This window comes from Lysinibacillus sp. NPDC056232 (assembly GCF_042267565.1).
GTDB lineage: Bacteria > Bacillota > Bacilli > Bacillales_A > Planococcaceae > Lysinibacillus.
This window is the reverse complement of record NZ_JBHJTF010000041.1, coordinates 1-45607: the sequence shown is the minus strand read 5'-3', so window position 1 is coordinate 45607 and position 45607 is coordinate 1. Positions and strand designations below refer to the sequence as shown.

Genomic DNA, 45607 nt, shown 5'->3' with positions numbered 1-45607 from the left:
ATTTGGGAGCGTATTTCAAAATATGATCAGTGGTATTTGAGTGATATTCGTTTGATCAACACGGTTTTATTTCTATTTCCGGTAGATATAGCAATAGAATTTACAGAAAATGTCCTAAAAAGATTAAACAAATATAATAGTTTTAGAGATACAGATTTATTAAAATCTGCGTTTAATATAAATTTGTCACTGTTAGTAATAATGAGCGGAGATTATTCTACAGCCCTTTCTATTATTAATGATTCATTAAGTCAGTATAAAAGAAAAATGAATTACTATATACTAGCCCTACATTTTTCAAGAAAAGCTATTTGTCATTTTCATCTTGGCTACAAAGACTCAGCAATTTTCTTAGAGAAAGCCTTTCAACTCTTAAGACTATATGAAGACGAAGAATATTTTGAAAGAATTCAATTAGAATTTATTAAATATACAACGGTTCATGATCAAGAATTAAAATAATAATTAGCCTATAATAGGTGCAATTCTTCGTTTTGAAGGATTGCATTTTTTTGCGAGTCAGACCATACCACTAGGAAGGGAAAAACCTTATACTGTGGACCTTTTGAGTGAGATAAAGTTATGCAAAAATAAAGCAAGGGGGTCAAGGAAGTGTTTAATGATTTTAAGCTTATCAATGATCGTCCGGTTTATATTCAATTAAAAGATTATTTGAAAGAAAAGATTATGAAGGGACACTTGCTGGAGCATCAGAAGCTTCCGTCTACCCGTGAACTTAGTAAATTATTATCGGTCAGTAGAAATACGGTACTGAATGCATATGCAGATTTAGAGCAAGAGGGCATGATCTATGCTGTGAAAGGAAAAGGGAATTTTGTAGGAAAAGTCGAAACGTTGAAAGCTTCATCTGTCGAATTTAATTGGAAGCAGAGGCTTAATAACGTTACTTTGTTAGCGGATGAATTAGATTTAATGAAGCAAGATATTCACTGGGAAAAAGGGATGATTTCCTTCAATAGTGTTGCCCCCGAAGAAAAGCTTTTTGATGTTGAAAATTTTAAGAGAGCCTTTCTGACCCGGATGTCCCTTGAAGGGGATATCGTTTTGAATTACGGATACGCAAAGGGCTATAAACCTTTAATCGAATACCTTCTTCACTATATGGAAATGAAGGGTGTAGATATTTCCAATAAGGATATTTTGATTACGAATGGCTTTACCGAGGGATTGGATATTTTATTATCCTCCTTAGCAAAAAAATCTGGACGTGTTATTTGCGAAAATCCTACTCATCATGCAGCATTAAAGCTTTTTCGGTTACATGGATTTGATATCCACGGAATCGACATGATGGATGACGGTGTCGATATTGAACAAGTTGAGAAAAGCTTATCGGAAAAGGAATTTGATTTTGCCTACTTCATCCCGTCCTATCATAATCCTACAGGCATTGTTACATCCTCTGAAAAAAGAGCTGAAATTATTAGGCTTTTTTCACAATATCAAATTCCAATTGTTGAGGATGGCTTTAACGAGGAATTACGATATTCAGGCTCGCATTTAGCACCGCTAATGACTTTTATCGGTGAGGGCAACAATGTTATTTATATCAGTAGCTTTTCTAAAATTCTTTTTCCTGGCTTACGTGTTGGATGGATATTAGCAGATAAAGAACTTATCCACTGTTTGGAAAGTATGAAAAGAGCACGTACTATTCATACATCAACACTAGATCAGGCTGTGCTTTATCAATATTTACAGGATGGTTATTTTGAAAAATACTTGAAAAAGGCTAAGTTCGTATATAAGAAAAAATATGAACTAGCCCGTCAAGCGTGCAATCAATACATTCCTTTTAAAAGAATGACAGGAGATGGTGGACTTCATCTCTTTATTGAGCTAGAAGAAGGAATGAATGCTCGTACACTATTGAAGAAGTGCTATCAAAGGGGAGTTGTTTTTTATCCTGGTGACGTTTTTTATAGCAATGGTGAAGGCAGTAACACATTTCGACTAGGATTTTCGCGGCTAAAAGAAGAGGATATTGTGCGTGGTATTAAGATTATTGGTGATACCTTGAAAAATGAAATGGGGAGTTGAACATATGAAAGTTGGCGTTATTATGGGGGGCGTTTCCTCTGAAAAGCAGGTCTCTATCATGACAGGAGAAGAGATGATTGCTCATTTAGATAAGAGTAAATACGAAGCCATAGCTATTAAATTAAATGAAAATAACACGGCAGAGCTTATCGAAAAGGTAAAAGATATCGATATTGCGTTATTAGCACTACATGGCAAGTTTGGAGAGGATGGCACAATTCAAGGTGTACTAGAGACTATGGGTGTTCCATATACAGGTAGTGGTATACTTTCAAGCAGTATTTGTATGGATAAAAATATTTCGAAAAAAATTCTACGTTATGAAAGCATTGAGACACCGGATTGGCTTTATCTTTCGAATAGCGAGGAGCTTCAGTTAGATGAATTAGATAAAATGGGGTATCCGTTAGTAGTTAAACCTAATTCGGGTGGCTCCAGTGTAGGGGTAAAAATAGTAAACGATAAGAATGCCTTACTAACAGCAGTTGCGGAAGTATTCAAATGGGATGCAGAAATCATTATTGAAAAATATATAGAGGGTGAAGAGATAACATGCGCCATTTTGGACGGGGAGCTATTACCGGTTATTTCAATTCGCCATACAGCGCAGTTCTTTAACTATAAAGCGAAATATGAGGATGCCGCTACGATAGAGGAGGTAGTAGAACTTCCGCCTGCCATACATGAACGTGTTGCTGAAGCCGCAAAAGGTTGCTATAGCGCATTAAAATGCAGTGTTTATGCCAGAATCGATATGATGCTCAAGGATGGAATCCCATATGTCATGGAAGTTAACACATTGCCTGGGATGACAAAAAACAGCTTACTGCCGAAAAGCGCATCCTCGGCAGGAATTACTTATACAAAACTTTTAGATAGGATTATTGAAATTTCCCTACAGGTTAGGGGAGATGGGGATCATTGAAGTATGGGTAGCTAAAAGTTCAATAAAAAAACACCTTTATGTTGATAAGGATAAACCCATTTTCAACAAAAGGTGTTTTCTCAGTTTCTTAATTACGCCTTAGATAATTCAATAAATCCATGTCCAAAGACATCTCGTACATCGTGAATAGCAATAAAAGCATCCGAGTCTATTTCTTTGACGATTTTCTTCAGTTTTACAACTTCTTGTTTACTAATGACAATATACAGAATTTCTTTTTGCTCCTTCGTATAATAACCATGACCTGATAGGACCGTCACGCCTCGATTCATAAAACCATTCACATGACTGGCAATCTCTTCTGGTTTTTTCGAAATAATCGTAACGGCTTTTTTGGGATTTACACCTTCAATAACAAATTCCATTACCTTTGTTCCAATATAAAGCATAATAATAGTAAGCATTAATGCTTCTGCCCCAATAATAAAATAAGATGAAAAAGCAACAATTAAATCAAAAAACAATAAACCATAACTAATACTCCAGCCTAAATATTTGTTTGTCATTCTAGCTAAGATTGTTGAACCTGCTGTTGTTCCACCAACTCTTATGATTAAGCCTATGCCAACTCCAGCGAACACTCCACCAAAAATAGTATTCACGATAATTTCATTTGAAGAAATCGACCACGATTCTGTTAAATGTAAAAACAGTGAATGAAGGGATACTGCAATAATCGTATAAATAGTCGTTTGTCTACTTAAAAATTTATAGCCAACTACTAATAAAGCTGCGTTTAACACAAGGCTCACAATACTTGGCGACCATCCAAATAAATAATAGGAGATGATTGTTACACCTGTTACGCCACCTTCACCTAAATCATTAGGTATAACAAATAAGTTTACAGCTAGTGCAAAAAGCAGCGCTCCGACCGTAATCATTAAAAAATCCATACTGAACTTCTTCATATATACACCACCAAAACAAATTGATTATTTCCTAAATACATACTATATCAAGTTCTAGTCATTTTATATACTTTTTGGAATGTTCGTTTGTGATAAATCTATAATTGTTAGTATGTCCTTTATCAGGGGGAATATCGAATTGAAGAAAATGTTTACAAGGCTAGTGTTAAACATACCTCACGAAGTGCATTTCTTCATTTTGGAGAATCATACCTTATTTTATACTACGTTTTCAAAATATAACCTTACTAATGGCGAATAAAAAACTGTGTGAGAATAGTAAAGAAGGAAATGGGGAAATTCTAGAAAGAGTTTAACTTCTTTCAGCAAATGTTTTTGTGCTGAGCATAATTGATAAAAGGATGATGATTAATAATGAATACTAACATAATTACCAAATTAAAAATCCATAAGCCTGCCAGTGAGGTATTTGAAGCTATTGTATCTCCAGATAAAATCGGGAACTTTTGGTTCTCAAGTAGTTCAGATAGATGGGAAAAGGAGAAAAAGCTTACTTTAAAATATGATGAGTATAAAGCAGAGGTTGTTATTACTGTGCTTGATATCGAGATAAATAGGACTATTGTGTTTACTTGGGGAGAAGAACATGGGAACGGAACGGTGGTTACAATTACACTTACAGGCGAGGATTCAAATACAGTTATTAAAGTAGTTGAATCAGGACTAAAGGAAGAAAACCCGGACGTAATAGCAAAAATGATGGAACAAAAAGAAGGCTGGGTGTATACATTAACTTGCTTAAAGGGGTATTTAGAAAACGGAATAACTACTTTAAGAGCATCGTTAATTCATTAAGAGAATTTTGATATATAGACCCTTTGTAACAAGTAAATTCCTTAAAGCTATTGGTAGTTCAAAGTGTTATGATGTTTGCAATTGAAGTACATTCCCTTAGCAAGTTGCATAGGATATTCTTATAATGTGTGAGGGGATTGAGAAAATGTACTACATTCCTTATTACGGAAACATGCCTATGTATAACTACGGAGATCAGCTTGTTTATTGGACACCTCCTTATCAGATAGGGTATGCGAACAGCGCGGAACCTTCTCGTTTTTCCAATGATGGAAGTATTGAATTAAAAGATTATGGAGCTCAGCCACTTGTCATCAATCTTGAAAATGCGGCTAAGCAAAATGATACGTATCGTACGGCTCTTTGGACAGGAAAGAACTTACAGATTACTTTAATGAGTATAAATGTTGGTGATAATATCGGGTTAGAAGTACACCCAAATGTTGACCAATTTTTATATATTGAACAGGGTGAGGGGTATGCTCAGATGGGCCCAAGTAAAAGTAATTTAAACTATGAAAAAAAGGTCTATGAAAATAATGCTGTAGTAGTGCCTGCTGGAACATGGCATAACGTCACAAATACAGGAAATGTACCACTAAAGCTTTATTCGATATACGCTCCTCCTAACCATCCATTTGGTACAGTACATGTTACGAAAGCTGATGCTATGGCCTCGGAAGCAGGTTACGGTCAGGGCAATAAATAATCAATTTTAGATAAAAGCTTTTTCCTCGATAATACAAACATAAAACTAAAAAAGACAACTCCTACTTAGAGAAGTTGTCTTTTTTGTCGTCGTTTAAATGAAATATATATAGATAATAAGCCATTCAATGTTAAAAGAGTAACTACTATTATAGTCAAAAATGCAATATCAGGAGCGAAATATCTAATAGTGTGCCAAGGTGTTTCTGTTTTATAGCTTAATAATGGAATTGAGATAATGGCCAAAACTAAAAGTATAAAACCGAATATACGCGACACGCCTCTTTTATTCACCTTTTTAGCTTTAACTTTTATTAAAAGATAAATAAACATCACGAAAAGTAAACATATTATAGCAATTATTATGACTTGAAATGTTGGCTTATATTTAGGTGCGTCAACGGGCTCTTTTCCATTTAAAATATCTATAATCCCCTGTTTCAAGTATAGAAGTGACTTTTCCTCAAATATATGACTTTTGTTAGTGAGAATCACACCGCCCCAATCGGTTTCTGGTATATAAAATACTTCTGAGCGTGCGTCAGGATTTGAACCAGAATGCCAAATCATTTCTTCTTTAGATTCTGGATAGGAGATGCGTACACCAAGGCCGTAATATCGATATTTACTAGTTTGAACAAAAGGCGATATATAAAGGTTCATCGCATTTTTACTTAAAAAATTGTTATGCTTATGCTGACTAAGAAGTTTAATGTACTGCACCAAATCTGATGCACTTGCCGTTATATATCCATACGGTGTCCCTCCATTATCATAGGTGACTGTGCTTTTTACAGGATGACCAAGCCATGATTGATAGCCAGATAAGTATCCTTTTTCATAGGCCATGCTACTATTAGCGGCTGCATTTTTCATCCCTAATGGAGAAAAAACTTGTTCCTCCATATATTCAGAAAATGTTTGATTGGTCACTTCTTCGATGAGAGCGCCAAGAATAGAAAAGTTAGCATTACTATACTGATGCTTTTCTCCTGGTGCAGCAGTCAGCTTAACATTCGATAAACTTTCTACATTTTCCTTTATAGCACTCAAATCATTAGATTCATTGTCTGATATAGATAAACCTGAATAAGTGCTTATCCCACTTGTTTGGGTAAGTAAATGTTTAATTGTTATTTGGGAAGCGGCTTGTTTATCTTTCAGAGTAAACCAAGGCATATACTTTTGAACGGGATCATCTAATTGAATGATACCTGCATCAACCAATCTCATGATGCCTAAGCCTGTTAATGATTTACTAATAGAGCCGGTTGCAAATGGAGTTTCAGTAGTTACTTTTTCTTCAGATTCTCCTGTTACGCCCCACGATTTGGAGTAAAAGATATCATTTTTATGAACAATAGCAATAGATGCCCCTGGAATACGCTGCTCCTTCAAATAGTTTTCAACGTAATTGTCTATAGTACTCTTAATGTCTTTTTCTGCGGCGGAAATTTGCGAGACTGGTAGAAATAGATTGAACGGAATTAATAATAAACATACTAATATAGCTTTATATATGGGGATTGTTTTCATTTTTGTTTTCACCTATTTCCTTTATAAGTTTTCCCTTCATAATTTCATAGTCATGAACTTTAATCCATGAAGTAAATTTAACAAAAATATAGCCTATCACCAAAGCGTGTGGTTGATTTCCGTTCCGACTGGGCGCTTTGTAGCTGCCGCTTTGCTTTCGCTACAGAAAACATTTGTAGCTGCCGCTTTGCTGCGCTCCAATCAACTTATATACATGATAAACATTTTAACAAATGTCGTCCCTGTCTTTTGGTGATTAACCAAAAAAATACACTTCTTTAAAGTATATGATATTTGTTGTGAATACTATTCGAAAAACATAGAATTTAAAAGCAACGTATCATTGTACACTACTTAATCTAACCCCACGTTATAGAAATGAGCCCTATTTTATTCATTGGAGGATGGTATGAATGGAATATAAACTTTTAGGAGATGAAGTTGAAGATTTAGTGGAGTTATTAACTCAAAACAAGTGGATTTATCATACTGATCAATATGTGAAAGAGGAATCCGTTCGAGAAGGGTATGCAGAAGGATACTATCACAGCGATCGCGAAACGCATTGGATAATTGATAATGAAGAAAAGGTCGGGATTATGATCATTCATGACATAAGTGATACGATCCCATTATTCGATATCCGTTTAGATACACGCTTTAGAGGAAAAGGATACGGAGTAAAAACACTCCTTTGGTTACAAGATTACCTGTTTGGAGAAAAAGATAAGATTCGTATCGAGGGTTATACGAGAGTTGATAATATCGGTATGAGAAAATGTTTTGCGAAAGCAGGTTTTGTAAAAGAGGGCTATTTAAGAAATGCTTGGGAAAATGCAGATGGTACTGTAACAGATAGTATCGTTTATGGTGCAATCAAAGAAGATTGGATTTTAGGTAGAACAACACCTATTAAAATCGATGACATACCATTTTGAATACAAATATTGATAAAAGGGCGCTGAGGAATGTATACAGAAAATGATCTATTAAGAGCTTTTAAAAAATCCTGGTCCATTCAATCTAGCTCGAAATGGAGTATAGATAATCCTACAAAGGACAATGCGGAGTCACTGCATTAGTTGTAAATGATATTCTCGGAGGCAAAAGTTTATTTCTACATCTTAAAAGTTAATCACCAAAAGTTGAGGATGACGTATGTATTTTATAAAAAGTTGATTGTAGTGGAGGCTGGGCGACTCCTTGGGGCTCATCGGACGCCCCCGGGAAAGCGCCCAGTCGGAACGGAAATCAACCCACGTTATAGTGAGGAGCCATATTAATTTTTACACACTGAAGCGGAGATGCTGTTATCAAGCATCTCTGCTTTTTTTAAAACTTAAACAAACTTGTTGACGTAAATTAAACCATCGTGTTATTATTATCTCGAATTCAAGATAACTAAATTCAAGATAAATGAATTCGAACCTTTTAACCCATGTGAAAGTTTAACTTTTTACATCATAAGGAGGTAATCATAATGGGTTTTTTAAATAAATTATTTGCTTCAAAAAAAGAGGAGGAAAAAACAATGGCAGAATTAAATATCGGGATTATTATCGGATCAACACGTGAAGGTCGTGTAAGTCCACAAGTAGCACAATGGGTAAAAGAAATCGCAGATCAACGTGGAGATGCAAACTATACAATTATTGATATCGCAGATTACAAATTACCTTTACTAGGTGAACCAGGGCAAGACGCTTCAGGCGCTCAAGCTTGGTCAGAAATTGTTGCAAAACAAGATGGATTTGTATTTATCGTACAAGAGTACAATCACTCTATTACAGGTGCTCTAAAAAATGCACTAGATTATTTACGTGAAGAATGGAATAACAAAGCTGCAGGTATTGTTTCTTATGGTTCTGTAGGTGGTGCACGAGCAGCTGAACATTTACGTGGTATTATGGGCGAACTTTTAATTGCAGATGTCCGTGTACATCCAGCATTGTCACTATTCACAGACTTTGAAAATGGTACTGATTTTAAACCAAAAGAAGTGCAAACAGATTCTGTTAACCAAATGTTAGACCAACTAATTCCTTGGTCAAAAGCTTTATATACAATTCGATAATCCTGTTTAAAGATTGAGGTAGAACGGTATTGGGTAAAGTATAGGTGAGAAAATACATTTAGTCATGAAGGGGCTTGTTAACATGAAAAAACATACTGCGGGTATTCACCATATCACAGCCATTGTAGGGCATCCACAAGAAAATATTGATTTTTATGCTGGTGTATTAGGCTTGCGTTTAGTTAAACAGACGGTAAATTTCGATGATCCTGGCACATATCATCTTTACTTTGGCAACAAAGGTGGTAAACCTGGTACAATTATTACATTCTTTCCATGGGCAAATGCTTATCAAGGTCGTATTGGTGATGGTCAAGTTGGCGTAACTACTTATGTTGTACCAGAAGGAGCACTACCATTTTGGATTAATCGTCTTGCAAAATTCACTATTCCATTCCAAAAAGCTGAACGCTTTGGTGAACAAGTAGTACAATTTGATGATCCACACGGACTTCATATTGAATTAGTTGCACGTGCAGCAGGTGAATTGAATGAATGGACATTTGGTGAAGTAACTCCTGAGGTTGCAATTAAAGGATTTGGCGGTGCAACACTGTATTCAAGTCATCCAGAAGAGACAGCAAAGGTCTTAACTGAAGTTATGGGGCTTGAAAAAGTAGCAACAGAAGGCGAGTATACTCGTTACAAATCCAGCGCAGATATTGGCAATACAGTAGATTTAAAAGTTGTTCCTGGTATGCGCGGTCAAATGGGCGTTGGAACAGTTCATCATATTGCCTGGAGAGCACAGGATAATGTGGATCACCTAGAATGGCAAGAGTATGTAATGAATCATGGACAACATGTAACCGAAGTGAAAGATCGTAATTATTTTAATGCGATTTATTTCCGTGAACCCGGTGAGATTTTATTTGAAATTGCGACAGATCCACCTGGATTCGCTCATGATGAGACACCTGAGACAATGGGTAGCCAACTAATGTTACCATCTCAATACGAACAGCATCGTGAACAATTGGAAAGAACATTAATTCCAATCAAAGTGCGTGCGCTTGATTAAAGGAGATGGGACGTTTGATTTCAATTGATCCTAAGAAAAATACGGAACGTGAGAATTACAAGTTATTGATTGGCAGTATTATTCCGAGACCTATTGCCTTTGTTACGACAAAGTCAGAGCAAGGGATTATCAATGGTGCACCTTTTAGTTTTTTTAATATCGTGTCTTCCAATCCACCGATGATTTCTCTAGCCGTTCAAAGACCAAATGGGCGCTTAAAAGATACCGCTCGCCATATCCATCATCAGCAGCAATTTGTTGTGCATATTGTAGATGAGGATAATGTTAAGCAGGTGAATGAAACGGCAGCTTCCTTACCTGTAACTGAAAGTGAAATTGATCGAGCACAATTTACATTAATCGATAGCCAACTTATATCTGTACCAGGTATTCAAGAAGCAAGGGTTCGAATGGAATGCTGTTTAGTACAGACGATTCCTTTAATGAATGGTGACGAACAGACAGGTGATTTGTTTATTGGTGAAGTCGTACAATATCATATAGATGAGACCATTTATAATGAAGGGCGAATTGATCCAAGAAAACTAAAAGCAGTTAGCAGACTAGCAGGCTCAAATTACGCAAAAATTGGTGATATATTTGAGATAGAACGTCCCGATTAAAAATAAAATGCGAAAATGTTGATATAACAGCATTTTCGCATTTTTGTGTTCTAAACTTATATTAAAATTCTCTCTATATTCACTAAATCTTCGTTTGTTAATAGGACATCAGATGCTTTCACATTGTTGGCCACTTGTTTTTTTTGTTTCCCACCTGGAATAACTGCATCAACGCCATCTTGGGCTAATAACCAAGCAAGCGCTAGATTTGGTAATGTCGTTTGCTTTTCCTCTGCAATTCCTTTTAAAGCTTCTACTTTTACTAATGTTTGTTCAAATAATTCGCCTTGGAATAAAGGATTCGAAATTCGCCAGTCCCCAGTACCTAGCTTAAAGTCTTTTGTATACTTTCCACCAAGTAGGCCATATGCAAGTGGACCGTATGGAATAAATGAAATTTCATTTTTTATACAGTATGGCAATAAATCCTGTTCTCCTGAACGATTTAACATATTGTAAGGAGATTGTAGGACAGAAATTTCATTATGCACATTTGCTTCTATAAGTTGCTCTAATGTTACGTTTGAAATGCCTATTGCTCGGATCTTTCCTTCTTCCTTTAAGCGTGACAATTCACCAATCGCCTCCGCAAGAGGAGTTTCGTTATCAGGGAAGTGTAGATAGTAAAGATCTACATAATCCATTTGTAGTCGTTTCAAGCTACTTTCGAATGCACCACGTAGATAGTGCGGATGATTATCTGTTTTTACTGAACCATCCTCAAACCAATGCCTACCTCCCTTTGTTGCTAAAACGAAATCCTCCCTGGAGTATTTTTTTAATACTTCGCCAACAAGTTCTTCTGAACGCCCTTTTCCATAAACGTCTGCTGTATCAATAAAAGTTATCCCTAAGTCAAGTGCAGCTGAGACTAGTTCCTTCCCATCTTGTTCATTTAAGTTTTCAAATAAGTTATGTCCACCTACAGCATTTGTCCCAAGACCAATTTCGGAAATCTTGATATTTGTTTTTTTAAAAGTATGAAATTTCATATTCCTACCTCCTCGTTGTTCTGTAAACAGAATAGAGTAAAAAAAATATTTTACCAACATACATCGTTATAGTTTCATATATAGAAACAAGTGCGTTTTAATTGCAAATAAAGGGCGAATAAAAAATTCCCAAAGGCCTTAGCATCATGCTAAAAGATAATGAATTTCTTCCGTCAATTGCTGACTTGCCTCGCCTAACTTTTTTGCAAATGACCGAATGGCAGTTTTCTTAATTTGATTCGTCGAACCGTGCAAAGCAATTGCCCCGATGACTTCTTCATTCACATAAAGCGGAACGGCAATACAACATTTACCTTCATTCGTTTCTTCATTATCAACAGCATAACCTTGAGCTTTAATGACCTGTAAATGAGGAATCAATAGACCATAATCATAGAAAGTTTTTGTTGTAAAGGTATTAAGTTCAATACTATTTAATAGTTCACGTTGTTTTTTAGGTGACAGATGAGCTAATACTACTTTTCCTAGCGCGCTTGAATGCATAGGTGTCCGAGTATCGATTGCATGAAAAGCAGGCTGTTCAAAAGGCTCCCTTATTACATTTTTTATCACCATCTCACCATCTTCCAAAATACCAATATAAGTAGTTATTTCTTCTTGGCGGGCTAATTGATATGGCGCTACGAGAGACGCCCATTGGATATCTTTGTGCCAATATAAGTGCTCATCCCTGAAAATATGCGGATTTAATTGATAATACTTATTATATTTAAGAACATAATTCATTTTTTCTAACGTATAAAGCATGCGAAAAACGGACGTCTTATTCATTGATAATTCTTCCATAATTTCAGTTAATGTAAGAGAATGCTTTTGACGTAATATATCTAAAATCAAAAGGCCTTTTTTTAATGTCGATACTTCATAGGAATCCATTTTGTCCTCTCCTAACTTCTATATAGTTTGTACAATATCATCTTTAATATTGTGTTACTAGATTGGGGAATGATTGCAGTTACCTTAATCCTCCTTTAGATATACTTTCTAGAGGAGAATTTTTATGCCCGCGTTTTTTATTTTATTGAAACGATTTACATATTTACAGCATCTAACATATAGAAACAAGAAAGGATGGTGAAAAAATTGCAAGTGAAGTCATTATTGTCAGATGCGAAAAAAGGGAATAATCAAGCGTTCATAGAGCTATTACAGGAAGAAAAAGTAAAACTATATAAGATGGCCTATATTTATATGAAAAATGAAAATGATGCATTAGATGTGGTGCAGGAGACAATAGCAAGGGCGTATGCCAATATCCATACAGTGAAAGAGGAGCAGTATTTTGCCACGTGGCTGATGAGAATTTTGATAAATACAGCATTAGAAATGCTACGTAAAAATCAAAAGATTGTTCCGCTCCTTGAACAACAGCTGGAGCAAGAACAAATTTCAACTAACGATGAAAAGCTAGATTTATTACAAGCCATTGAACAGTTAGAGGAAAAATATAAAACCGTTATTTTATTGAGATACTATCGAGATTTGCAAATAAAAGAAATTGCAGATTTATTAGGTTGTCCAGAGGGGACAGTCAAAACGAATGTGCATAGAGGTATTCAGCAGTTAAAAAAATATCTAAACAAGGAGGGGGAGCTTTATGGAGAACAATATTAAAGAAGTCATAAATAACATTGACGTACCAGTAGAAAAACTTGATCAAGCTATTGAAAAAGGAATGCGCCCAGAAAAGCAAAAAAGCAAAAAAGTCTGGAAAACTGCAATTGTTTCCAGTATAGCGAGCGTAGCTTTGATTTTGGGTTCTGGTTTTATCTCTCCTAAAATGGCAAATGTCCTAGCAGATGTGCCACTTATTGGCTTTATGTATAATATCGTAGAATATGATAAAGGGCTACAAACGGCGCTTTCTGATGAGAATAAGGTGAAATTAAATAAAACAGTAACTAGTAACGGCATAGCCATTACAGTGGAGGAGATTGTATATGATGGTACACGTTTGAATGTGATTTTTTCAATGCCAGAATATATGGATATAGCACCAGGCTTTTTGTATGTTAATGGGAGAGAACTCAATACGGGGGAAAGTTTACGGGTCTTAGAAGATCAAGATGGATTTCGTGGTTTATGGGAATTTCCTATCAACGAAGAATTACCCGATGAATTTGATTTAACGTTAAAATTTTTACAAGTAGGATCAACAGAAGGAGAATGGGTATTCTCTACACCTATCAAAAAAGTAAAAAATGATAGTCATAAATTAGTAGCTGGTCAATCAGGGAAAGTTAATGACATCCCATTTGGTGTAGAAAGTGTGGAGGCTTCAACAACATCGACAAAAATAAAGGTGAAATTTGCTGCTACTATGGATAAATTGTTCTCCGAAAAGGCCGGGGTAGAGGCTACTATAATGGACCAAAACGGAACCCCACTGACAGTGTTGCATCAATCAGGAAGTGGTGATGACAAAAGCACAACTTATATGTACTTAGTAGAGCCTTTAAATAAAAATATTACTGAAATAAAGATTGCTTACTATTTCCGCCCGTTTGGCGCTGAAATTAAAGATGTAATTGTTCCACTTGCTGATACATTACCGCAACGAATCTCACAAGGTGAGATGGGGGATTTGGTTATCACAGATGTGACAAATCAGGGCCAGGAAGCTACGCTGTCTTTCTATGTCGATAGTGATTTTCCTTATAATGAGAATCTAATACCTATTGATGTTAAGTCGGAATCGGGTGAAAGCCTAATCACAGAGTATGCTCATGCAAAAGGACCAAATAAATTTCAAGTGTCTTATCAGACGAATGCTGGGAAACCAATTATTCATATTTTAGAAACACCATATATGGAAGTTGAATCATCAGCTATCGTCACAATTCCAGTAAAATAGTATGATAAAAGTTTTATATAAAAGAATGCGTCGATTAACTCGTTTTCTAGTAACAGATAAATTGCTATAATAATCTAAATGTTGACTCGATTAGAAAAAATAGCTAATATACTGATTATTAGTAAAAATGCATAAATTAGCTTTTTATTGGAAATGGAGTGGTTATTATGGCGGATTTTTTACGAAGGAAGTCGATCGAGCAAGCCAATAAAATAACTGAAGTCGAACGTTTTAAACTAAAGCGTGAACTAGGGTCGTTACAGTTATTGCTGTATGTACTAGGGGCTACAATAGGAGCTGGAATTTTTGTACTGCCAGGAACTACAGCTGCTCTACATGCAGGTCCTGGTGTTGTTGTTTCTTTCTTAATTGGGGGACTTGTAACAATTGCAGTTGGATTAGCCTATGTCGAATTCGCAGCGATGGCGCCCGTCGCAGGGAGCGCGTACACCTATTCTTATATTGCGTTAGGTGAAGTTATTGCTTGGATCATCGGTTGGGATTTACTATTGGAATTTATCGTTATTTCTAGTACAGTCGCAGTTGGTTGGAGTGGCTACGTCGATTCATTTTTACAATCTGTGGGTATTCACTTGCCAGGAATTTTAACAAAAGATATTGCTCATGGTGGGGTTGTAAATCTACCTGCTGTGGCTGGTTGGCTTATTGTAGCTTGGATTGCAATGAGCGGGATTAAAAATGTTGGTCGATCAAATATGTTATTTACAATGGCAAAAGTCGGCGCGATTGTCTTATTCCTTGCTATCGGGGCTTTTCACGTTAACCCTGTAAACTGGACACCATTTACACCGTTTGGCTGGTCAGGTGTAATGGCGGGAGCGGCATTAGTGTTCTTTGCCTTTACTGGATTTGATGGTGTAACAACTGTTCTGGAAGAAGTGAAAAATCCACAAAAAACAATACCAAAAGCTTTAATTGGTGGTTTGAGTGTATTAACACTTATTTATGCATTTGTTGCACTAGTATTAACAGGTATCGTACCATTCCCTGAATTGGATGTTCCAAATCCTACAGTGTATGCATTACAATCTGTTGGTATTCAGTGGGGAGGTGCGATCATCGCAGTATCAGTTATTTTTGGATTGCTTGCTACGATGATTGCAAATACAACCAGTGCGACGCGAGTGTTGTTTGCAATGAGCCGTGATGGGCTTCTGCCAGAACGTATTGCACAAACAAATAAAAAAACAGGGGTACCTGTATTATCAACTGTAATTGTGGTTGGAACAGGTATTCTCTTATCAGGATTTTTATCAATCGGAGAATTAGCGGAATTTGCTAACATCGGCGGTTTAACTGCTTTTGCTTTAACAACAGTTAGTGTCGTTGTTCTTCGCTATACACGACCAGATCAACCACGTGTATTCAAAGTACCTGCGCTATGGCTTGTAGCAACTATAGGGGTTGGCGGATGTATTGTATTAATATTTAGTCTGCCGTTATTTACTATCGTGCGCTTTATGATTTGGTTAGCGATAGGTTTAGTTATATACATAGTCTATGGGTACAAGCACGCTAAAATAGGCTCTAAAAATGAAGATCTATAAATGAGAAAAACACCTCTTTTGCTCTAAAGAGGTGTTTTTCTAACTAAATTTAATATAGATCTGGACGCACATTCTTGTTAATGACAACATAGTATAAGTTAAATTCCCTTATATGCCCAGGCGCTGATTTTGCAGAAGGCATCGCCAAGAAAGTCATTTATAATTTGCTTTCTTTGTGCCGTATTAATTTCCCCAAATAAGTAAAAAGACTATCTTCGTTAAATCTTGAAGTTCCATATGTGCATTTTCAAGACTCTTGCGGATATTTCTAATGCTAACTTCATTTGAGCTAATAGCACTTCGGGTGCAGTCCCATCTTTCTCCATCCTATTTGTCCAGATATTCTATGGACCCGTTACTTCAATTTGATGTTCATAGGGAGCAATTTATTATGAATGTCCTTCGAGGTTCTTAGAATTTTCACAAATTCCGTCTTTTCTATTATTTTCAGTTTAAAATTTTAATAAGAATATCATACTGACACTAAGGAGCAATACCAAATCTGTTCTTGATTGAAAGGAATGAAAGCACATGGAACCGGAGGGAGGCTCAGACCTCGTGAAAAGCGTCCTCCTGGAGTCAAGTGAATACTTTGGCGAAGACCCGAAACTAAAGAAAAAAATTATAATTTTAATACCATCTCAAAAGAACTTACATTGGCTATGATAGTGTTCAAAGGGTTATAATAGAATAATAGAATTAAGGCTTATAAACGCTGATACAGCTTTCAATAAAATGCAAAAGTACTATCATTAATTTCTGATTTGATAAGACATACAATTCTTTTCGCTCCTTGGATTTATTTATTTCTTATAAGACTTATAAAGCGGCATGCATGTAAGTCTTTTTCTAAGTGATAATGGGAATAATAGTCCAATGAAGGGGGCATTTACATAAGAATGATACGTAATGTTTTACATCAATTTATTAATTGCTTATGTTCATTTGATAGCGAAACCCAGGCAGTAAAGGCAGCGAAGCCGTTTTGTAGAAGGAGTGAATACATGAGTAATTTCTTTCGAAGCCACGGATTTAAACGTTTTATAATCCTAGTTGGGATCGCTATTGCACTATATTTGATGCGAAGTATGATTAATCTTATTCTTCTCACATTCATTATTACTTACTTGATGAATCAACTTACCACGAAGACAACAAAAAAGATTAGAAAATACACACGAATGAACGAGAAGGCTGTGACAGTTACCCTCTATCTTTTACTTGTCGCAGGTATTGTGGCTATTATCTACAAGTATTTACCTGTCGTAACTCAACAAATAACACAGCTCTTTGATCTTATTGCTAGCTTTAGTCTCAACCCAAATGATAACGAGATTGCAAGGTATTTAGCTCCAACCTTTGATAAGATCGAACTGGGTAAATATTTAGAGCAGGGTGTAGACCTTACGCTGAAAAATCTTACGAATATTGGTAAAATCATTTTGCATATATTCATTGCACTGATTTTGAGCTTGTTTATTTTACTTGAGAAGAAACGTATTACGGAATTTACAGCAAAATTTAAAGATAGCAAAATGAGCCATCTCTACGATGAATTACATTATTTCTCAAAGATATTCATTCGTTCTTTCGGTAAAGTGATTGAGGCGCAGTTCATTATTGCCTCTATCAACTGTGTTTTATCTGTTATTGCTTTATACATTATGGGCTTCCCGCATTTAATTGCACTGGGGATTATGCTCTTTATACTGGGATTGGTGCCAGTTGCAGGGGTCATCATGTCCTTGATTCCTCTAACTATAATTGCATACAGTATCGGTGGTCCAATGTACATCGTCTATATCTTAGTTATTGTTATGGTACTGCATGCTATGGAGGCATACTTCTTAAATCCAAAGCTGATGTCTGCCAAGACAAATCTTCCAATTTTCTATACATTCATCGTCATTCTCTTCTCAGAGCATTTCCTCGGTGTATGGGGATTAATTATTGGTATTCCATTATTCATGTTCCTGCTCGATATTCTGGGAGTTACGTCCTCAGAGGATGAACTACAAAAGGCAATGGAAATACAAGAGGATAAATAAATTGAATAAAGCTTTCGTTCAAAAGCTAAACCCCTTTCGATTATTGTATCGAAGGGGGTTTAACTTCATTTATGTGCTTTATTTTAATGAGCTTGCTTCTGAGAAAATCGGATACGGTTTTCTCTTCATAAATATAAAAATTAGCAATGCGGTAATACCTTCTGCAACAGGGAATGTCCACCAAATAGCTTGTGGGCCAAGTAATTTAGGCAATAGTACGAGAGCAGGGATAAATAATAAAATACTGCGAAGTAACATAATAGTTGTTGCAAGACGTATTTTTTCAATCGATTGGAAGAATTCTGCAAATACCATGTTCACACCAAGGAATACATACCCAATTGCAAAATGTACAAAGCCTTGTGTAGCCATATTGCGGATGTCCAGCGTACTATCACCAAATAATGCAATTAGCTGAGAAGGGAATAACGTAGCAATTATGGCAGTAGTTAAACCTATCATAAATGCAGTGGCAATACCTATTTTCAATAATGCTGTTAATCTCTCAATTAACCTCGCACCGTGATGATAACTAACTAGTGGCTGTAGGGCCATACCGATACCAAGGAACACTGTTAATAGTACGGTATGAATATAGTTAACCATCGCGTAGGCGGTAACTCCATCTGAACCTAAATAGTGTAAAAATGTCACATTATATAAAATAACCATTACAGCGACGGAGGCTTCAACGATAAAGCTTGGTAGCCCTATAGCGAATATTTTCTTTAAATCAGTCAGGCTGAAAAATGTACGGACAAATTTTAATTCGGATTGCTTTCGGAAGAAGTGTAGGCAAAGCACCGACATACCGATTATTGTGGAGAGTGCTGTAGCTAAGGCACAGCCAGTTACGCCGTAATTGAGTACGAAAATAAAGATGTAGTTAAAAATAATGTTTAACACAGATGTAGTGATTAAGCCCATCATCGCAAGTTTTGGATTGCCATCATTTCGAATAAAAATACTTAGTAAGTTTTCAATTGTATAGAATACACCGAAAATCAAAATAACATGTAGGTACTCTTGGACATAAGGAAAGGTAGCATCACTTGCTCCGAATATATAGGAGATTTCCTTTAAATTTAATAAAAGTATTAGAATCAGTGTCATGACGACACCGATCATTGTTGTAAATGCTAATGTAAAGAGCTGATGCGCTCGTTTTTTATTACCCTCACCGAGAGAAATTGAAAATAGTGTAGCTCCACCCATACCAACCCAAAGGGAAATGGATAGTAAAATTGAGAAAATTGGTACGGCGATATTTACTCCTGCTAAAGCGGCTGGTCCAACTCCATGACTAACGAAAATACCATCCACTAAAATATTGACTGACATCAGCAACATACCAATCATAGCCGGGAATAAGTATGATAAAAACAAGGGCTTAAGAGGTCTTGTTTCAATTGGATTAATGGTAGTCATGAGCATGTACCTCCTTTACCATCACCTTTTCGCCTTTGTCATCTAGCTCATTGTTAAAGACGAACCCAAACTTTTTATATAGTTGAATCGCTACTATATTGTTGTCATAAACGCTTAAATATATATTTTGACAGCTGTATTTAGCTACTAAATAATTGATAAGTTGCTGTAAAAAGTATTTTCCCAATCCTTTGTGCTGATAACGCTCATCAATGAAATAGCGATCTAACCAAACACGTAGTGTGTTGTCTTTATGTGGGAACACGCCATACATAGCGAAGCCGACTGCAATATCTTCCTTATACAATCCAACAGGAATAAAGCGTTGATCTGTTTCTGCCTCCGCTAAGCATTGCTGTGTACTTTCAATAAAATCTTGCTGATTATCAGCAATGCGTAATGCCAATACTTCCTCTTTGTTTAAAGCTGTAATGTCACGAATTTCCGTGAACATAATGTCAAAACCTTTCTATTTTTAATTTCTTTCAGCAGATGTCACGGAAATCGGAAAGGGGTTCTTATAGGATGTTAGCCTAAAACATCGAAATAGCCGATATCGTGTCGGCCCTCATGTTGTTGCTGACGCTTCGCTTTCGCACAGACAAAAACATGTTGTTGCTGACGCTTCGCTTTCGCACAAAAGACATCATGCAGGCCTAAGCACACACCGATTCCGGACGCAATTATGCAGTGGCATAATTGATTGTGAATAGCTACAATCTAATGTATATAGTAACTATATAGTCAAGGAGGTAAACTTAAAAATGTTTAATAAAAATGTAAAATATTTTACAACTGGTGAGTTCGCTAAAATTTGTAAGGTTAATAAACAAACGCTAATTTACTACGATCAAATCGGTTTATTATCACCAATTATGAAGGATAGTAAAGACTATCGTTATTATTCCATTGCACAATATGAATTTTTCAGTGTAATAGAGCTATTAAAGGAAGTTGGTATGTCTTTAAAGGATATTCAAAAATATATGGCAGAAAAATCACCTGAAAATTTTTTAGACTTAATGTATCAGCAAAAGGAAATTGTAGCGAAAAAACGTCGAGAGTTGGAGATGATTGAAAGCATTATTGATGTAAAAATCGATTTAACAGAGGAAGCCTTACACCTTGATTTTGAAAGCATTACAATTGAACATCTGCCAGAGGCAATGTTGTATTTAAGTAAAAATATCGAGGATTCGACGGAAGAACAGTTTACGAAGGCTGTTTCAGATTTTATAGATGAATTAGACCACTCTCAATTAGACACTGGTTATCCCATTGGTGGGATTACAAGAAGAGAGCAAATATTAGCGGGAAACTTTGATAACTATAGTTACTTGTATATAGAGCAGCCACTCCCACGAGAAGGCCATCCTTATTTCGAAGCAATTGAAGGAGATTTTATTGTTGGATATCATATAGGAACAACTTCTACACTTGGTGAAACTTACGAGCGATTATTTAAGGTTATGAGGGAAAAAGATTTTGAATTAGGGCAGTACGTATATGAAGAATATATTTATGATGCCGTTATTAAAAATCGTGAAGAGGATTATGTAACGAAAATTATGATAGAAATTGAAAAGGGTCAGTAGTATGACTCTAGGTATAAAAAATATCTCCTTATAGTGACATTCAAATGTTCTATAAGGAGATATTTCTAATGGCCAATAAAATACTATTATCTAAAGTGACTAGTGATGCCAATGAAAAAAGATCTAGGAAATAAAAATGGTAAGGTAATTTATCATATATTTTGAGTCTTGAAAGAAGTAAAATTTTAGTGTTTATACATAAATTAAGTCTTGCCCTAATAAGGTAATGATTTCCTGACGATACAATAGTAAAGAAAAAATGAATCTAAAAAGGTAACCTTTTATCCGAAAGCATTTTAATTGGTAAACAAGAGCAACAAGAGATGAGCGGGGCGTTTTTCGTAAATCTAAAGTGGAACTTAACTCATGACTATATAGTTTTAGAGTATTTTCTTAACATGGAGGAATAGCGATGCAAATATGGGTTGAACGATGGACGCAATTATTAAAGCAGCTTGAACAGCAAGGGGCTTGGGTGCGTCCGCTTGAGATAGCACCTGTAGCTACAGAGCAAGAACTATCAATAGTAGAGGAGCGACTTGGCGTTCGTATTCCTTCTGAGTTCCGTAATTTATTATTACATTGTTCTCGACAAGTGGGTATGTATTGGTCTTTGCCAGACGAGGCCCTACTTCCTATTGAGCTAGAGTATACGCCTTCAGGAGATTTTGGTTGGAGCTTGGAAGAGCTTGAATTCCCTGATTTCGGTGGCGACGGTGAAAATCTAGATGAACAACTATATTTACAGTATCACACGGCTGGCAACGGCGATGCACTTCTTATTAGGATTGAGGATGGTTCCGTTTGGTATTGGAGTCATGAGGAAGATGAGTTCGACCTACTAGCCAAGCGTTTTACTATCTATGTAGAGCGAGCTACAGCTTTAGGTTGTATAGGTGCAGATTGTGGTCAGCATCGACAGTTTTGTAGTGAGGATGGACTGGATTTGAGCCTGACTAGCTCTAAAATATGGCTGAAGTGGCTTGAACAATATTTCACACTAACTCTAAACCAAGCAATGTCTAACCTGGAATCCTTATTAATATATGTATCGATGCATGGAGTGAAAGATACTAAAGTTCTGGAAGCCTTTGCACAGTTTGATGCTAGTAAGGTGTATTATGCACTCCGAATTAAAATCGAACAATCACTGGCACTAACATATAAAGAAGCATGGAGTGATGTGCTAGTAAAGGTTTGTGCGGTTGAAGCAAGTGATTGGGTAAGGACGCTCTGGAGTGACAAAAATGATATGCCTAGCCGGATTCGAGATTATTTAACAGCAAATTGTCTTTCCGCACAAGAGGGTCTATCTCTTGTTCTTCAAGATATCGAGAAAGAGACGGTTGATGCCTATACAGCTTTAAACCGACTACGTCATTTTCATCATCCGAAAATTATAGCTTGGATGAAGACGTATGTTTCATTTCCAATAGATGAATGGGATACACTTTTAGCAGAATTACAGCCAAGTGCAGAGACGTTATTTGAATGGTTGAGCGGCAGTGAAGTAGAAAGGCTTACAGCAATACGGGCAGTATGGCAAATGATGCAGCAAGATATGACACCAACAACAGGTGTAGATAAAGACATTTGGAGACCATTGCTTGCTTATTGGAAGAAACATGAAATACTACGGAAAAATAAACAACTATTTAGCCAAGCGCTCGAAGGCTTAGATAGTTGGTGAATATAAGGGGAGAGAAGATTGAACTATTTCACAATATTTGCATCTAAGAACAACATCGATGATATTGAGTTTAAAATTTCAGATGTTTTTGCAAAAGGCTTTGCTATCGGTAAAAATGAAAACGAGTATTTATTAAAGTCTAAAGCACTGTTTAAAAAACACAAATTAATCATTCGAATCATGTCTGAAGATACAAATCCAGATTACTTCGCTAACAATATTCCTGGGATGATGGGCTATTACGATAACATTCCTTTTGAAGATGACAATTTAAAAGAATTAGTTTTGACTCAAATATCTGTTTTAAATACAGTGATTGCGATCGAATCGGAAAAAGAGATAAATGATGAACAGATGCAGTTGTTTACGAACCTGCTATCAAGTATAGGGGGAATTGTTTTTTTACCGAATGGCACTTTACTAGACGATGAAGGGATCGTTATTGTTTATCCTGACGGGCAGTCAGGACCATCTGACTTTAGACCCCACGCTTGTTCACGAAAGGTAAGGGGACAAGAGGTGTCATCAGAAGAAGGCGAACAAAGAAAAAATAAAACGATAGCATATTTAAAAGAAAAAGCTATTCCTTATACAGCTTCCCTTCCTCAACTCCCAACAATAGAGGCTTGTCAGTTTAAAACCCAAGAAGACATTGCTAGAAGAGCTGTAGCCCTGTTAATTGTCATTCAATTTGCCTGTGATGTGGCGCAAGGAGGAAATGTAGAAGAATCGCGAGACTTTTTCATCAATATGTTACGTTCATATAAAGTGGAAGACTATCTAACTAGCAATGAAAGAGATTTTTTACAAGCTTCAGAACCAGATGTGCAAGAAGCCATTAATATTTCATGGCAATATGAGGCTTATTGGACACTTATTTGGGCACTTGGATTTGTTGAGAAGCTCGATTTTCCTGATGAAGTATGCGATTGTGAGTATGCCATTCAAGTTGTTTCTAACTGCGAAACGTTTGAACAATTTTATCTTCAAACTACTCTGCGTAGTCAAGAAGAGATATTGGATGAAGCCGACAAGATTTACAGATACCATTGGGCTTGTGTAGATAGTCGTATACAAGAACCACCAGCTCCTGCGGGGATGAATGAAAGTATCGTTATGGAAAGACGGAGGGGCTTGTTCTGGATGATAGGGCATCGCAATGAAGAATGGGATACAATTTCGATGGATACTTGAACATAAAAGAAAAATAGCAAACTAGAAGAAAAACTAGTTTGCTATTTTTATATTCTTATTTTATATAATGTGGTTTACTTACTTTATCAATCAGCAGAAGGCCATCATATTGATCTCGTGGAACAAGACTTTCCTGTCTGACTCCCCAACTATACGATAAACGTGGCTCAAACATCCATGAGTTTCCTCGTTCATTTTGACGGTTTCGTAAGTCAATAAATGTGTATGGTTTATTTGTTGATGAAAGAATATCCTCGATTGATCCTTTTACTGGCGGTAAAACGGCTATAGGTTCTTTAGAATTGTTTGCAGTTTCGCCACTAGCCATATAAAGACCAAGCACATAGCTATATTTCTTGTAAATATCCGGTAGAAGTTCACCCATCAATTTTACCGGATAAGAAATCATTACTTCGGATTGTGCTTTGCGAATATGGTCATTATGTGCCCAGACGATAAATTTTTCAGTTGGATAAATCTCCTCTGCTAACCATAGTAGGTTTTCCATCATTGCTTGGTCACGCCATTCCATTGTCTTAAAAAAAGGCTCAGGGTTATATGGTTCTATATTTGATTGAATTGATAGTTCTACATATTCGTCTGCTAAACGGATACGGTCAGCTAAAGTGTGTTCCATAAGCTTTACAATATGTGGCTCACCCGGATAAGCTGCTTTTAACTCTTTTTCTTTAAGCGGTACTTGTGATTTTACTTGTTTATACACTTCGATAATGCTTGTTTTTACCTTTCGATAGCCCTTTAAATCTTTACCAAAGTTCCAGTCTACAAGTTGCTCCTCTACTTCATTGAACTGTTTCGCAAGCTGGCTATTTTGCAGCCATTCACCATTTGTAAATGCTCCTTGCGGTTGAATATCGAAGCCTACTAATTTTAATGGTTTATCTGTATTCTGTGTTTTTTTAGTATATTCAAATAACGGCAGTGTTTCTTTTGTCCACCATACGGGAAAAATAGCATCCTTCATCGTTTGTTGCGCTGTTTGTTTATCAATTTGTCCTTGCGCATTCATGGCATTCCCCATACCGCTTTCAAAGGCTAGGACATTGTAGCCCATTTCTTGGTGTAAAAATTGAATTAAACGTGTTTTCGCTAGGCTAAATTCTGCTGCGCCATGTGAACTTTCCCCTAAAAAAACGATGCGCTTATCATGCAATAAAGGCTTTAGCATCTCTAAATCTTCAAATTTAGTAGATGGAATGTTTTGTTGACTAATTGCTTCAGGTTGAATAGATGTTAAGCTGTAAGCATGATCGTTTGTCCACTTTTTCCAATCTTGAAGAGTTTCATTGGATGTGCGAGCTTGCTTCACTTCTAATTTGTTATCTAAAGCTACTCGTTCTTCTGCCGCCGGAACTGCAGCGGATGCATTTGAAACTCCGTTGAACGCTACAAAACTTGTTAGTGCAATACTTAATGATAATAAAACCTTACGTTTCTTACCTTTTATCACTTTCTATCAGTCCTTCGCTATATGTTAAGACTAATTATAGGTGGTGAAGTTTAAAGTAAAAGGGGACTTTGTTTAAATTTTGTTTAAATTTGGTCAAATGTCATTATTTTGGATTATTCGAGCGAGGGCAGGTAAAAAAACATCTCCAAAGCGTAAGTACACTGTAGAGATGTTAATTGTTTTATTTATAGTGATATGTGCTAGCTCTTGGATTATTCCGCTGTATTTGATTGAACCATGCACGATCCTTTTCCTCTTGTTTTAATGTATTAACGATGGTTGATGAGCAACTGATACAGATTTTTGCCTGAGTAATTTGTCCGCAGCGTTCACAAGGTGCGCCTAAATTAGGAAAAATTGATTTTTTTAATTTTCCTGCTTTTACCCATTTGTAGAGTAGCTCAGATGAAACCCCAGTTAATGTAACTACCTCATCATTCGTTAAATAGCGATTATTTTTTCTCAGTAAAAAATGATGTAGTTCTGAAAAAATATCTTCTTCTCTCACATCAATCCTTTTATTAAATAGCTGCATGTTGATTATTCTCCTCGTTTACTTCAATTGATGACTTCTCCTATATTTTCATTTACATTGTTAGGCTGCTCATCATATTTATAATTTTCCCAGCGATTTCGTGCTAGTTTTCGATATTTATTGGAAACATTTCGATCTGCTATTAGTCGAGAGAATCCTTTTTTCGCTTCAGCAATATCTCCGAGTCTAAGGCTTAATTCTGCATGTAAAAATTGAATTCTCTCTCCGCCCTCTTGATTGGATGCAAAAGATTTGCTGTAAAAGTCCCTTGCAGCAAAGAGGTAGCGCAATTCTGATTCATGATCATTTTTTAAGCGATATAGCCAGGCTATTTTTAGTGCGAAATTGGCCATAAGAAGTGACTCTTCCATTGACGCTCTCGATACAAGATAAGCTAATTTAAGGCTTACAATGGCATCATCGATTGTACGTTCCTTGCACATATCCATTGGTTTTTGAAGCTCTTTTATGTATAGCTCATCAATAAGAAGCATGAAAGGTCCATATGTTCTTGTCATAGATTTATGGTAAGCATAGCCACAATGTGGGCAAACGGCAACTTCATACAATAATGGGTTTAAACCTTCATAAACTGGCATGAAGTCTGTTTGTTCTTCGATAATTTTATATCGATTAGGACGTACTTTATATGTAGTAAAATGCTTTTTGCAAAACTTGCAATCTACGCTACTTTCATAGTAGTAAATGTTAAATGCCATAAGAATCAACTCCTTTACATTATTTCTTTTGTTCTATTTATATGATGGATAGAATCGTTCAATGTATTTAATTAGTTATCTTTTATATTAACAATTCTATGTTCTTTGGTATACTCCTTTAGAATTATTAAAATAAAAATGTTCATTACTTTCTTAGTTATTTGAAATTTTGATATGTACCCGTAATAGTATTTATCGGTGCAGTTATAGCAAGTTATACATTTATTTTAGTTTGTCAAATTACGTACAAATGTTAAATTAAATAGCTACTTATTATTTTATTATAAAATTGTTTGTATAGGTTATAATACCTATTTGTACTTTTGGTGTAAAGATGTTTCTTAATGTAAAATTACAAGTGTGTTGGTTGGAAAAATATAGGATTATTATTGGTCGATAAGGAAGAGTCAAAAATTATGTAAAACGATAAGGAGCGGACGATGGATTATAAAATTGTATTCTTTGACGTAGATGGAACGCTTGTTAATTATGAAGATGGTCGTATTGAAGAAAGTACAAGGAACGCTATTCAACAGTTGAAAAATAAAGGAATTCATATTGTTGCTGCTACAGGAAGACCTTTATCAATGTGCCAGGATTTAAGAAGTGTTGGAATAGAGACGTTTATTACAGCTAATGGTGCATATGTTAAGCATCAAGATCAAGTCATACATAAAATGCCTATTGCAAAGGAAATTGTCCAGGTAGTTAAAGCTTTTGCTGATGAAAATAAACAAAGTCTATCATTTTTTACAGAACAATTATCAATGAATTACGTCCAAGAGGAAGAGACATTAAAAGCTATGCAAGAAACATTATCTTTGCAAGAGTTTCCCATTATCAATGAAGATATTGTAACGCAAGAGGTGTATTTAATGTGTTTATATGGTGATGAGGATATTGAGAAAAAGTATACCTCAACATTTCCTCATTTATTATTTAAAAGGTGGCATCCGTACATTACAAATGTTTTGCAACATGATGTTTCTAAATCTATTGCTGTCCAAGCTGTACTAGATTATTTCGACTTGAGTCCTGAAGAAGCACTTGCTTTTGGCGATGGAGATAATGATATCGATATGCTGGAGCAAGTCGGCTTTGGTATTGCAATGGGTAACGGTAGTGAAGCATTAAAAAATGTCGCTGATTTTATAACGAAGAAATCAACTGAAGATGGTATTGATTATGCTCTTCGTGAGCTACAAATAATTTAATAGAGTAGTAGCCGAGAAATGAGATTTATAGCATGAATCGACCACTATACAACATTGGAGAAAGTTTTTAAAAAGAAATAATTTTTCCATCTATACAATCTACAAGGCAGTGATAATAAATCCTGGAGAAAATTGTATTAAAGTCATAATACTCATAATATTGTTTGCTTTGAGTTATTATAAAGCTATCTGTAAAAAGAAATTCATTATGCTTTAGGTGGGAAGGATTTATGGCGCATCACGTGCAATCTCTAATAGAACATTACGGATATTTTGGCATCATTCTTATCCTAGTTGGCGGGATTGTTGGGCTGCCACTTCCCGATGAGATATTTTTAACATATGTAGGATATAGCGTATATAAAGAAACTCTCGCACATATTCCGGCTTTAATCAGCGCTATAGTAGGTGCGGCAGGGGGAATTACTCTGAGCTACTATATAGGCTATAGATTTGGGCTACCGTTATTGCAAAAATACGGTCCGAAAATCCACATTACTGAACAGAAAATTGACTTTACTAGAAAATTATTTGCAAAAATAGGGCCGGGATTATTATTAATAGGATATTTTATTCCTGGTGTGCGTCATCTTACAGCATATATTGCGGCTATTAATAATTATCCTTATAAAAAATTTGCTTTCTTTGCCTATACGGGAGCAACTATATGGACATTTACATTTATTACCTTAGGGAAGGTGCTTGGAGAGAAGTGGCATTATGTAGGGTTATATTTATCCCGCTACAGTATTTATCTTATAGTATTGTTCCTAATACTAATGTTAATCGTTTATTTTATTTTCAAAAAAAGGAATTCGCCAAAGTAAAAAAGGTCTGATTCAATACATACTCAGGTTGTGAACCAGACTTTTTTATCTTTTAAGGTAATATTGCGAATGAACGCACAGGGAATCCAGAGGCTTTCTCAGGCTTTGGTACAATATTGAAAATAGCAGCACCTTTTGGAGGGAGCTTATCCAAATTTGTCATAAGCTCAATTTGGTAAGTATCTTGCTCAAGCACAAAATATTCGCCATCTAGCTTACCATTTTTACGAAAATCTGTTGCTGAATCCGTATCAAAGGTTTCGTGGCCAATAGCACTTACTTTTCGTTCGTTGAATAAAAATTGTAACGCTTCTAATCCCCAACCAGGAATATGATTATGACCATCCGCATCCTTGTTACTGAAAGCCTCTTTATCTGGCCAACGTTTACTCCAATCCGTACGCAGCGCAACGAAGGTACCTGCTTCGATTTCTTCATATTCAGCTTCAAAGTCAAGAATATCTTGAACACTTAACGTGTAATCGTTATTAATTTCAGCTTCCTTCGATTTATCAATAACGATTAGTGGTAGCACTAGTTCTTTTAGCTCCAATTCCTCTAAATAGCGCGTATCTCGCACAAAATGGATAGGTGGATCGATATGTGTTCCGTATTGCCCAGGGAAAGTGAATTGCTGCGCAAAGAAGCCATCATCATGGGAAAATAATGTTTCAAATTTTGCATCATCAAACATAAAGAAGTGGGGCGAATTAGGACCAAATGTATGTGTTAAATCCACCCATTCTTTCGATTTCAATAGTTGAATTGCTTGTAAAAGTTCGTTTGCCATAATATCTTCCTGCTTTCTTTTAATTATTTTTGGATGTAACAATAAAAAAGAGCCCTCCTTGTAGAAAGAGGACTCTTGTGCAAAGCAACTAAAGTAAGTCTTCTCATCTTCAAGGCTAAATTTCGCCAATTGGAATTAGCACCATACCAATAGGCTGGTTGCTGAGACTTCATAGGGCCAATCCCTCCGTCTCTCTTGATAAGAAAATGCGATATAAGAATTTTCAGAAATAACGATTACAAGTACTTTAGCATATTTATTTATAGTTTACAAGTTCAATAGGGATACAAGGTTAAAATTCATAAAGATGCTAAAGGAAAAAAAAGAGGCCCTCTTCAAAGGGCCAACTCTTCACCAATTCAAAATTAATGTAAGCTTACAACAGCTACTATCAGTAAAGATTATACGAATTCCATCTGGTGTATAGGTAGTTTCGAATTTTATAGTAATGCCTGTTGACGCAATTAATTTTTCAACTTCCGTTTTATTTGATTGTTGTGCTGCGTTCATAAGATCATGCGCAAATTGCTCTGATTCATCAATTTTATCCGTAAGTAATTGTGCTTGCTGCATAATAACCTTGGTCCGTTTCGCGGAAGTCTTCAATTTCTTTGTATTGACGATTGGAAATGGACTTCTATTCGTTGGGTTTGTCGGCATTGCTAGATGTCTAGAAGGTTGTTGAGTAGTTGGTTGATTCGCCATTACCCATGTTGGATAATAATTAGGATAGACAAAATACGGATAAGGATTGTAATACAACTAAATTCCTCCTATCCTATGCTGATACCTTATATTATGTACAACAAAGACTTTCGGTGTTAGTGGTTGATACTTGTTTGATTGGGCGCTTTGTTGTGGCTGTCGCTACGCTTTCGCACAGAGCAAAGCTTCCTGTGGGCATACGATGAGCCGCTTCGCTCCAGGGTCTCGTCTGCCCAAGGAGTCGCCCGTAGTTGATAAAAACTGAAATTGTTCCGATAAATCTTCAAAGTTTGTTTCTATCAAAGATTAACCACAGGAAAGTAGTAGCTGCGGCAAGCATCACCAAACCAAATCCGTAAATAGGAGTATGCGCTAATGATTGGTGGCGAACGATGATTCCTCCAATGTATGATCCTAGAAAAATACCAATGTTAAAGGCCGAAATATTTAATGCTGAAGCCATTGAAATAGCTGATGGTATATATTTTTCTGAAAGCTGAACGGCATAAAGCTGTAATCCCGGTACATTCATAAACATAAATAGCCCCATCATAAAGACCATTATTAATCCAACGATTGATGATTCTAAAAAGAAGTTGATGCCGAGTAGTGCTAATGCTAAGCCTATAAAGATAATAAAGATAGAACGTAAAGGGTTATTATTCGCAAAACGACCACCTAATGTATTACCGATGGCAACACAAATACCGTATACAACTAAGATCACGACTATTGCTTTTGGTGAGTAGCCCATATACTGCTCTAAAATAGGAGAAACATAGGTGTATACTACGAATGCGCCACCATACCCAATTGCAGTAATAAAGAGGATTAATAACATTCGTATATTCCCTAATACTTTACCAATATCTCGAATGGATATTGGATTACCTTTCGATAAGTGACTTGGCACAAGCAGGGCATTACTAATTAATCCAATAATACCTATGATCACAATGAAAATGAACGACATTCGCCAATCAGTTACTTGTCCAATAAAAGTTCCTAGTGGGACACCAGTCACAGTAGCTAATGTTAGTCCTGTAAACATAAAAGCTATTGCACTTGCTCGTTTATTAGGTGCTACAACATCTGCAGCGATAACAGTGGCAATGGACATAAACACACCATGTGCTAATGCTGAAATAACACGCCCAGTTAGTAGTAATGAGAATGAGGGTGCTAAGGCTGCAAGTAAATTACCGATAATAAACAGCACCATAACGAGCAGTAACACATTTTTGCGACTAAGGCGCGATGTTAAGGCTGTTAAAAGCGGTGCACCAATAGTTACACCTAGTGCATATATGGATACGGTTAAACCCGCGGTACTTAATGTTATATCAAAATCTTCTGTAATTAATGGAAGTAGTCCGACGCTTATAAATTCTGTAGAGCCGATACCAAATGCACTGATCGCAAGTGCAAGTAATGTTAGTTTGGCATTCGGCACTTTTGTATCTTTCATTCTATTAATAACTCCTTTGATTTTTTGTATAGTATATAGTAATATTCATACATACCTAAAAGTTATATAGGGTACTTTTAGTTACTTTTGAATATTACAGGGGGTTTACAATGAAAAAAGTTTATAATATTGGTGTTGAAGCCACTCTTGAAGTCATTGGGGGCAAATGGAAACCTATTATTCTTTGTCATCTTAACCACCATGGTAAGATTCGTACGAATGAATTTCGCCGATTGATTCCAGGTATTTCACAAAAAATGCTAACAAGCCAATTACGTGAATTAGAGCAGTCTGGATTAATTAATCGCAAGGTTTTCAATCAAGTACCGCCAAAAGTTGAATATTCGCTAACACCATATGGTCAAGAGATGGACCCTGTGCTGAACATGCTTTGCACTTGGGGTGAAAAACATATCGAAATGCTACAAGATCAAGGTGAAGATGTACTGATAATGCAACGTGATGAAGATATCGCAATAAAGCATACATCTTAAATAGATTGGAAAGAGACTGTCTAAAAAAGTTTTCTATACTAAGAAAATAAGACAGTCTCTTTCACGTTTACATAGCTATCGTTTACATAACAAAATCAAACTCATCTGGATTTGGTCCAACACGTTGATCTAGATTCATGGCGTTAATGATTGCCATCTCTTCATCAGTTAGTGTGAAATCAAAAATATCAGCGTTTTGAATCATACGTTCTTTGCGCACAGATTTTGGAATTGTGACGATACCATTTTGAATATCCCAGCGCAAGATAACTTGAGGATTTGATTTCCCATATTTTTCAGCTATTGTTGAAATAGTTTCATTTTCAAGAAGTCCGCCTTGCATTAATGGTGCCCAAGCTTCCATTTGGATATTGTGCTCTTCGCAGAATGAACGTACCTCAGTTTGTTGTAATCGTGGATGAAGTTCCACTTGGTTAATAACTGGTTTGATACGAGCTATTTTCAGAAGGGCTTGTAAATGTGACACATGGAAATTACATACGCCAATAGCTTTAATTTTCCCTTGATCGTATAAATCTTCGAGTGCTCTCCAAGCTTCTGCAAATTTATTTTTACCTGGCCAATGAATGAGATATAGGTCTAAATAATCTAGCCCTAATTTTTCTAAGCTGTCCTCGTATGCTGCAATTGTCTCTTCGTAGCTCAAGCCATCGTTCCATACTTTAGATGTAATAAATAAATCCTCACGTTTTAAACCAGTAGTTGCTAGTGCCTGACGAATACCTTCACCAACACCTGCTTCATTACCATAAATAGCGGCAGTATCGATACTACGGTAACCAACCTCAATCGCATTCTTCACCATTTCTGCTGTAACATCATTCTCTACTAGAAATACGCCTAGACCCATACCAGGCATTTGTAAGCCATTATTTAATGTAATTGTATCTTGTAAATGATTAATCATTTTTCTGTCCTCCGATTTTCGTTTGTGCTTTGTTGCTTTCTTATTATGCTTCCATGCCATTGCAAAAAAAAGTACGCACTTTTTAGTTTCATAGAAACGTGGAGGTAACTTTTGTGAGATATCAATGGTTCGCTGTAAGAAATTTTTATTAGTTTACGTGGTTCAACCTTCTATATGCGTTACAATTAATGGTAGAAAATTGAATCTTTGAAAAGAGTTGGTGAACGCATGGTAATAACAAAAAACTTGGCAAATCACTTAGAAAAGACCGAAATAAAGATGTTTGAATCAAGGCTGAATGCAATTAAGGAAATTCAGAACAATGCAATGGGAGTGGAGGTTGGTCAATTTGATGGTGCCTATGCTTTCACCGTTAAAAACATTCCCGGTCCCTCTTACAATGTGGTAAAGGGCGATAGTTTTAGTTCAGAGAATACCATAGATCAAATCCTTAGTTTTTATAAGGAAAGAGAAATACCAGCTCGTTTTGATTTAGCGCCACAATACGCAAATGCTATTTCACTACAAAAATTACATAACGCCGGTCTTTATCAGAGTGATTTTCATGCAACATTATATTGTGAGCTAAATGAAGAGATGGTAGGGAGAACAAAGGATTCGCCCATTAAGATAAGACAAATTAATGAAGCCGAATTTGATTGTTACGGAAATATCTATGTTGAAGGTTTTGGCATGCCAACATTTTTAGCAGAAAGTGTCACAGCAAATAATAAAGTTTTGTATGACAAGCCTGGTTGGTCGTTTTATATCGCTTCTCTTCAGGGTGAGGACGTTGGTATCGGCTCCTTGTATATAAATGATGGAACAGCCATATTAGCCGCATCTGCTGTAATGCCAAAAGCCCGTAGTCAAGGGATTCATCAAGCGTTAATACAGTTTCGTATTAACGAAGCTCTTCAACAAAATTGTAGTGTAATGATAGGTCACGCGAAATTTGCATCCATCAGCCAAAATAATATGGAGCGCTGTGGATTAAGAATGGCTACAAAAAGTATATGGACAGAAATAAAATAAACGGTTACTAAAGGTGGAAGGGGATTCAATGCTTGAAATAGAATAAGTAATTGAAACCTTTATAGAGGAGATGGATAGATGAATCGTTTAAATTTAATTACATTGGGTGTAAAAGATATGGTTGAGTCTCTTAGTTTTTACCGAGAGGGTCTAGGTTTTGAAGTAATTGTGTATGGTGAGGAAACAAATCCGGATGTTATTTTCTTTAATAATGGAGGGACAAAAATCTCACTGTTTCCGATTGACCGTTTAGTAAAAGATATTAATGAAGCAAATCCACCGGCTATGGGCGATGGCTTTAACGGGATTACGCTTGCTTATAACGGAAAGTCCAAAGAAGAAGTCGATCAAGTGTTTGAATTAGCTAAAAAGGCCGGAGCGAAAATTGTGAAAGAGCCGGAGACTGTATTCTGGGGAGGCTATAGTGGCTATTTTCAAGACCCAAACGGCTACTATTGGGAAGTTGCTTATGGGGAAATGTGGCAGTTTGATGAAAATGATATGTTGATTATTAAAAAATAACTGAAAAGATAGACGTATTTGGGGAATCCAAATACGTTTTTTGATGGTTAGCTTGTTTTATCGAGAAATAATTTGATTTTATCGATGGACTTTTAAAGTTATCACCCAACTTTTTGATTTTATTACCCAACTTTTAAAATTTATCGCCCAACTTTTTAGTTTTATTACCCAACTTTTAAAATTTATCACCTAACTTTTTAATTTTATCGACATACCCAGCTTTAGATGTGATTTATTAAATGACTCTCTCACTTTACGGACAATGATTGAGTACAAATCTATGAAATCGTATAATACGAATATGTTTCGGAATAACATTTATTTCTAAAATTTAGCGTAGATTGGGAGGATTACCATTGTATCGCATATTGTACATAGAAGACGAAAAAGAGATTGGTCAATGGGTGACAAAGGATTTAACGGAAAGAGGATACGAGGTTACATGGCTCGAATCCGGGGAAGAGGTCGATCAGCATATAGCTTTTAAGGATATTGCTATATTGGATGTGATGCTGCCAGGCTTAGATGGCTTTTCAATTGGCAAAAGAATTAAGCGAGAAAATAAAGAAATCCCGATTTTAATGCTGTCAGCACGAACAGCTGTAGAAGATAAAATAGAGGGCCTTAACTTCGCAGATGATTATTTAACGAAGCCATTCCACCCAGATGAACTTATAGCTCGTGTGGAGGTTTTACTAAGAAGATATCAAAAGAATGATGATGTTTTAGATCTACAGCATTTAAAAATTTATACGAAAGATATGCGGATTATCAACAAGCAGACGGATGAAGAAATTCAATTAACAGGTAAGCAATTCTATCTATTACAGTATTTTATTCGCCACTTAAATCAAATTTTAACGAAGGAACAGCTTTATGAAGGTGTTTGGGGTGAAAGTTACATAGAAGGCGATAAAACATTAATGGTGCATATTCGATACTTAAGAGAAAAAATAGAAGTAAATCCAGCCAAGCCGACGATTATTGAAACTATACGCGGCATTGGATATAGGGTGAAACAATGAAATTTTTCCGATCTTTATTAGCAAAGTATATGCTTATAATACTGCTCGCTATTTCTATTGTTCAAATAGCCTATCTCGTCATACCTCTTTTTGTTTTAGGGATTGCCCAAAATGGACAAGATGATCTTTCGAATAGAGCAGAGATTGAGAGTAAAGTAGAGGGAAAATGGCATGCAGAGGCTAAAGGTATAAAAAATGTTACAGAGGAAGAAATTGTTCAGCACTTTGAAAGTTGGAAAAAACAATACCCTAAAGCATCTATGTTTTGGGTAAGCGAGGATGGTAGATTGCTCACAACATTGAATGTGACGGAGCAGTTGCCATCAAAATGGACACCAGCATTTACTACAAAATTTATAAAAGAGCGTTATGGGGGGGATCCATTTACCGTCATTGCCTTTTTAGGTGAGGATGAATCAAATGGGTTTATCGTTTTTGAGATTACTAAAGAAGTGTTTAAGCCACCAATTAGGAATGTTTATGAAAAATATGGAGCATTCGTATTTTTCGGTGTTATTGCGATTATTTTATTTTACATTATAGTCTCTTTTTTATTTTTCAGAGGGATTCGAAAACGGCTATTGCACCTTCAGGAGGCAATGGAAATTCGAGATGTAGACGGGTTACCTATTGAAACGAAGGTCAAGAAGAAGGACGAAATTGGTCAGCTAGAACAAAGCTTTAATCGTATGGTGTGCGAGCTTAGGGAGAGTAAAAATCGTGAGCAGAAAGAAGAACAGCTAAGACGTGAATTGATTGCTAATTTATCACATGACTTACGAACACCATTAACGAAAATACGAGCACAATCATATTCAGTTAGTAAAGAGGTATTATCAGAGGATGGAAAGCAAGCGATTAAGGCAATGGAAACGTCGATTGATAATATTGACGCTTTAATAGAAAATTTAATGTCCTATACATTGCTGACGGCTAGTAAATATAAATTTGAGGCGAAAGATATCAACGTTATTCGTTTTGTGCGTGAGCAAATGACTACATGGTATCCGGTGTTTGAAAAGGAAGGCTTTGAAATCGATATTGAGATACATCCATTTGAAAAAAATGAATGGCAAATTGATCCGATTTGGCTTGGGCGTATATTCGATAATTTATTTCAAAATATTTTACGTCATGCGAGTAGCGGGAAATATGTTGGTGTGGAAACCGAATCGACGGAGCACTATGACGCATTTATCATAAAGGATCATGGAAACGGAATGAAAAATGAATCCAATGCTAAAGGCGCTGGTATCGGTTTATCTATAGTCGATATCATGGTGAAGGGCATGAATTTAGACTGGGATATTGAGTCTAGCGAATCCGGAACCAAGATTAAAATTAAACACTACAAATAGAATAATTCGTGAAGCATGTTAAGGCATGCTTCATTTCAGTAATTGTCCAAACAGTATGCCAGCAAAGCTTATGGCATGCTGTTTTTTTGATTCATAATCCATGCAGATTCATATGGAAAAGCATAGAGCCTTACCATAGCGTGGGATTTCCGCCCGACTGGGCGCTTTGTTGTTGTTGCTGCTTCGCTTTCGCACAGATAAAACATTTGCCGCTGACGCTTCGCTTTCGCGCAGAGCAGAGCTTCCTGGGGGCGTCCGATGAGCCGCTTCACTCGCGTTGCTCGCTCCAGGGTCTCGGGCCAACACGATGTTGGTCACGAAGGCGTTATCACAGGACGTGATGTTTTTAGCCTTCGTTCCTCTATTGCTGATCCCCAAGGAGTCGACCAGTCTCCAATCCAATCAACTTATATAAAGTGTCTTTTTTAAACAAAATTTAAACTTGAACCTTACCTGTTTTTAACCTTCATTGCTTATGATAATTACAGAGGTGAGGACAATGGAATATATCATACAAACAGAAAATTTATCAAAGCGCTTTGGTAAAGAGCAAGCTGTATCAAATATAAATTTAAAAATACGCAAAGGTGAAATATACGGATTTTTAGGACCGAATGGAGCGGGGAAAACTACGACGATTCGTATGCTTCTTGGATTAATGAAGCCAACTTCTGGGACCATTAAAATCTTCCAAAAAGATTTAACGAAGGAACGAATTAATATTTTAGCAAAGGTTGGTTCATTAGTAGAGAATCCTTCTTATTATCCACATTTGACGGCCTATGAAAATTTAGAAGCGTTAAGAAAAATTTTAGGCGTACCGAAGTCACGCATCGATGAAGTATTAGAAATTGTTCGTTTGAAGGATGCTGCAGATAAAAAAGTTAAAGGCTTTTCTCTTGGGATGAAGCAGCGTTTAGGTATTGCTTCGTCCCTGTTACATAATCCTGAATTACTTATATTAGATGAGCCAACGAATGGTCTTGATCCATCTGGTATTATCGAAATCCGTAATTTGATTAAACGACTACCTGCAGAATATGGAATGACGATTATTATTTCAAGCCATCTATTATCTGAAATAGATCAAATGGCTACGCAAGTGGGCATTGTGACAAAGGGGAAAATGATTTTCCAAGATTCAATTGAAGCAATGCGTAGATTTGCTCAGCCAAAGGTAGTAATTAAGGTGAGTGATAGTGAAAAGGGCTGGCGTTCACTAGTTGCCAATGGCATTAAGGCAGAACATAAGGATGACCTCATTTTATTTGATGAATGCTCAGACGAAAAGGTAGCACATATTGTACAAATCCTTGTACAAGAAGGTATTTCGGTTTATCGAGTAGAGGAAGAGAAACGATCATTAGAGGAGATCTTCCTTCAAATGACAACAGGAGAGCAAGCGCTATGATAGGAAAACTGTTAACTTCTGACTTTTTGAAAATTAAACGCAAAGGATTATGGTTTTTAACAGCTTTAGGACCAATAGGTGTTGTTGCTCTACAAATGGTGAACTATGGCGTAAGGAAGGACTATTTGTTAGAGCAAAGCGAGGACGATTGGGGTTTCTATTTATTAAATGTTCATTCATTTACACCACTTGCTATCGTATTAGGGATTGCTATTTTAACTTCATTTATGGCGAGCATTGAAAATGAAACGAACGCTTGGAAGCAATTAATTGCACTACCTGTGTCTAAATTAACGGTGTATTTATCAAAGTTCACGATTCTAGCGATTTTACTGTTTTTGTCTTCCACGATTTTAATGTTAATGACACTGGCTTACGGAATCTTTTTAGATTTAGGCGATAGCACACCCTATACGGAAATTGCTAAATTTGCTTACTATCCATACTTTGCAGCGTTGCCAATATTGGCACTGCAGCTTTGGATTGCGAGTGTTTGTCATAATCAGGGGATCCCAATTACAGTAGGTATTTTCGGTGTGATTTTTGCCTATTCCTCATATGTATTACCTGATTGGATGATTTGGAAATGGCCATCTTTAATGAATCGATGGGATGAACCTGTTATTAATGTCATGCTTGGAATAGGCATTGGTATTTTACTGTATATTATCGGAATGATAGATTTTGCTAGAAGGGATGTAAAGTAAATGTGGTCTATACTGAGCGCTGAATGGTTTAAATTGAGAAAATCAAAAATGGTGCCAATCATTTTAGCAGGACCGATAATCGGACTTTTTATCGGATTAACATCAAATATGGAATCTAATATGCAAGGTATTGATGTGAATCATTGGTACATTTCTTTGTTTTCAATGAATTTAACGTACGCATTATTGTTTCTACCTTTAATTGCAGGGGTATTTGCAAGTCTTATTTGTAGATATGAGCATCAATCTGGTGGTTGGAAACAGCTTCTAGCATTACCGGTGACAAGAGGAAGAGTATTTGCTGCAAAATATGTGTTAATTATGATTCTTATGATGGCGATGCAATTATTATATTTATGTTCTATATTTGCTGTAGGCATGATAAAGGGCTATACAGATCCTTTCCCGATGGAAATTGTTTGGAAGAGCATTATCGGAGGATGGGTAGCGACATTGCCACTAGTGGCCTTGCAGTTGTGGATGTCTATTATGTTTAAAAGCTTCGCTGCTCCATTTGCTGTTAATGTAATTTTTACTTTACCTTCTATATTAGCAATCAATTCAAAAACTATCGGACCCTACTATCCATGGGCTCAACCATTCTCAATGATGTATGTAGGCGGCAATACGGATGATGTATTCTTCGTAACTTGGGATCAATTATTAACAGTTGTAGGAGGAGGGTTCATACTGTTTTTCCTTGGAGGGTATTTATATTTCCAACGAAAAGCTGTATAAAGTGAACTTTAATCAGTGGGGATTTTCATCCCGCTGATTATTAGTCTTTACCAATCGGGTAACTTTTAAGGGAGATTTTTATAAATGGTATTTGTTAAAAAGAGTTTTTTATTAATTTCAGCACTATTTCTTTTATTATCTCTAGCGGGCTGTGGGCAGGGAGAAGCCATTAAGGATGCTACAAAATATACATCTGCGGTTGAGGATATCGATATTCCAAATGATGTGAAAGTAATTGGTTTTGGTGAAGCGACACATGGAAACGTTGAATTCCAAACATTAAAGAAGGATGTTTTTCAGGCTCTAATTAAAAATGAAAAAGTTCATGTTTTTGTATTAGAAGGTGACTTTGGTGGCGCTCAGCAAATTAATCAGTTTATTTTAAATGGTACTGGCACAGCTGAGGAAGCGGTAAAAGCTTTGGATTATGGTATCTACAATACGGAGCAAATGATTGAGTTTGTACAATGGATGCATGATTATAATATGACTGCCGATGAGAAAGATAAAATTTATTTTTACGGTAACGATATGCAACGCTATGATTATAGTAAAAAAGGGTTACTAGATTATTACGAAGTGGTCAATAGTGAGAGTGCTAAGAAATATAAGGCACAGCTAAAAGATGTGACGAATAAAACAATGAGAGATTTGTCAACTAGTCAGCTAGAGGAGCTTGATAAAAATATTGATGCAATCATCAAGGATTTGCAAACTAATAAAGACTCTTATGAAAAGCAATCATCGAAAGAAGCTTATTTATTTGCTGCTCAATATGCACAAATCATCAAGCAACGCACGCAATTATTTTTAAATGACAGTAATTATATGAATCTGCGGGATGAATATTTAGCTAATAACTTACAATGGATTGTTGATTTTGAAGCGGCTCAAGGTCATGATAAAGTACTAATGTCTGCTCATAATGGACATATAGAGAAAACTTCTGCAAATGTGGCAGGATACAAATCTATGGGCCAATACTTAGACGAAGTGTATAAAGATGCGTACTTTGCTATTGGAACGGACTTTGTTAACAATACGTTTCAGGCACAAAATGGGTCTGGCGAAAGAAATGATTATACAATTGAGCATCATAATGCATTACTAGATGCTTTCAGCGAAGTGAAGGAAAATATATTCTACGTAGACTTTAAAAAAGTAAATGAATCTAAGGATTTAGCTGACATCGTAGCAAAAAAACAAAGAATGGGTAATATCGGAGATGACTTTAGTTTTTGGTATAAGATTACGCAGATGCTTTATACAATTAAAATGACACCTGCTGAGGCATATGATGGCATGATCATTGTGCAAGAGGCAACACCGACAAAAGTTATTGAATAATGCGCGAAAAAAATGCTATTACCTTCATGTAGGTAATAGCATTTTTTGGAATTATGGATGAGTTTCTTTACCAGAAGCCAGTAAACATCCATATACTTCTGTTTCATTACACCTTCTGTATTGAATACTTCAATTTTGTTAATGATAAAAAAGAGGAGGTGTTGAAACAATGGCACAAGAAATTCTTTGTGAAGTCAATAACTGTACATTTTGGAACTCTGGAAACAGATGTGGTGCAGAAAAAATCTATGTTGTAAGTCAAAAGGGACAACAGGCATCTAATAGTGAAGAAACAGATTGCAAAACTTTTAATCCTGGAACACATTAAATTTTTTGAGGGTAACCATATTAATGGTTACCCTCTTCCCATATCTTTATAAATAGACATCGACTTTTACCTTGCAAAATAAAAGCGCATGAGCATTTTTCACTTTTTCCTCTACATAATCTAATGAATACTTTCCATAGGAATCTGTTAAATCGCCAATGGCACGAGATAAATTATCAATAACAGGAATCAATGTTTCTAAGTGAGCAAGTTCTTCACCTTTATTCATTTCATCAGTAATTTCATGAGCAAGATGTTGAATCTTTCTTAGTCTCATTTTTTCCGAATGCATATAATCCTCCTTATTGAACCAAATGATGATGTCTAACTATATGTCTAGCACCAAATTTTCATGAATGAATCCTGTCCTATTTAAAAGTAGTTAGTAGGACTGCTAAGGGCGTGAGCAATTCCCTTTATACCGACATCAATTTTTTGGTCAGCAACATTCGAAACATTTAGTTTTAAAATTCGTTCTCGGTAAAAACCATTTAAATAATTACGATCAATTGTATCTAAATAAATGTCCTGCTGTGCTAAATGCTGTATAAGCATATTTGTATTGACCTCTCTTGGCAATACGATATGACTATGCATGCAACTTTCTGTTGATGCTAGATATTTTGGCAAATAAGTTTTAATGGATTGTTGAAGTATATTGGCTCGTATTGTATAGGCTTCGCTCACTTTCTTTTGGTAGCGTTCAAACATACCACTTTTTAAATATAGCTCTAGCGCTGCTTGTGAAATCATGGAACTATCAATATCTGTGGTATTTTTATGTTTCTGAAAACTATCAATGAATGCATTTGGTAATATAGCAAGTCCAATACGTAGGCCAGGGAACATAATTTTAGAGAAACTTTTTAAATATATAACGTGCTCCGTAGTATCATCTGTAAATAATGGATCATTTTTTGTGTTTTGATCGAAATCCGCTAAATAATCATCTTCAACGATATAAACATTATATTTATAGGCAAGCTTTCGAATATCATCCTTCTCTTTTTTACTAAAGGAAGTACCTAGAGGATTGTGCAGGCGTGGCATTGTATAAAAAAACTTAATGTCATGCTTCTTAAAAATAATTTCTAACTCTTCTAAATCTATGCCTTTTAATGTTCTTTTAATGCCCATTACTGGTATTTGATATGTTTTTAAATAATCCATGTATAGATGGTAACTAGGTTGCTCTACTAGAATTGTTGTCCGATTATTAGGAAATGGCATGACACTTAACAAGAAGAGAGACTGCTGTACACCAGAAGTGATAAAGATATTATCTTCCTTTGTGAATATTTGATACGATTCTAACAATTTTTTTGCTTCTATAATTAGCGAGGGTAATCCTTTTGCTGTGCCATATCGAAATAAGTCTGCTTGATATGTCTCAATAGCTTTATTAATACAATGCTGAAAATCCTTGTAGGGGAATGCATGCCAACTAGGTGATGATGTTGCAAAATCTATACAATTGTACTCTTGTGGCTTATCTGGGAGTTGATTGTCAACAACATAGTAACCACTTTTGGATAGAGCATAGATAAGATGCTGATCTTCCAGTTTCCTTAAGGCGGTCAAAATGGTGCTTTTACTACAAGAAAATTCTTGTGATAAATTACGAATAGAGGGGAGCTTTGCACCAGACTGTAGGGCACCTGTTTGTATTTGGTTCAATAGCTTGGAATAGATTAATTCATATTTAAGCATATACATCCTCCTACGCATCTGTATCGGTACAGATGTGTATTTTTTATATCGTGCGAGTCTTTACTTTTTATTACTATAGCTTTACCGGCCGGAATGAAGAGAAGGAGTACATTATATGACAGTGAAAAGAAAGGCGTATTTGGCAGCTATTATTTATGCTTTTGTCATTGGGCTTTCATTTATGTTTGTTAAAGTTACATTGACAGTGGCAAGCCCTATTGATACACTTGCACATCGATTTACTATCGCACTTATTGGTATTGTCTTTTGTATAGTCATTACACAGAATAAGTTAAAAATTAATAAACATGATATAGTCAAAATTCTACCTTTGGCACTATTATATCCGATAGCATTTTTTACTTTTCAGGTGCTTGGGCTCGCAAGAATTTCCTCGACAGAGGCTGGCATTATTCAAGCGACAATTCCTATTTTTACATTAGTGCTTGCAAGCGTACTTTTAAAGGAAAAAGCTACACGTGAACAACTTATTTTCATTAGTTTATCAGTATTTGGTGTTATCTATATGCTTTTTATGAACAATGGAAGTGCTAGCTCAGGAAATTTAATCGGTAGTGGATTTATATTACTGTCAGCTTGCGCGGCTTCGCTATATAACGTTTTAGCAAGAAAGCTTACAAAACAATATTCATTACTGACATTAACATATGTGATGACATTATGTGGGTTTGTTATTTTTAATGGAGTAGCAATTGGAAATCACTTAATAAATGGTACGCTTCTTCAATTTTTCAGACCATTTGTTCATGTAGATTTTGTTATAGCTATTTTATATTTAGGTATTCTATCCTCCCTCGTTACTTCCTACTTGTCAAATTATACTTTATCGATATTGGAAGCTTCCAAAATGAGTGTTTTTAGTAATTTTGCTACGCTTATTACAATACTTTCGGGTGTGATTTTTTTACAGGAAATATTTCATTTCTATCATTTGATTGGTGGGCTAGTCATTATTATTGGCGTGATAGGAACCAATTATTTTGGGCATAGGAGGGGAGCACAATGAGTAAATATATCCTTTTACTTTTAACTTCTTTCAGCAATGTTTTCTGTAGCGAAAGCAAAGCGTCAGCTACAAATGTCTTTTGTACCGAAAGCGTAGCGACAGGTACAGAAGTCTCCCACTTCTATAGGTGGTGAGATGAATGCGGATTTAAGCTACTTTTCAGTGGGGCCAAACACCTGCTGAAAGAAGTTAAAGCCTCCGGCGGATGTCACGGAATCGGAAAGGAGTGCTTTGTGCAAGCACAAAGCCGATTCCGGACGCAATTATGCCGAGGCATAATTGATTAAGCTGTATTTGGGGTTCTCAATTTTTCTTCGTAGCGCTAGTAACGAATGAGGTTGGAGCAGTTACCCTATCCTTGCTAAAAGCTATCATTGGTGCTCTATGTTTATCCTTCGTTAGTTTATTTTTAAAAAGAGAAAACAGCTCGACCGATGTCAAATTGTATGTTGGGATTGCTTTTTTTGAAGTAGTGTTACCTTTTATCCTTATAGCCCAAGGTCAAAAGTATGTATCAAGCAGTGTTGCATCTATGCTTATAGCTACAGTACCAATCATCACAGAATTGAGCTTCAGGAAGCCCACTTCTTCAGAGGTGGGAGGAATGAAGTGCTTTTTTCTTTATAGAACATATGTTTATGTTGTATATTGTGAATAATCAAAAAAAGAAAGGAGTGACGGGTAATGGCGAAAGGGAAGAAAGATTGTTTTGTTATAGAACTCAAGTTACTTATAGATACATGGCAAAAGGATATTCTATTAAAACGTTTTGAAATTGCCCGTACACTCTATAATACAACCTTGTCTTATGCAGTAAAAAAATATACTTTAATGCAAGAATCAAAACACTATCGAAAACAATTACGTTGCTACCAAAAAGCGAAAAAATCTAATGATTCAAAAGAATTGAAGCAGACCGCAAAAGAATTAGATATCATTCGTCAATCTTTTGGATTAAGTGAATATCAACTGCATGCGTATATTAAAAAGCATCAACATAACTATAAAAAACATATAGATAGCAATACTTCTCAGAAAATCGCCTCTACTGTCTGGAAAGCGGTTCGAGATGTTCTATTTAAAGGGAGCAAAGCACACTTTAAACGTTACGGAATGCTTCATTCTGTAGAAGGGAAATCTAATAAAGCGGGCATTCGATTTA

50 protein-coding genes, 2 pseudogenes and 1 riboswitch are annotated in these 45607 nt (G+C 35.9%); of the genes and pseudogenes, 35 read left to right on the top strand and 17 right to left on the bottom strand.

Annotation, left to right across the window (positions count from 1 at the left end):
- The 3 genes from ACFCYJ_RS22740 to ACFCYJ_RS22730 all read left to right on the top strand — a co-directional run.
- On the top strand, positions 1-462 hold a 462-nt coding region (locus tag ACFCYJ_RS22740; RefSeq protein ID WP_483869491.1), incomplete at its 5' end, for an Rgg family transcriptional regulator.
- Positions 463-612: 150 nt separating this feature from the next.
- Positions 613-2061: a MocR-like pyridoxine biosynthesis transcription factor PdxR gene (pdxR, locus tag ACFCYJ_RS22735; protein ID WP_376077378.1), complete on the top strand. Its 1449-nt coding sequence runs from the start codon at positions 613-615 to the stop codon at positions 2059-2061.
- A gap of 4 nt (positions 2062-2065) precedes the next feature.
- Positions 2066-2986: a D-alanine--D-alanine ligase gene (locus ACFCYJ_RS22730; protein ID WP_376077375.1), complete on the top strand. Its 921-nt coding sequence runs from the start codon at positions 2066-2068 to the stop codon at positions 2984-2986.
- A 92-nt stretch (positions 2987-3078) separates the two neighbouring features.
- On the opposite strand, the gene ACFCYJ_RS22725 is transcribed toward ACFCYJ_RS22730, so the two are convergent.
- The gene (locus tag ACFCYJ_RS22725) at positions 3079-3918 is read right to left on the bottom strand and encodes a YitT family protein (RefSeq protein ID WP_376077372.1); all 840 of its coding nucleotides are present in this window, start codon (positions 3916-3918) and stop codon (positions 3079-3081) included.
- 375 nt (positions 3919-4293) lie between these two features.
- On the opposite strand from ACFCYJ_RS22725, the gene ACFCYJ_RS22720 reads away from it, so the two are divergent.
- Both ACFCYJ_RS22720 and ACFCYJ_RS22715 read left to right on the top strand, forming a co-directional pair.
- Complete coding sequence (locus ACFCYJ_RS22720) at positions 4294-4734, top strand: SRPBCC domain-containing protein (protein ID WP_376077369.1); 441 nt, start codon at positions 4294-4296, stop codon at positions 4732-4734.
- Positions 4735-4879: 145 nt separating this feature from the next.
- Positions 4880-5443, top strand: coding sequence for a cupin domain-containing protein (locus ACFCYJ_RS22715; RefSeq protein ID WP_376077366.1), 564 nt, complete (start codon positions 4880-4882; stop codon positions 5441-5443).
- A gap of 65 nt (positions 5444-5508) precedes the next feature.
- On the opposite strand, the gene ACFCYJ_RS22710 is transcribed toward ACFCYJ_RS22715, so the two are convergent.
- A complete protein-coding gene (locus ACFCYJ_RS22710) occupies positions 5509-6978 on the bottom strand; it encodes a serine hydrolase domain-containing protein (protein WP_376077387.1) in 1470 nt (489 codons plus the stop codon).
- A gap of 413 nt (positions 6979-7391) precedes the next feature.
- Here ACFCYJ_RS22710 and ACFCYJ_RS22705 point away from each other — a divergent pair, with 413 nt between their 5' ends.
- From ACFCYJ_RS22705 to ACFCYJ_RS22685, 6 genes and pseudogenes are all read left to right on the top strand, one after another.
- Positions 7392-7916 (top strand): GNAT family N-acetyltransferase, encoded by a 525-nt coding sequence (locus ACFCYJ_RS22705; protein ID WP_376077364.1) that lies wholly within the window; start codon positions 7392-7394, stop codon positions 7914-7916.
- Between the two features lie 30 nt (positions 7917-7946).
- Positions 7947-8086: pseudogene (locus ACFCYJ_RS27490) on the top strand (YunG family protein); the annotation flags it as partial.
- 43 nt (positions 8087-8129) lie between these two features.
- The gene (locus tag ACFCYJ_RS22700) at positions 8130-8261 is read left to right on the top strand and encodes a hypothetical protein (RefSeq protein ID WP_376077361.1); all 132 of its coding nucleotides are present in this window, start codon (positions 8130-8132) and stop codon (positions 8259-8261) included.
- A 197-nt stretch (positions 8262-8458) separates the two neighbouring features.
- A complete protein-coding gene (locus ACFCYJ_RS22695) occupies positions 8459-9052 on the top strand; it encodes an NADPH-dependent FMN reductase (protein ID WP_376077358.1) in 594 nt (197 codons plus the stop codon).
- 82 nt (positions 9053-9134) lie between these two features.
- Positions 9135-10073: a ring-cleaving dioxygenase gene (locus tag ACFCYJ_RS22690; RefSeq protein WP_376077355.1), complete on the top strand. Its 939-nt coding sequence runs from the start codon at positions 9135-9137 to the stop codon at positions 10071-10073.
- 14 nt (positions 10074-10087) lie between these two features.
- Positions 10088-10696 (top strand): flavin reductase family protein, encoded by a 609-nt coding sequence (locus tag ACFCYJ_RS22685; protein ID WP_376077352.1) that lies wholly within the window; start codon positions 10088-10090, stop codon positions 10694-10696.
- A gap of 56 nt (positions 10697-10752) precedes the next feature.
- Here the strand turns inward: ACFCYJ_RS22685 and ACFCYJ_RS22680 are convergent, their stop codons facing one another.
- Positions 10753-11688, bottom strand: a complete 936-nt coding sequence (locus ACFCYJ_RS22680; RefSeq protein WP_376077349.1) for an aldo/keto reductase — start codon at positions 11686-11688, stop codon at positions 10753-10755.
- 144 nt (positions 11689-11832) lie between these two features.
- Positions 11833-12585: an IclR family transcriptional regulator gene (locus tag ACFCYJ_RS22675; protein WP_376077346.1), complete on the bottom strand. Its 753-nt coding sequence runs from the start codon at positions 12583-12585 to the stop codon at positions 11833-11835.
- 195 nt (positions 12586-12780) lie between these two features.
- Between ACFCYJ_RS22675 and ACFCYJ_RS22670 the strand changes: the two genes are divergently transcribed.
- From ACFCYJ_RS22670 to ACFCYJ_RS22655, 4 genes are all read left to right on the top strand, one after another.
- Positions 12781-13323 carry a sigma-70 family RNA polymerase sigma factor gene (locus tag ACFCYJ_RS22670; RefSeq protein WP_376077342.1) on the top strand — a complete coding sequence of 181 codons (543 nt, stop codon included), beginning with the start codon at positions 12781-12783 and terminating at the stop codon, positions 13321-13323.
- A complete protein-coding gene (locus ACFCYJ_RS22665) occupies positions 13307-14563 on the top strand; it encodes a DUF4179 domain-containing protein (protein WP_376077340.1) in 1257 nt (418 codons plus the stop codon). The genes ACFCYJ_RS22670 and ACFCYJ_RS22665 overlap by 17 nt, the downstream gene beginning before the upstream one ends.
- A gap of 167 nt (positions 14564-14730) precedes the next feature.
- On the top strand, positions 14731-16131 hold the full coding sequence (locus ACFCYJ_RS22660) for an amino acid permease (protein ID WP_376077337.1): 1401 nt from the start codon (positions 14731-14733) through the stop codon (positions 16129-16131).
- Positions 16132-17135: 1004 nt separating this feature from the next.
- Entirely contained in the window at positions 17136-18179 is a 1044-nt protein-coding gene (locus tag ACFCYJ_RS22655) for an AI-2E family transporter (RefSeq protein WP_376077334.1), read from the top strand.
- A 78-nt stretch (positions 18180-18257) separates the two neighbouring features.
- On the opposite strand, the gene ACFCYJ_RS22650 is transcribed toward ACFCYJ_RS22655, so the two are convergent.
- From ACFCYJ_RS22650 to ACFCYJ_RS22640, 3 genes are all read right to left on the bottom strand, one after another.
- Positions 18258-19607: an MATE family efflux transporter gene (locus ACFCYJ_RS22650; RefSeq protein WP_376077331.1), complete on the bottom strand. Its 1350-nt coding sequence runs from the start codon at positions 19605-19607 to the stop codon at positions 18258-18260.
- Complete coding sequence (locus ACFCYJ_RS22645) at positions 19594-20061, bottom strand: GNAT family N-acetyltransferase (protein WP_376077328.1); 468 nt, start codon at positions 20059-20061, stop codon at positions 19594-19596. The genes ACFCYJ_RS22650 and ACFCYJ_RS22645 overlap by 14 nt, the downstream gene beginning before the upstream one ends.
- A 74-nt stretch (positions 20062-20135) precedes the next feature.
- Positions 20136-20273 (bottom strand): hypothetical protein, encoded by a 138-nt coding sequence (locus ACFCYJ_RS22640; RefSeq protein WP_376077325.1) that lies wholly within the window; start codon positions 20271-20273, stop codon positions 20136-20138.
- Positions 20274-20371: 98 nt separating this feature from the next.
- On the opposite strand from ACFCYJ_RS22640, the gene ACFCYJ_RS22635 reads away from it, so the two are divergent.
- The 3 genes from ACFCYJ_RS22635 to ACFCYJ_RS22625 all read left to right on the top strand — a co-directional run bounded on the left by ACFCYJ_RS22635 (position 20372) and on the right by ACFCYJ_RS22625 (position 24086).
- A complete protein-coding gene (locus tag ACFCYJ_RS22635; protein ID WP_376077322.1) occupies positions 20372-21202 on the top strand; it encodes a MerR family transcriptional regulator in 831 nt (276 codons plus the stop codon).
- A gap of 412 nt (positions 21203-21614) precedes the next feature.
- Positions 21615-22892: an SMI1/KNR4 family protein gene (locus tag ACFCYJ_RS22630; protein ID WP_376077319.1), complete on the top strand. Its 1278-nt coding sequence runs from the start codon at positions 21615-21617 to the stop codon at positions 22890-22892.
- Positions 22893-22910: 18 nt separating this feature from the next.
- The gene (locus ACFCYJ_RS22625) at positions 22911-24086 is read left to right on the top strand and encodes a DUF4272 domain-containing protein (RefSeq protein WP_376077316.1); all 1176 of its coding nucleotides are present in this window, start codon (positions 22911-22913) and stop codon (positions 24084-24086) included.
- A 55-nt stretch (positions 24087-24141) separates the two neighbouring features.
- Here ACFCYJ_RS22625 and ACFCYJ_RS22620 read toward each other — a convergent pair whose 3' ends face one another.
- The 3 genes from ACFCYJ_RS22620 to ACFCYJ_RS22610 all read right to left on the bottom strand — a co-directional run bounded on the left by ACFCYJ_RS22620 (position 24142) and on the right by ACFCYJ_RS22610 (position 26811).
- Positions 24142-25557 carry an erythromycin esterase family protein gene (locus tag ACFCYJ_RS22620; RefSeq protein WP_376077313.1) on the bottom strand — a complete coding sequence of 472 codons (1416 nt, stop codon included), beginning with the start codon at positions 25555-25557 and terminating at the stop codon, positions 24142-24144.
- A 181-nt stretch (positions 25558-25738) separates the two neighbouring features.
- Complete coding sequence (locus ACFCYJ_RS22615) at positions 25739-26092, bottom strand: hypothetical protein (protein WP_376077310.1); 354 nt, start codon at positions 26090-26092, stop codon at positions 25739-25741.
- Positions 26093-26115: 23 nt separating this feature from the next.
- Positions 26116-26811: a DUF2225 domain-containing protein gene (locus ACFCYJ_RS22610; protein WP_376077308.1), complete on the bottom strand. Its 696-nt coding sequence runs from the start codon at positions 26809-26811 to the stop codon at positions 26116-26118.
- Between the two features lie 440 nt (positions 26812-27251).
- On the opposite strand from ACFCYJ_RS22610, the gene ACFCYJ_RS22605 reads away from it, so the two are divergent.
- A complete protein-coding gene (locus ACFCYJ_RS22605; protein ID WP_376077305.1) occupies positions 27252-28025 on the top strand; it encodes a Cof-type HAD-IIB family hydrolase in 774 nt (257 codons plus the stop codon).
- A gap of 230 nt (positions 28026-28255) precedes the next feature.
- On the top strand, positions 28256-28852 hold the full coding sequence (locus tag ACFCYJ_RS22600; protein WP_376077303.1) for a DedA family protein: 597 nt from the start codon (positions 28256-28258) through the stop codon (positions 28850-28852).
- A gap of 52 nt (positions 28853-28904) precedes the next feature.
- Here ACFCYJ_RS22600 and ACFCYJ_RS22595 read toward each other — a convergent pair whose 3' ends face one another.
- The 3 genes from ACFCYJ_RS22595 to ACFCYJ_RS22585 all read right to left on the bottom strand — a co-directional run bounded on the left by ACFCYJ_RS22595 (position 28905) and on the right by ACFCYJ_RS22585 (position 31815).
- Complete coding sequence (locus ACFCYJ_RS22595; protein ID WP_376077384.1) at positions 28905-29642, bottom strand: cyclase family protein; 738 nt, start codon at positions 29640-29642, stop codon at positions 28905-28907.
- 100 nt (positions 29643-29742) lie between these two features.
- Positions 29743-29847, bottom strand: a riboswitch (SAM riboswitch).
- A 146-nt stretch (positions 29848-29993) separates the two neighbouring features.
- Positions 29994-30404: a YuzC family spore coat inner layer protein gene (locus ACFCYJ_RS22590; protein ID WP_376077302.1), complete on the bottom strand. Its 411-nt coding sequence runs from the start codon at positions 30402-30404 to the stop codon at positions 29994-29996.
- Between the two features lie 226 nt (positions 30405-30630).
- Entirely contained in the window at positions 30631-31815 is a 1185-nt protein-coding gene (locus tag ACFCYJ_RS22585) for an MFS transporter (protein WP_376077299.1), read from the bottom strand.
- A 110-nt stretch (positions 31816-31925) separates the two neighbouring features.
- Here ACFCYJ_RS22585 and ACFCYJ_RS22580 point away from each other — a divergent pair, with 110 nt between their 5' ends.
- Positions 31926-32309, top strand: coding sequence for a winged helix-turn-helix transcriptional regulator (locus ACFCYJ_RS22580; protein ID WP_197143893.1), 384 nt, complete (start codon positions 31926-31928; stop codon positions 32307-32309).
- A gap of 82 nt (positions 32310-32391) precedes the next feature.
- Here ACFCYJ_RS22580 and ACFCYJ_RS22575 read toward each other — a convergent pair whose 3' ends face one another.
- Positions 32392-33237, bottom strand: a complete 846-nt coding sequence (locus tag ACFCYJ_RS22575; RefSeq protein WP_376077296.1) for an aldo/keto reductase — start codon at positions 33235-33237, stop codon at positions 32392-32394.
- A 207-nt stretch (positions 33238-33444) separates the two neighbouring features.
- Here ACFCYJ_RS22575 and ACFCYJ_RS22570 point away from each other — a divergent pair, with 207 nt between their 5' ends.
- The 4 genes from ACFCYJ_RS22570 (at position 33445) to ACFCYJ_RS22555 (ending at position 37177) form a co-directional block, all read left to right on the top strand.
- Positions 33445-34272, top strand: a complete 828-nt coding sequence (locus ACFCYJ_RS22570) for a GNAT family N-acetyltransferase (protein WP_376077293.1) — start codon at positions 33445-33447, stop codon at positions 34270-34272.
- Positions 34273-34350: 78 nt separating this feature from the next.
- Positions 34351-34794, top strand: a complete 444-nt coding sequence (locus ACFCYJ_RS22565; protein WP_376077291.1) for a VOC family protein — start codon at positions 34351-34353, stop codon at positions 34792-34794.
- Positions 34795-35150: 356 nt separating this feature from the next.
- Positions 35151-35819: a response regulator transcription factor gene (locus tag ACFCYJ_RS22560; protein WP_376077288.1), complete on the top strand. Its 669-nt coding sequence runs from the start codon at positions 35151-35153 to the stop codon at positions 35817-35819.
- Positions 35816-37177: a HAMP domain-containing sensor histidine kinase gene (locus tag ACFCYJ_RS22555; RefSeq protein ID WP_376077285.1), complete on the top strand. Its 1362-nt coding sequence runs from the start codon at positions 35816-35818 to the stop codon at positions 37175-37177. Before ACFCYJ_RS22560 ends, ACFCYJ_RS22555 begins: the two co-directional genes overlap by 4 nt.
- 68 nt (positions 37178-37245) lie before the next feature.
- Here the strand turns inward: ACFCYJ_RS22555 and ACFCYJ_RS22550 are convergent, their stop codons facing one another.
- The gene (locus ACFCYJ_RS22550) at positions 37246-37449 is read right to left on the bottom strand and encodes a hypothetical protein (protein ID WP_376077282.1); all 204 of its coding nucleotides are present in this window, start codon (positions 37447-37449) and stop codon (positions 37246-37248) included.
- Here ACFCYJ_RS22550 and ACFCYJ_RS22545 point away from each other — a divergent pair.
- From ACFCYJ_RS22545 to ACFCYJ_RS22520, 6 genes are all read left to right on the top strand, one after another.
- Positions 37436-37606 (top strand): hypothetical protein, encoded by a 171-nt coding sequence (locus tag ACFCYJ_RS22545; protein ID WP_376077280.1) that lies wholly within the window; start codon positions 37436-37438, stop codon positions 37604-37606. The genes ACFCYJ_RS22550 and ACFCYJ_RS22545 overlap by 14 nt on opposite strands.
- A 70-nt stretch (positions 37607-37676) precedes the next feature.
- Positions 37677-38588 (top strand): ABC transporter ATP-binding protein, encoded by a 912-nt coding sequence (locus ACFCYJ_RS22540; protein ID WP_376077278.1) that lies wholly within the window; start codon positions 37677-37679, stop codon positions 38586-38588.
- Positions 38585-39295 carry an ABC transporter permease gene (locus ACFCYJ_RS22535; RefSeq protein WP_376077276.1) on the top strand — a complete coding sequence of 237 codons (711 nt, stop codon included), beginning with the start codon at positions 38585-38587 and terminating at the stop codon, positions 39293-39295. The genes ACFCYJ_RS22540 and ACFCYJ_RS22535 overlap by 4 nt, the downstream gene beginning before the upstream one ends.
- Positions 39296-40033: an ABC transporter permease gene (locus tag ACFCYJ_RS22530; RefSeq protein ID WP_376077274.1), complete on the top strand. Its 738-nt coding sequence runs from the start codon at positions 39296-39298 to the stop codon at positions 40031-40033.
- Between the two features lie 84 nt (positions 40034-40117).
- On the top strand, positions 40118-41380 hold the full coding sequence (locus ACFCYJ_RS22525; protein ID WP_376077271.1) for an erythromycin esterase family protein: 1263 nt from the start codon (positions 40118-40120) through the stop codon (positions 41378-41380).
- Between the two features lie 169 nt (positions 41381-41549).
- Complete coding sequence (locus ACFCYJ_RS22520) at positions 41550-41708, top strand: DUF1540 domain-containing protein (RefSeq protein ID WP_376077268.1); 159 nt, start codon at positions 41550-41552, stop codon at positions 41706-41708.
- Positions 41709-41754: 46 nt separating this feature from the next.
- Here ACFCYJ_RS22520 and ACFCYJ_RS22515 read toward each other — a convergent pair whose 3' ends face one another.
- On the bottom strand, positions 41755-42000 hold the full coding sequence (locus ACFCYJ_RS22515) for a group-specific protein (RefSeq protein WP_376077266.1): 246 nt from the start codon (positions 41998-42000) through the stop codon (positions 41755-41757).
- Positions 42001-42080: 80 nt separating this feature from the next.
- Entirely contained in the window at positions 42081-43418 is a 1338-nt protein-coding gene (locus ACFCYJ_RS22510) for an aminotransferase-like domain-containing protein (RefSeq protein WP_376077263.1), read from the bottom strand.
- A gap of 115 nt (positions 43419-43533) precedes the next feature.
- On the opposite strand from ACFCYJ_RS22510, the gene ACFCYJ_RS22505 reads away from it, so the two are divergent.
- The 4 genes and pseudogenes from ACFCYJ_RS22505 to ACFCYJ_RS22490 form a co-directional block, all read left to right on the top strand.
- Positions 43534-44445 (top strand): DMT family transporter, encoded by a 912-nt coding sequence (locus ACFCYJ_RS22505; RefSeq protein WP_376077261.1) that lies wholly within the window; start codon positions 43534-43536, stop codon positions 44443-44445.
- Entirely contained in the window at positions 44442-44579 is a 138-nt protein-coding gene (locus ACFCYJ_RS22500) for a hypothetical protein (RefSeq protein WP_376077259.1), read from the top strand. Before ACFCYJ_RS22505 ends, ACFCYJ_RS22500 begins: the two co-directional genes overlap by 4 nt.
- A 158-nt stretch (positions 44580-44737) precedes the next feature.
- Positions 44738-45103 (top strand): EamA family transporter, encoded by a 366-nt coding sequence (locus tag ACFCYJ_RS22495; protein WP_376077381.1) that lies wholly within the window; start codon positions 44738-44740, stop codon positions 45101-45103.
- Positions 45104-45129: 26 nt separating this feature from the next.
- A pseudogene (locus ACFCYJ_RS22490) lies at positions 45130-45607 on the top strand (hypothetical protein); the annotation flags it as partial.

Excerpts from the sequence above, each read along its gene's own strand:
- ACFCYJ_RS22695 (WP_376077358.1), top strand. The coding sequence starts at position 8,459 with ATGGGTTTTTTAAATAAATTATTTGCTTCAAAAAAAGAGGAGGAAAAA.
- ACFCYJ_RS22635 (WP_376077322.1), top strand. The coding sequence starts at position 20,372 with ATGTTTAATAAAAATGTAAAATATTTTACAACTGGTGAGTTCGCTAAA.
- ACFCYJ_RS22610 (WP_376077308.1), bottom strand. The coding sequence starts at position 26,811 with ATGGCATTTAACATTTACTACTATGAAAGTAGCGTAGATTGCAAGTTT.
- ACFCYJ_RS22505 (WP_376077261.1), top strand. The coding sequence starts at position 43,534 with ATGACAGTGAAAAGAAAGGCGTATTTGGCAGCTATTATTTATGCTTTT.
- ACFCYJ_RS22650 (WP_376077331.1), bottom strand. The coding sequence starts at position 19,607 with ATGACTACCATTAATCCAATTGAAACAAGACCTCTTAAGCCCTTGTTT.
- ACFCYJ_RS22720 (WP_376077369.1), top strand. The coding sequence starts at position 4,294 with ATGAATACTAACATAATTACCAAATTAAAAATCCATAAGCCTGCCAGT.
- ACFCYJ_RS22580 (WP_197143893.1), top strand. The coding sequence starts at position 31,926 with ATGAAAAAAGTTTATAATATTGGTGTTGAAGCCACTCTTGAAGTCATT.
- ACFCYJ_RS22665 (WP_376077340.1), top strand. The coding sequence starts at position 13,307 with ATGGAGAACAATATTAAAGAAGTCATAAATAACATTGACGTACCAGTA.
- ACFCYJ_RS22710 (WP_376077387.1), bottom strand. The coding sequence starts at position 6,978 with ATGAAAACAATCCCCATATATAAAGCTATATTAGTATGTTTATTATTA.
- ACFCYJ_RS22705 (WP_376077364.1), top strand. The coding sequence starts at position 7,392 with ATGGAATATAAACTTTTAGGAGATGAAGTTGAAGATTTAGTGGAGTTA.
- ACFCYJ_RS22585 (WP_376077299.1), bottom strand. The coding sequence starts at position 31,815 with ATGAAAGATACAAAAGTGCCGAATGCCAAACTAACATTACTTGCACTT.
- ACFCYJ_RS22670 (WP_376077342.1), top strand. The coding sequence starts at position 12,781 with ATGGTGAAAAAATTGCAAGTGAAGTCATTATTGTCAGATGCGAAAAAA.
- ACFCYJ_RS22725 (WP_376077372.1), bottom strand. The coding sequence starts at position 3,918 with ATGAAGAAGTTCAGTATGGATTTTTTAATGATTACGGTCGGAGCGCTG.
- ACFCYJ_RS22605 (WP_376077305.1), top strand. The coding sequence starts at position 27,252 with ATGGATTATAAAATTGTATTCTTTGACGTAGATGGAACGCTTGTTAAT.
- ACFCYJ_RS22555 (WP_376077285.1), top strand. The coding sequence starts at position 35,816 with ATGAAATTTTTCCGATCTTTATTAGCAAAGTATATGCTTATAATACTG.
- ACFCYJ_RS22690 (WP_376077355.1), top strand. The coding sequence starts at position 9,135 with ATGAAAAAACATACTGCGGGTATTCACCATATCACAGCCATTGTAGGG.
- ACFCYJ_RS22630 (WP_376077319.1), top strand. The coding sequence starts at position 21,615 with ATGCAAATATGGGTTGAACGATGGACGCAATTATTAAAGCAGCTTGAA.
- ACFCYJ_RS22520 (WP_376077268.1), top strand. The coding sequence starts at position 41,550 with ATGGCACAAGAAATTCTTTGTGAAGTCAATAACTGTACATTTTGGAAC.
- ACFCYJ_RS22575 (WP_376077296.1), bottom strand. The coding sequence starts at position 33,237 with ATGATTAATCATTTACAAGATACAATTACATTAAATAATGGCTTACAA.
- ACFCYJ_RS22645 (WP_376077328.1), bottom strand. The coding sequence starts at position 20,061 with ATGTTCACGGAAATTCGTGACATTACAGCTTTAAACAAAGAGGAAGTA.
- ACFCYJ_RS22660 (WP_376077337.1), top strand. The coding sequence starts at position 14,731 with ATGGCGGATTTTTTACGAAGGAAGTCGATCGAGCAAGCCAATAAAATA.
- ACFCYJ_RS22600 (WP_376077303.1), top strand. The coding sequence starts at position 28,256 with ATGGCGCATCACGTGCAATCTCTAATAGAACATTACGGATATTTTGGC.
- ACFCYJ_RS22655 (WP_376077334.1), top strand. The coding sequence starts at position 17,136 with ATGAGTAATTTCTTTCGAAGCCACGGATTTAAACGTTTTATAATCCTA.
- ACFCYJ_RS22675 (WP_376077346.1), bottom strand. The coding sequence starts at position 12,585 with ATGGATTCCTATGAAGTATCGACATTAAAAAAAGGCCTTTTGATTTTA.
- ACFCYJ_RS22715 (WP_376077366.1), top strand. The coding sequence starts at position 4,880 with ATGTACTACATTCCTTATTACGGAAACATGCCTATGTATAACTACGGA.
- ACFCYJ_RS22525 (WP_376077271.1), top strand. The coding sequence starts at position 40,118 with ATGGTATTTGTTAAAAAGAGTTTTTTATTAATTTCAGCACTATTTCTT.
- ACFCYJ_RS22540 (WP_376077278.1), top strand. The coding sequence starts at position 37,677 with ATGGAATATATCATACAAACAGAAAATTTATCAAAGCGCTTTGGTAAA.
- ACFCYJ_RS22615 (WP_376077310.1), bottom strand. The coding sequence starts at position 26,092 with ATGCAGCTATTTAATAAAAGGATTGATGTGAGAGAAGAAGATATTTTT.
- ACFCYJ_RS22515 (WP_376077266.1), bottom strand. The coding sequence starts at position 42,000 with ATGCATTCGGAAAAAATGAGACTAAGAAAGATTCAACATCTTGCTCAT.
- ACFCYJ_RS22535 (WP_376077276.1), top strand. The coding sequence starts at position 38,585 with ATGATAGGAAAACTGTTAACTTCTGACTTTTTGAAAATTAAACGCAAA.
- ACFCYJ_RS22700 (WP_376077361.1), top strand. The coding sequence starts at position 8,130 with ATGACGTATGTATTTTATAAAAAGTTGATTGTAGTGGAGGCTGGGCGA.
- ACFCYJ_RS22730 (WP_376077375.1), top strand. The coding sequence starts at position 2,066 with ATGAAAGTTGGCGTTATTATGGGGGGCGTTTCCTCTGAAAAGCAGGTC.
- ACFCYJ_RS22680 (WP_376077349.1), bottom strand. The coding sequence starts at position 11,688 with ATGAAATTTCATACTTTTAAAAAAACAAATATCAAGATTTCCGAAATT.
- ACFCYJ_RS22595 (WP_376077384.1), bottom strand. The coding sequence starts at position 29,642 with ATGGCAAACGAACTTTTACAAGCAATTCAACTATTGAAATCGAAAGAA.
- ACFCYJ_RS22545 (WP_376077280.1), top strand. The coding sequence starts at position 37,436 with ATGAGCCGCTTCACTCGCGTTGCTCGCTCCAGGGTCTCGGGCCAACAC.
- ACFCYJ_RS22510 (WP_376077263.1), bottom strand. The coding sequence starts at position 43,418 with ATGCTTAAATATGAATTAATCTATTCCAAGCTATTGAACCAAATACAA.
- ACFCYJ_RS22565 (WP_376077291.1), top strand. The coding sequence starts at position 34,351 with ATGAATCGTTTAAATTTAATTACATTGGGTGTAAAAGATATGGTTGAG.
- ACFCYJ_RS22500 (WP_376077259.1), top strand. The coding sequence starts at position 44,442 with ATGAGTAAATATATCCTTTTACTTTTAACTTCTTTCAGCAATGTTTTC.
- ACFCYJ_RS22530 (WP_376077274.1), top strand. The coding sequence starts at position 39,296 with ATGTGGTCTATACTGAGCGCTGAATGGTTTAAATTGAGAAAATCAAAA.